We start from the raw sequence: 54,117 nt of genomic DNA, 5'->3' as shown, positions 1-54,117 counted from the left end.
GTCCCCCCCTTATTAAGGGGGGCTAGGGGGGATCTGGCCTTAACTATTACGAGATCGATCGTACTCTTGTCCCCCCCTTATTAAGGGGGGCTAGGGGGGATCTGGCCTTAACTATTACGAGATCGATCGTACTCTTGTCCCCCCCCTTATTAAGGAAGCTTAGGGGAGGTCTAGCCCTAAGAATGACGATCGCACGCACCCAACAACTCCTGACAAACTCCCTCGAAACACTGCAACACATCAACATTCGTAAACCTGACAACTTGCAGTCCATACCCCTCGAAAATCCCTGTTCTTTCCGCATCATATTGTTTCCCCTGTTCAGTAAAATGACTCTCGCCATCAACCTCAATTACCAATCTTAAAGCAGCACAATAAAAATCTACAATAAAATTGTCGATCGGTCGCTGTCTCAAAACTCTAAAAGGGAAATTTCTCAGAAAATCTTCCCAAAGTTTCTTTTCGGCTGGAGTTGGATTTTTCCGAAGTTCCTTGGCGATAGGGATGAGTTTTGGGTTGTAAGGTAGGTGGAAATTCGAGTCGTTTAATTTGGTCATCATCCTCCTAATCTTGGATTGATACCCCCTAACCCCCCTTAAGAAGGGGGGGACATGAAGCACTCAAAGTCCCCCTTCTTAAGGGGGATTTAGGGGGATCTCCGGGGGACAAGAGTTTAACTGCCTAATCTAATCTCAAACATCATAAATCAACACTCCAAAATATTTAAAATCGTCCTACTAAATTAGCCACCATTAATCCTAGTACAACCGGCTGAATCGGCTTAACCATATGCCTTTGAAAACCAGCTTCGATCGCCCTTTCGCGTTCTTTATCGCCCGCATAGGCAGTCAGCGCCGCTGCGGGGATTTCTCCTCCGGCTTCCGCAGCAAGAGCTCGCACTTCTCGAATTAAGAAATACCCATCTTCCTCTGGCATTCCAATATCGGAGATTAGCACGTCGTATCTGCCCGGATTTTCAGTCAAAGCAGCGATCGCACTTCTGGCAGATGCAACTGCCAAAACCTCCGCCCCGTAGCCTTCAAGCACAAATTGTAAAAAGTCGCGGGTATCGATCTGATCGTCTACGGCTAAGATGTGCAAGCCTTCTAGAGAGGGGACGCGATCGCTAGAGGCGTTTAAAGGCCCTACCAAAGCAGTTGACTTTAAATCGATCACCGATGTCAACTCTGGAGGTAGCGATCGCAACGGCAATCTCACAGTCATTGTAGTTCCTTGTTCTTCACCCGGACTTTCGGCTTGCACCGTTCCCCCGTGCAATTCAACCAGGTGACGCACGATCGACAAACCCAATCCCAGCCCTTGATTCCCTTTAACGCTGCTGGAATCGCCTTGATGGAAACGATCGAAAATATACCGCAAAAATTGTGCCCCAATGCCTTTTCCCGTATCGCTGACTCGAAGTTGAGCATGATTCTCGATCGTCGATAGCAGGATTTCCACTCGTCCCCCCGCCGGAGTAAACTTAATCGAGTTAGACAGAAGATTCCACACAACTTGCTGCAAGCGATTGATATCCCCTAAAACAGTCGTAGGAATCAACTGCGAAACAATTTGAATGTTTTTGGCTTCGGCGGATAATTGCACCCCCTCCAGCGCAGCTTGCACCACTAACCGCAGATCGATCGGACAAATGCACAGTTGAAGCTTGCCACTCGTAATCCGGGAAATATCCAGGATATCTTCGATTAACTGAGATTGCGCCCTCGCGCTGCGCTCGATCACCTCTAAAGCCTTAGTAACGGCTGGTTCCTTTAATTTCCCGGAACGCAGAATTTGTGACCAGCCCAGGATCGGAGTCAAAGGATTGCGTAATTCGTGGGAGAGATTCGCCAGAAATTCATCTTTACTACGGTTGGCGGTTTCTGCCTGGTGGCGGGCCAACTGTTCCTGCTGTAATAACTGCGATCGTACTGTCTCCAACTGCTTGCGCTGCGTGATATCCTCGATCGACAACAGAATCATTAAAGCTTGATCTTCTCTTTCAAGTTTACAAGCATTCAGCAGCATGGTTTTGGGCCCGATCTTATCAAACAGGTGATCCAACTCAAAGTTTTCAAGCTGAACATCACTAACCAGAATATCTTCCAGAATCCATCGCACTTGGGGGATATTCCACTGCCCGTTGCCTAGCTCAAATAGCGAAGATTTTGCTGTTTCTGACGGTGAAACCTGAAACATTTCATAAAACGATCGATTTGCTTTATTCACTCGGAAATCAGCATCTAGGACGACTAAAGGCGTTTGCACAGTTTCCACAATGGTTTCAGCATAATTTCGGGCCTCCTCCAAGGTTCTGGCACTGCGTTTAAGAGCATCAATATCGAGCAAAACCATCACCACACCGTCAATCTGATTTTCCGTTGTCCGGTAAGGACGAATGCGGAGGTTGTACCAATATCCCGATAAAGTTTGAATTTCTTGTTCTTTCGTCTGGAGAGTATCAATCACCTCCAAAATCATCTGTTCCAAGTTAGGAACGTTCAGAGTTGAGCGAATGTCGCTAAAGGGTCGTCCAACATCTGTAGGAATCACACTAAAAATTTGCTGTGCCGTTGGCGTAAAGCGTCGAATCTGTAAATCGTTTGTCAGCATTAAGATAGGGATATTGATACTGGAAAGCAAATTTATCAGATCGTTATTGACCAGGCTTTGTTCAATATTGCGGCTGCGAAGTTCATCATTAGTGGTAGTGAGTTCCTCATTAGTGGCTTGAATCTCTTCTTTGGCAGTTTCTAACTCCTCATTGGTGCTTTGCAACTCCTCGTTGCTGGATAGGATTTCTTCGTTCGCAACTTTGAGGTCTTGGTTGAGACTTTCCTGATCCTGGATCACCGCTTGCAGTTGGGCTTGAGCCGCAGTTTTTTCTTGGTTAGCGGCTGCAAGTTGCTGCCTCAGCAGCTCAATTTCGCGCACTAAATCAGGTTGCTCGAAGTTTTCAGAAGGGAGAGTGCTGAAGTTAAGCACCGAAGGTGAAGCCTCTTCAAATACCACCAAAAAGTAGCGTCCTTCGGCCGCCTGTGGCTGGAACGGAATCACCTCAAAATTGACGATACTCGATCGTCCGCCCGATTCAAGCAATACCCTTTCTTTCCTAACGGTTACGTTCTCCGTTTGTGCCTGATAAATCGCGGTGCGAAGCTCAACCAGCAAGCCTGCCCTTGCCATTGCCAGCAAGTTTAAGTCGGGCGTTCCAGCTACCACTCTCAAGTAAGGATCGATGTCTCCCCGCACTTGCAGGATTTTCATCTGCTCGTTGACAACCACACTGGCTGGGGCATATCGATTTAAAATCAGTTGGTCAGTTTCTTGTTGTAAATCCAAGCTATCCGTAAAATTGTTTTTCACTTCCTCCCGTTCACGTGCTTTAGCGACGGGATATGAACTCGGCGTAAACGAAAAATTGGGACGAGTAGCAGTCAACTTTTTGGCATAAATTTTAGACTTTTTATCCACTGAAGTAAACAAGTAGGAAAATTCTCCGGTACTCTCAGAAGTGCCTAACAGGAGAAAGCCCGTTGGCTTAAGACTGTAATGGAAAATCGGCATCACTTTTTTTTGCAATGACTCTCCCAAGTAGATCAGCACATTGCGACAGCTAACTAAATCGATATTGGAAAAAGGCGGGTCGCTGCCTAAGTCTTGTCGGGCAAATACACACAGTTCGCGGACTGCCTTGCTGATTCTATAGCTACCTCTTGCTTCGGCAATAAAGAAACGAGTACGTCGTTCTGGTGAAACATCTACCATCTGGTTTTCTGAGTAGACGCCAGACCTCGCTTTGTTGATAGCGTGTTCGCCAATGTCCGTGGCAAAAATCTGGATCGGTGGCTGGATGACTTGATCGCTCAAAAACTCTAACAAGCAAATCGCGATCGAATAAACTTCTTCACCTGTCGAACATCCCGCCACCCAAATCCGAATCGGAGTTTCGGCCGATTTATTTTGGGTAATCGTGGGGAAAACCAGTTCTTTTAACTTTTCAAAGGCTTCGGCGTCACGGAAGAAACTGGTAACGTGGATCAGGATTTCTTCATACAGGGCTGTGACTTCAGCCGAATTGTATCGAAGATGTTGGGCGTAATCATTCAAGCTTTCCAGCTTGTACAACACCATCCGTCGCTGGATGCGTCGAGCGATCGTCCTGGGTTTGTACTGGCTAAAATCAACGCCTGTGGTGGATTTCAGCAGCGCAAAAATAGTGGCCAGGGCATCTCCGTGTTCGGGCGATTCCTCAACTTTTGTCATGGCAAGCGGGCCAGTGAGAAGGGGATTGTGACTATAGTTTGCCAGTTCCTCGGCAATTTTTTCCGGTGGCAGAACGAAATCGACATTTCCTGTGGCAACAGCGGTATTCGGCATACTATCGAATTTTGCTGTGTCTTGACATTGAGCAAAAGTCATGCCTCCGGCTGCTTTGATTGCCTTGAGCCCGAGTGAACCGTCTCCGTCTCCCCCGGATAAAACTACGGCGATCGCTTTGTGCCCCCGATCGATCGCCAATGAGGTAAAAAACGCATCTCCCGGCATATATTTGCCATAAATCTTCTCGCGCGGTGATAGTTGCAGCACGCCTTTATATACCACCATCTTGGTGTTCGGCGGAATAACATAGACTTGATTGGGTTCTACAGCTACGCCGTCTTCTACCTCATTAACAGGCATTTGCGTCGTTCTCGCGAGAATCTCGCTCAGCAGACTTTTGTGATTGGGGTCTAAATGCTGAATCAGCACAAACGCCATACCCGTATCGCTCGGTAAATGGCTCAGTAACTGCGTGAATGCTTCCAACCCTCCTGCTGAGGCGGCAATCCCAACAATGGGAAAGGGGGCATCGGTTTCGGTTAATTGTTCGCAATCGAGGGCGACTGGTGCGATGGCTTCGAGTGTATTTTCTGGAGATAATTGAGGAGAAGTCATGCTATGAAGTCGAGGACTTCAGCTATTCAGCAACCTACAGTTCTCGCAAGGTGCCGCTGAAGAACCCGTACTATACTTAAGTATACCTTAAGTTATAGGTATTATGCGACTCATTTAATGAGTAAGTATACTGTTGGAGTCATTATCTTCTGAGCGCGATCGAACAACTCTATCTGCTGTTGGGGCGATCGTAACGAGAGGCTAGCAATAACTACTTATATTTGTTTACCTACTTAGCTTTTTTTAGCGACAAGTGTAGCAGACAGCGGGATTACTGATTCCGTATTAATTCTAGCAGTATAAGCGACTTGTGCGCCTTGTATGCCCTTTAAATCTTCAACTCGTTTGTGAATTTCGGACACTCCAGCAGCTTTTAATGCTGTCAAAAATGCTTGGTCGCTGTAAACATCTTCGGAAAACGAAACTTCGTCACTTTTAGAAAGATTTTGAATCCTGGCAGCTTTGTTGACTGTGGAGCCAAAATAGTCGATCGAATTATTGAGATTTACGAGCAAAGCCGTACCTCGGTGAATACCAATTCTGACTTGAATCCACTCTGCTTGTTGGCGAGTTGAATTGTATTTCCTGAAACTAGCCACAGCATCGGTGGCTGTCATAATTGCTTGTTCGTTGCTGATAAAAGAAGCCATGACGGCATCGCCGATGGTTTTAATTACTTTTCCGCCAAATTTCTCGATCGACTCAAAGAAAATTTCAAAATGATCGCGGACAATATTGTAAGCTTTGGTATCTCCCAGTGTTTCGTACATTCTGGTAGAACCGGTAATATCAGTAAACATAATAGTAATCGCCCGAATCTTGACTCGCTCTCTTTCCGATATTACTTGATCGCCAAACAAACGCTTATAATCCGGGTGATGAAGCAGTTGCATTCCTGACAGCCGCAGGGGCAGTTGTTCTAATGTCAGTTCATCGGGCAATTGATCTGAATGCAAAATCAGCCCGGACAAATTGTGTTCGGTATTAGTTAATTCAAGCTTAACTTTTCCCGGACGCACGGCGAGCTCTTTTTTGTCAAAATCTGGGCCGGCTAACTGCTGGAGTTTAATTTCTTGTATGGCTTCTGTTTCTTCGCCTTCAACCTTTAAAATCCCTTTAGCTAAAGTTAGGGGACAGCAGTAGCGGTATCTACCTTCTTCTAAGGTGACAATCTCTGATTCGGTGCAGTATAAAGGCGTTACCAGTTGCAGTTTGCTCTGGAGTACGGGAGGGGGAGCGCAGACGGGCCGCAGTTGCGGGTCTTCGATTTCTTTGTTCAGGGAAAAAGTAACTTCGACACGATCGAGCAAATCAATTTTAAACTCGCGATCGCACATCGGGCAAAAAGACATTTCTGATGTGTCTGCCAAATCTTTAAATTCTTCTGTAATCATGTTGCAGTGGGGGCAGTGAATATCCCAGTGCAAGTCGAAGACGCCGGCTTTCACTCCGTGCAGAAATTCGGAAGTAATTTTTTTAACATTCTTGACTGTATCGCCTGCTACGTAGTAAGGATTAATTCTCAATCTCTGCAAAATGTGGGAACCGGTTAACCAGTTTTCGATTTGGTCGATCGTTCCTTTGCTCGAATTGGGACGTTTTTTTAGCTGTTCTAATTTTTCTTTTAATAGTTCGATGTTCATGATCCACTTGCCTTTGAGCGTCAGGGCAAGAAATTTCTAAGTATTATTTTGTGTAATTTGCTTGTGTAGTTTGTTTTTGCCTGACAATGCTGATGAGTTTGCACTTGTGCGGAGGTCCCTGATGTTTGTAAATCTTAACAAATTAGCAGCGTAAAGGCTAGGTTTATTTAGGCAGATTGATCGCGCTGCCACTTTTTTTGATTCAAAGTGCGATCGCTGCATCGGTCTACAGAAATAGGTTAAATCTCGGTAATTAAGAATGGGGAATTGGCAACTGGGAATTGTCAACCACCGAGCAGCGACTAATGACTAATGACTAATGACTAATGACTACTGACTAATGACTAACTCAAAAAAAAAGAGGGAAAATTCCCTCTTTTAATCACACTAACTGTGATGTTATTCTTCTGTCGCAGGAGGGATTTCTTCCTCTACATCTAATACTGCTTCGGGTGCTGCTTCGGGTGCTGCTTCGGGTGCTGCTTCGGGTGCTGCTTCGGGTGCTGCTTCGGGTGCTGCTTCGGGTGCTACTTCCGGCAGATCCTCTTCCATTGCTGAGGGTACATCTTCGAGTTCGTCGGAGAAGTCATCAGCATCAGTTGAGTCTACAGGAATGTCTATGCCTGCTTTAGCTTGCTTTTGAGCCAGCATTTTCTCGCGGAACTTAGCTGCCATTTCCTCAGCTTTTTCGTATACCAATTCGCGATTTTTGACCATCGCGCCCGGTTCCGGTTCCAACTGCTTGGTGGAGAGAGAAATCCGGCCCCTCTCGGCATCCAAGTCAATGATCATCACTTTCACTTCGTCGTTGACATTGAAAACGCTATGAGGCGTATCGATGTGATCGTGCGAAATTTCCGAGATGTGCAGCAAGCCACTGACGCCGCCGATATCGATAAAGGCACCGTAAGGCTTGATACCGCGTACTGTACCGATGACGACTTCCCCAACTTCGAGGCGGTTCATCTTGCGCTCAACTAAGGCGCGACGATGACTCAACACGAGGCGGTTGCGGTCTTCGTCTACCTCTAAGAATTTTAATGGTAATTCTTCGGCGACTAATTCTTCCTTCGGTTTGCGGGTACTGATGTGAGAACCGGGAATAAAGCCTCGCAAGCCTTCTATTCTCACGAGTGCGCCGCCGCGGTTGGTGGCAAATACTTGCGATCGTACTGTGGCATCTTCTGCTTGCAGTTGTCGCACTCTTTCCCACGCCCGCATATATTCGATGCGCCGGATGGACAGGGTTAATTGTCCGTCTTCATTTTCATCGGTTAGAATGAAAAATTCTCTGGTTTCGTTTGATTGCAATACCTCTTCAGGGCTTTCCACTCGATTGATGGACATTTCCTGAATGGGAATGTAAGCTGCTGTTTTAGCACCGATATCAATCAGAGCGCCCCTCGGTTCTATACTAAAAACTGTACCCGCTACTACATCGCCCGGGCTAAAGTGATAGTCATATTTATCAAGTAGGGCTGCAAAATCTTCGTGAGTAAAGCCGATGTCTTTGACTGTGGTTTTGAGATTGACCATGCGAATAGTTTCCTAGGATTTCTCTCCTTCATGTTTTTCGTTTGTGCCGGCAGATATTCGAGATTTTGGTGAAAAAGCGATTAACTTTTTTCAAAATCTTTTACTAAAGTCAGTTTTCGCTAACTTTTGCCAGGTGCAACTGCACACCAGCGCTTGCCATTACTGTTACTCCATACTCTGTGTTAAAACGTTGAATCTTAACATTCCGAGTCAAGTAGACTATTTTGACACTCTCAGGTATAAATAAACTGAGATTCTTCGTTCAACGAGCCGACTTGCTGGCGACAGGATTACTCCAGTCTAAGTAGAGGTCGGTTTCTCCAGAAGCGTAAATTTCGGTATGTCCTACCGTATTTAATTAGTCACCGAGCTTTAGTTAGGTTTTGTTCAAATGCGAGCTTTCCTAAACTGCAACACCGTTAGGTGTGACTACGCACTCAACTAATCCAGTTAAGTTTTTACGTTGTCTAGTTATACTCTATTTTAGACCGATGACGATCATATCACACCCAGCACTGTTACTGAGAAAAAAGAACACTCGCTCGAATGAGAGTCCCTTGAGTCGCTATTCCTCCGGGCCTTCATCGGGACACGGTTTTCAATCTCAAGCGAATATTTCTCTAAATTAATTTAAGCGAGCTTAGCTGGGAGTTGCACAGGATGCTGGGCTTTCTCGATCGACTGCTTCGGAATCCGGCAAATCTGCGTCAAAATTTGTCCCTGTTTCTGTATCTTCAGCTTCGTTGAGGGGATTCTGAAGGTGATTTAGGGTATCTACAAAATCTCGGATGCCTCGAAATTGCCGATATACCGAGGCAAAACGGACATAAGCGACTTCGCTGAGCGGCCGCAGGTGCAACAGCACCAGTTCCCCTATTTCTGAACTGGCGATCTCTCGGAGCGATCGACCTTGGAGTTGGGCCTCAATTTCTTCTGCCAGAGTTTCGAGATGCCCCGAAGACAAACCGGTTTTTTCGCAGGCCCGAATCAATCCCCTAACTAATTTTGACCTGTCAAAAGATTCGCGCTTGCCGTCCCGCTTGATCACCGTAATCGGCACAAATTCTATGCGTTCGTAAGTTGTGAAGCGGTGCTGGCAGTTCAAACACTCACGCCGCCGACGGATGCTTTGACCTGATTCGGCTGAACGCGATTCTAAAACGCGACTATTTGTGTGTTGGCAGGAGGAACAGCGCATGATTGCTGATTTTAAAAGGCATGGCCAGCAAATGGCCATTCATCTAACCGCCTGGGGTCTGATGAATGGCTGGACTAGAAAAAATCACTTAGCACACAGCGGTGAAATAGTCCCGCACCAAATTAGATCACTATGATGCGGGCTAACCGCAGTCCGGTTCAAGATATTTTGGACTTGCTGGAGGCGTATAGCTAATTATTTGCCAATCCGGGGAGGTTCCCGAAAGGCGATCGCAAAAAATAGTACGCCTATGGCTAAAGCCAGAATCAAAATGTAAGCAACGCTTTCCATGTTAAATTTTCCCTATCTTCCCTTGCCGTATTATCTTATCTTAATTGTTGGTTTTATTATTAACTAAAAAAACCCGGTTTCTTGAAGAAACCGGGTTTTTTTACACCGGGGATGTTTCCCGGCTAGCCAGAGGCTGGCAAAATTTAGAGAGGTTCTTCTCTTCTGGTGGTCACGTCGCCCAGTTTTTGGAACAGGCCCCACTCGACTTGTTCTTCCAAGTCAGCCTCAACTCCAGCAAACACGTCGCGGAAAATAGTCCGAGAACCGTGCCAGATATGGCCGAAGAAGAACAGCAAAGCAAAGCAAACGTGTCCGAAAGTGAACCAACCGCGAGTCGAAGTGCGGAACACCCCGTCAGAGTTCAAGGTTTCGCGATCGAACTCAAATACTTCACCCTTTTGAGCAGCGCGAGCAAACTTCTTAACATCTAGAGGATTATTAAAGGTTTGACCGTTAAGTTCGCCGCCGTAGAAGCTGACGGTAACTCCGCTTTGTTCAAAGCTGTATTTTGATTCAGCACGGCGGAAGGGGATGTCAGCGCGAACGACCCCATCTTTGTCCGTCAAAATTACTGGGAAAGTTTCAAAGAAGTTGGGGAGGCGGCGAACCGACAATACCCGACCTTCGCTGTCAGTAAATACTGGATGGCCCAGCCAGCTTTTCGCAATACCGTCGCCATTGACCATCGCGCCGGCCCGGAACAAACCGCCTTTAGCAGGAGAGTTGCCCACGTAGTCGTAGAAAGCCAATTTTTCAGGAATTTGTTCGTAAGCTTCTTGGAAGCCTTGACCACCGGCCAAGCTAGCTTGAGCTCTGCGATCGATTTCTTGTTGGAAATAGCCGCTGTCCCACTGATAGCGAGTCGGGCCAAAAAGTTCGATCGGAGTAGCAGCAGAACCGTACCACATCGTACCCGCAACCACAAAGGCTGCGAAGAAAACGGCAGCGATACTGCTAGAAAGTACAGTTTCGATATTTCCCATCCGCAGGGCTTTGTAAAGACGTTCCGGCGGCCGCACTGTCAAGTGGAACAAACCGGCAATTACGCCGACTACGCCCGCTGCAATGTGGTGAGCCACGATGCCACCCGGATTATACGGGTCAAAGCCTTCAGGGCCCCAAGCAGGTGCCACTGGCTGGACGTGACCGGTCAGGCCGTAGGGGTCGGAAACCCACATTCCCGGGCCAAAAAGTCCCGAAAGGTGAAATGCGCCGAAGCCAAAGCAGAGCAAGCCGGAGAGGAACAGGTGAATGCCAAACATTTTTGGCAAGTCGAGGGCTGGTTCACCGGTGCGAGGGTCTCTGAAAAGTTCTAAGTCCCAAAATACCCAGTGCCAAACCGCTGCTAAGAACAGCAGGCCCGAAAGGATGATGTGAGCGACAGCGACGCCTTCAAAGGACCAGAAGCCCGGATCGACGTTACCTTCGCCAGTGATGCTCCAACCACCCCAAGAACCCGTAACTCCCAAGCGAGTCATGAAGGGCAACACGAACATCCCTTGACGCCACATTGGGTTCAGAACTGGGTCTGTGGGATCAAAAACTGCTAGTTCATAAAGGGCCATTGAGCCGGCCCAACCTGCCACGAGGGCAGTGTGCATTAAGTGTACAGAAATCAATCGGCCTGGGTCATTTAAGACGACTGTGTGTACGCGATACCAGGGTAGTCCCATTGACTGCGGTTCTCCAAGGTGTAAGTGATGATGTCTATTTTTACGGAAAAATCAGATTCTTAATCCCCAGCAGTTACCTGCAGGGTTTAAACTCTGCCTTTTGCCGACTGCCATCTACCTTCAAAGGTGGAGGCATAAAAATGAAAGTTATTTAAAGAAGTGTATCGAGTGTTAGAACCGATTGCAATATGTTGAGCATTACATTAGTTGCGGGTTGCCCATTTCGCAGCGGGCGGCGATCGTCCCGAGGCGTTCGAGGACTTGCTCGGCATCGATCAGTCTGGTGAGGGTGACGTTGCCGATATTTTTGGCGGGATCGGCAGGATCGGGACGGACTGCTGGTTGGACTTCTACCATGAGTACGGCGTCTTCTACGCGGTAGAGCCACATTTTTTCGTTGCGATCGGAAAGACAGAGGTTGAGCTGTTGGATGTCCGGCGCCCGCCTCCAGGCGGCGTGACTCCACTCGCCGCCCACGCCCCAAACGCGCCCAACTTTCCAGCCGTCGGATAAGAAGAAGTATTTCACTTGTGTACGCTTGTTGAGATTTTTTTGTCTAACATAGCGCAAAACTGCAATAGTACGGAATGATTGAACCGCGAAGGCGCGAAGGGTGCGAAGGAAGAGTAGAGAAGATGTAGGTAATCTGCAAGCTGTTGGGTAAATCTACAGCATTGTCAGATAAGTTTCGGTCTGGTCGATCGGTAAAACTTCCAATCTTAGATTTTTCAAGTCGAGTGGAATTCCTAGTATTTCGAGAAGGAATACTCCTCACAGCGCCTCGCTTGGGTCAGAAAGTTCTAAACATTCAAATGTATATTGTGGTACTAACTAAGGTTGTGGTAATTTTCCTGTTTTGGTCGCTGGCTGTCGATCGCATAATCTTAATCTCAATTAATATGCCCCAATTATGAGCGTTCGATATTTGACCAAACCTTTTACTATACTATATAATGGTATTAAATGACAGGTGCCCCGAACTGCACGGGGAGGTATGGTACGGTTGAGATACCGTGCGCCTGTCAGAGACAAGGTGCCCCGAACTGCACGGGGAGGTATGGTACGGTTGAGATACCGTGCGCCTGTCAACCTGAAACATGATTTTAATGATCATACCATCACTGCCAAAATAACGCCCCGCCAAGGCGTAGAGAGTTATTTTAAGCCCCTCTTAAAAGAGGGTTAAGCTCTCAATAAGGGCGAAATCCACGACTATTTATAGTCGTGGATTCGCATTTAAACTTACCCTTCATTTTAGCGGTCTTCAAAGTGGATTTTATGCTGGAGAATAGGAATTTTCAACAACTGCATTTTCGGCTCAAGTAGATGGAAGGCTTCCTCCAATTCAGTATGACCACTGGCTGTCCCTGCTTCCTTTGAATAACGATCTATCAAGTACACCACATAATCTGCTAGCTGCAAACCAGTGTAAAATTCTGAGAAGCCAAACAAAGGTAGTTCCACAAAGTTAGAATATTTTTTTTGTGACTTCCAATCTCGATACACTCTGATCAATCTCCCATCCTGAATACTGGTATGCTGAGTTGAGCGCGAATCCATAAGTAATATTCCAGTTTCGCTAGATTGCTTTAGATAAGCATCTAGCTGCTCTAATAATTGATTGAAAGTTAAGCGATACAAACCAGTTTCATCTTTAATATATTCGCTGGTTTCGCGCAATCTTTTTTTGTTGGCTTGAACAGCGAATATATTGCTAGGTAACTGACTGATAGTTTCTGAAACTTTCTTGAACGCTTGAAGACGGAATTCCCTTGGAAAATTCTTAAATGAACCCACACCTTGCCAAATATCCCGCCCCTTAAGTTCCCAGTCTTCAGGTTCCTTCCCACTAAATAGCTCCTTTTTAAGTGCTGAAAATTCTCTATCCATTTGTGACCAGTGCTGGACATGGATAGCAAAGCTAGCTAAAAAAAAGAAATTTGTCTCCATATCTTTCCAGCCAGTGCCACCCTCATCAACGTAAAATAAAATGGTCATCTCGCCTTATGGTAACTTTTTGACATAAACGCTACATTATAAGTGTTTTTTAGCTTTTAACTTATACTAGAATAAAGACAAGACTAGAACCCCATCTCTCACCGGCGCTTATATTGATTGCCAACATCCAGGATACAAGCCCCCAGATTAATCCGTAGAGTCACCTCTTCAATTTAAAATCTAAAATCTAAAATCTAAAATCGAATGACCGCACAAACTCCAGTACAATTCCAAGACAGTTTCGACATCATCGTAGTTGGTGGCGGACACTCCGGCTGTGAAGCCGCCCTCGCCACTTCTCGCCTCGGCTGTCGCACCCTTCTCCTCACCCTCAACCTCGACAAAATTGCGTGGCAACCTTGCAATCCTGCTGTCGGTGGCCCGGCTAAAACCCAACTCACTAACGAAGTTGATGCGTTAGGCGGGGAAATTGGCAAAATGGCCGATCGCACTTACTTACAAAAACGCATCCTCAACTCTTCCAGAGGCCCCGCAGTGTGGGCCCTGCGAGCACAAACTGACAAGCGGGAATACGCCGCTGTAATGAATAATATTGTCGAAAACCAAGACAATTTGACCATCCGGGAAGCGATGGTGACAGACTTAGTTCTGGGCAAAAACGAAGAAGTAATCGGAGTAGAAACATACTTCGGCGTCGCTTTTGAATGCAAAGCAGTAATTCTGACCACAGGCACTTTTTTAGGTGGCACGATTTGGGTAGGGAACAAGTCAATGCCCGCCGGACGTGCCGGAGAATTTGCCGCCGTTGGTTTGACGGAAACTCTCAATCGTTTGGGCTTTGAAACTGGAAGGTTAAAAACAGGAACTCCGGCAAGAGTTGACAAACGTACTCTCGATTACACCAACCTGGAACCGCAGCCGGGAGATGCAGAGGTTCGCTGGTTTAGTTTCGATCCAGAAGTTTGGATCGAACGGGAACAAATGCCTTGTTATTTGACTCGAACTACACCAGCTACTCATCAGTTAATTAGAGACAATTTGCACCTTTCTCCAGTCTACGGTGGCTGGGTTGATGCGAAGGGGCCGCGCTATTGTCCGAGTATTGAAGATAAGATTGTGCGGTTTGCGGATAAGGAAAGTCACCAGATTTTTATTGAACCGGAAGGTAGAGATATTCCTGAACTTTATATCCAAGGTTTTTCGACTGGTTTACCGGAAAATTTGCAATTGCAAATGCTGCGGACTCTTCCGGGTTTGGAAAAGTGCGAGATGATGCGCCCTGCTTATGCTGTGGAGTATGATTATTTGCCGGCAACTCAGTGCTTTCCCACGCTGATGACTAAGAAGATTGAAGGGCTGTTTTGCGCGGGTCAGGTGAACGGTACAACTGGATATGAGGAGGCGGCTGCACAGGGGATTGTGGCGGGGATTAATGCGGCCAGGTTTGCGAAAAATCAGGAGATGATTGTGTTTCCTCGCGAGCAAAGTTATCTCGGGACTCTGATAGATGATTTGTGTACGAAGGATTTGCGGGAACCTTACCGGATGTTGACTTCGCGATCGGAATATCGGCTATTATTGCGATCGGACAATGCTGACCAACGCTTGACGCCGCTGGGACGGGAAATTGGTTTGATTGACGATCGCCGCTGGGAGTTATTTGAGCGGAAAAAAGCTAATATTGTGGCAGAGAAGGAACGCTTGTACTCGACGCGGGTGAAAGAGCACGAGGAAGTTGGTAAGGCAATTTTTGCGGGCACTCAACAAGCGATTAAAGGTTCAATTACTCTTGCTGATTTGTTGCGTCGTCCTGGTTTTCATTATGTGGATTTGGAACGCTACAATTTAGGCAATTCTAGTCTGAAGTTGGCTGAGAAAGAGGGTGCGGAAATTGACATTAAATATTCTGGCTATCTGCAAAAACAGCAAAATCAAATTGATGAAATTGTCAGACATGAACGCCGACAATTGCCTGCGGATTTGGATTACATGGCAATTACAACTCTCTCGAAAGAGTCGAGGGAAAAGTTGGCTAAGGTGAAACCGCTGACGATTGGCCAAGCGGCGAGAATTGGCGGGGTGAATCCGGCTGATGTTAATGCTTTGTTGATTTTTCTGGAAGTGCGAAACCGTCAGCAGCCAGCGGGTGTAGGTAAATAATTTAAACTAGAGGTATCTCCAGGCTTCCTTCAATTTTATGCAATATAGCAATCCTTGCAGGAGTCGTAAACTTTTTACCCCACCCCAACCCTCCCCTTATCAAGGGGAGGGAGTAAGAAATTCACAAATGATGCGATGATTCCTATAGCAGTATGTAAAAGTGTGGCTATTGTGGCACCACTTTTTTGTTTGGCGGCTTTCATATTGATGGATATAGATTCTGGGCTTTGCTGAGTCACGGTATGAATCAACTTTTCGCTTGATGTTACAAAACTCACCCGACTGGGCTTATAAAAATTCCGAAATCTTGAATTTATACCTGTCTTCAGCAACGCCATAAAAAAGGAAAACTGGCAGAATGTCAACTCTAATTGATGAAGTTCTGCCAGTATATTGTAGATATTGATCAATCCTCGAACCAAGTCTGAATTTCGCAAACATCCTGCATAAGAATTAGCGTTCATCGGTGGTTCAAACATCCCCGAAATTCCCACCAGTGTTGCCCCCATCAAAGGCTTAAAAGAACAGCCAGATGCCTTGCTGTACGCTTATATACGCGGTCACTGGTGGTACTGGGAATCCAGCGGAATTTGGTATTGGGCGATCGCACAATCGGCTACATAGTCATTCCCCAAGTTCGATAAGGAGAGTGGGAGTGGGAGAGTGGGAGAGTGGGAGAGTGGGAGAGGGGGAGAATTGGGAAACACAGTTAAATTCATCCGTGTATCCGTGTCCGAATCCGTGTCGTGCCTTCCTTCTTCCCTCTTCCTTCTTCCTTCTTCCTTCCTTTAATGTGCCCAGAGAATCACACCAGCTTCATAAGGACTGCTGAGATTATTGTGCTTCGGCAAAACGCGCAACGACAAACCTTGCAAACCGCTAGAAGTATAAGTAATGTCAGCCGTATAAAGGCTAGCATTGTGAGAATCTTCTCCCAAATACTCCATCACCACCGGCACGCCACCAATGATATCGCCGTTAGCATCAACCGAGCCTTGATAAAGTTCAACTTGTACGTCTGCAGGCGTCAATCCCATCAGATTAATCCGAGATTTAACAGATATCGACTGATTGACCTTAACTTCTTTATCCTGCGAAATATCAACAGCCTCAATCTTAATATCGTGCCATTTCGCGAGAACGTGCTTCTTCCAGTGAGACAACTCCTTGGCCGGAGCGCAATTATCCGAAGTCATGGTGTGGTAGCGATCGCTCACCGGGAAATAGGCCCGCCGCGCGTAATCTTTCACCATCCGAGCAGTATTGAACAAAGGACAATTCAAGCGAATAGAATCCTTCATTTTCTCCGTCCAACCGCGGGGAATGCCATCAGCATCCCGGTTGTAAAACAGCGGTACAACTTCTTTTTCCATTAAGTCGTACAAAGCATTAGCCTCGACCTCATCCTGATACTTAGTATCTTCGTAAAATTCCCCATGTCCGATCGGCCAACCGGTACGAACATAATCAGCCTCATCCCACCATCCGTCAAGAATGCTCAGATTCGGCAAACCATTCATCGAAGCTTTCATCCCGGAAGTACCCGAAGCCTCACGCGGGCGGCGTGGCGTATTCAGCCACACATCGCAGCCAGACACCATCATCCGAGCAACGTTAATGTCGTAGTTCGGTAAAAACACCATCGAGCTCATCGTCTCGTGCTCGCGGATGAAGTGAACGATATCCCGAATCAATTCCTTACCCGGAATATCCATCGGGTGAGCCTTCCCAGCAATCACAAACTGCACCGGGCGATTTTGATCCCGCATGATCCGCATGATTCGATCGACATCGCGCAAAAACAGCGTCGCCCGCTTGTAAGTAGCAAAGCGGCGGGCAAACCCGATCGTCAGCACCTTGGGATTGAGAGCTTCCCGCGCGTGTTCGATTTCCGTTTGGGCCGCACCGCGCTCGCGCAAAGTCTTTTGCAGCCACTCCCGCGCGAACACCACCAACTCCGATCGACAGCGTTCGTGATTGCGCCATAGTTCCTCATCAGGAATCGACGAAAGCCTGTCCCAGAGACGATCGTCCTTACCGGTCATTTCCCAGTCCGGGCCAAGGTATCGATCGTACAACTCCTGAGTAGACTTCGCCACACAACTGCGAGCGTGAACCCCGTTGGTAATCGAAGTAATCGGTACTTCTTCCTGCGGCAAACCCGGCCACAAACCCTGAAACATCGGGCGCGACACCACACCGTGCAAAGCCGCCACCCCGTTGACAAAACTCGACATTTTAATAGCCAAAATTGCCATATTCAGAGGTGCGGACAAATCGCCAGTATTCTCCCGGCCCAATCCCAAAAACTCATCTTGCGACAAGCCAAATATCTTGGGATAGTGACTCAGATAGTGCATCACCATATCCGGCTCGAACAAGTCAAACCCAGCAGGCACAGGCGTGTGAGTCGTAAACATACTGCTCGAAACCACCACCTGTTCCGCTTCTACGAAACTCAGGTGATATTCCTCCATCAGCATCCGAATGCGTTCCAAAGCCATGAAAGCCGCGTGGCCTTCATTCATGTGATAAGCCGTAACTGTCAGCCCCAATGCCTTGAGCATTTTCACGCCGCCGATGCCCAGCATGATTTCTTGGTGCATCCGCAGAGTTTTATCACCGCCATACAGTTGGTCGGTAATATCTTGGTCGTAGCGACTATTAGGTTCAATATTTGTATCCATTAGGTACAAAGGAACCGTTCCCACTTGTACCCGCCAAATCCGGGCATACACCTTGCGGCCGGGATAGTCTACCTCAATCCGCAATTCCGAACCGTCGGGATTGCGTTCTGGGTGCAGCGGCATATTGTAGAAATCGTTGAGCGGATAGCGTTCTTGTTGCCAGCCGTCGGCGTTGAGATACTGCGAAAAATAACCTTCTTGGTAGAGTAGGCCGACACCGACTAAGGGCAAGCCCAAATCACTAGCTGATTTGAGGTGGTCGCCTGCGAGCACGCCCAAACCGCCTGAATAGATGGGTAGGGCTTTAACTAAGCCGAATTCCATCGAAAAGTAAGCGTAGCATTCCTGCTGCTCGGTGCCGCGCTGTTTGCGGTACCAGGCGCGATTTTTGAGATAATCGTCTAACTGCTGGGCTGCTCGGTTCATTTGGGCAATGAAGCCTTCGTCTTCTGCCATTTCTTGCAGCCGCTCTTGAGATATGGTTCCGAGCATCAGCACCGGGTTTTGGTTGCTGGAGTCCCACAGGTCTCGATCGAGGCGGCGGAATAGGTCTTTGGTATCGACGTTCCAGTCCCAGTGCAAGTTGTAGGCAAGCTTGCGTAGGGGTTCGAGAATTGTCGGTAGCGACGGGGAAACGTTAAATGTACGAATTGGCTGCATAGACAAAGCCTTTATGTTGGGGTAGCGATATTTTCCTCTGTCTTTAGGTACAAGTCCGTTATTCTGCACACTATTTTAAGTTTTAACCAGTTCATGCACGATGCCATCAAGCAGACGAAACGGAAGCGCAGGTCGTTCGATGTGAGCGAACTAGCCGTTTTCGGCTGCGATAACTGTCGCAAGAAGGCCTCGCCACCAGACCATCACGACTGGACGGCGATCTGTCTTGAGTGCGGCAACGAGTTTTCCTACAGTGGCTGCTCGTGCGACGGCTGTTGCGGCGGGACCTATGCGGGTTTCGGCGGTGGTCGCACGACTTTTTACGTGTAACGTTCGCAGGACTTGCACGCAGCGTTACAACCTCACGCAGTCGTAAGTCGCGACCCAATTAAGCAATTTGCACTTGTCGCAAATGAGAATTTACCAAAAGTTTGCTAGCCTCACCAGCCGAGAGGGCAGGGCTGAAATAGTGGCCCTGAATTTCTTGACAGTGGAGTTCGCGCAAACACTCCAACTGCTCTTTAGTTTCTACTCCTTCGGCTACCACGCTCAAGTTCAAATCTCGCCCCAGGGTCGCTACAGCCTTGGCGATCGCCCGTTCGCAGGGATCAGTAGTCAATCCGCTGACAAAGGATTTATCTATTTTTAGGATATTCAAGGGAAACTTTTTGAGATAATTTAGAGAACAATAACCCGTGCCGAAATCGTCCAGCGCAATTTGCACTCCCATATTCTGCAACTCCCTGAGAACTTTTGTGGTATAATCCACATCTTGCATAGCTGTCGTCTCGGTAATTTCTAACTCTAAATACTTGGGTGCTAAACCGCTTTTTTCCAAGCATTTCGCTACCATTTCTAATAAATTAAATTGCTGGAACTGCCGAGCCGAAACGTTGACTGCTACCCGCAAATCTGGCTGCAAAGCATCCTGCCAAGCTTTATTTTGAGTGCAGGCTGTTTGCAGCACCCATTCCCCAATAGGTACAATGAGTCCGTTCTCTTCGGCGATCGGAATAAATGTAGCGGGAGTAACTAAACCTAATTGTGGATGTTGCCAGCGTAGCAGAGCTTCCATGCCCTGAATTTGCCAAGTAGTGATGTTGACTTTGGGCTGGTAAAAAACCTCAAATTCTCCCTGTTCTAAAGCTTCGTGCAGTCTGTGTTCTATAGTTAGTAAATGGCTGCCATGGGGATTAAGTGTTGAAGTATATAACTGATAGTTATTTCTTCCCATTTCTTTAGCGTAGTACAAGGCAGCATCGGCATTTTTGACTAATGTTTCGGCATCTTCACCATCATCGGGATAAAGGGCAATGCCGATGCTGCTGCTGACATGAAACGGTTGTCCTTCTAGTTTAAATGCTGGCTTTAAATTGTTGAGTATTCTTTGAGCTGTTTTAACTGCATCTTCTAAGCAATTGATGTCGGGAAGCAGTATGGTAAATTCGTCGCCTCCCCAGCGGGCAACCGTGTCACTCGATCGCAAAGTGTCACTAATGCGTCCGGCAAAACCTTCTAACAGGCGATCGCCCGCAGCGTGACCTAATGTATCATTAATCTTTTTGAACCTGTCCAAGTCTAAAAACATCACAGCAAGCATTTTTTTTGTTTGTTTAGCTTGTTTTAAGGACGCCACCAGCCGCTCGTTAAAAAGTATCCGGTTCGGTAAACCGGTGAGTTGGTCATAAACAGCTTGATAGCGAATAATTTCTTCAGCTTGCTTGCGCTGAGTGATATCCATCATCGTGCCGATCGCCCTGACTGCTTGGCCACTTTCATTGCGGATGATATAGCCGCGATCTAGCACAAAAACATATCCCCCGTCTGCACGGTGAAAGCTGTATTCTTCCGACCAACATTGAGCGTCTGAGTTCATTGTTTGGTTGAAGCTTAACATCACTCTTTCCCGTTCTTCGGGATGAATATTTAGCCACCATGATTCTAACTCTATAGTCTGAGTTTCGTTGAGTTTGTATCCAAAAACTTTTTCAAATTCTGCGCTCAACCAATACTCATTTTTTAACAAATCAAAATCCCATACGGCGTCATTTGTCGCCCGCGTCAGCAGGTGAAAACGTTCTTCACTTTTGCGGAGTTTTTCTTCGGATTGCACCCGTTCCGTTACATCCCGAAAGCTAAATACTCGACCAGTAATTTTGCCTCCCGTGCGCTGGGGCAACGAGTAGCGCTCGAAGATTCTGCCATCTGTCAACTCGATGAGATCGTAACTTTCTGCTGCAGGACGATCGGACAATTCTTTAGCACGGTTGAGAAATATTTCCGGGTATTTTAACTGGTTGATTTCAAAACCCAAAATTTGGTTATTATCTCTCGAATCCACCAGCAAATCTGGCAAATGCCACATTTCGGCAAATTTACGGTTAAAGCTAACAACTTTTCCTTCACTGTCAACCGCCAGAATACCGTCAGCCGTAGATTCAATGGTTGCTTGAAGCAACGAAAGAGATGTTTCTAGTTCTAACTCTGCTAATTTGCGATCGCTGATGTCAAATGCTGTGATTAATATTGAGGCTTTTTTTTCAAATTTTATAATATCTACAGTTGCTTCAATCCAGCGCATTTCTCCAGTTTTCGTGACTATTACTAATTCATATTTAGAGCCTGCAGTTGAGCGCGCATGGCTGGATTTACCCCATTTTTTAACTATTTCTATAAAATCTAGATGAATTAAGTCGTATAAATCCAATGCTAGTAATTCTTCGCGAGTATATCCTGTCAGAGCTTCTGTCTGAGCATTGACATAGCGGAACTGTCTGCGGTGATAGATAAATGCAACAGCATTCACAGTTTCTATCAGTTGGCGAAACTTTTTTTCACTGCGCCGCAAATTTCTTTCAGCCCGCTTGCTATCAGTAATATCTTGTGCTATGTATAACTTGCCGCTGACCTTGCCTTGACTGTCGCGAATAATTGAAATAGAAAGCAGTATAATTATTTTTTTTTGCTGTTTAGAAAGGTAGACTTTTTCCACGTTGTGGACAGAACCTTCGGCTGTTAAACTTCCTAAATCTAACTCCGGGGCTGGTGATTCACTTTTCTTAAAAAGTCCGGCTATTGGTTTGCCTAACAACTCTTTTTTAGAGTATCCCAAAAGTTGACAGGTAGCTTGGTTTAACGACAGGATATGACCGCCGGGGGTAGTCGCAATTATCGAGACGTTCATTTCCTCGCAAATATCCAGGGCATATTCGGCAGTTTGCTGCAAATCTTGGGTCATTTGGGCAATAGTATGCCAGATATCCTGTTCTTTTTTTGGATACAACACTTTTTCTCCTTTTGGTAGCTTGTCATTCTCTGTTTCAGACTTCGGCTTGATTAACCTGATCGTCTTGGATAAGCTATTTACTGTTTTACACCTGATTAATAATGATGAGATTACTACACAAATAAAAATCAGGTAATAAGCGATTGTTTTTAATCTAAAAGTAGCTTCTTTTCTAGGAGTTTCCTGAGATTCTATATAATTGTAATTCGGTAATTTTACTGACTCAATTTGGGATAACTTATCCAAAAATAATGGGGCGCTTGCAGAAGTAAGGGGGCGAGCTGCCGATCGCAAATAGCTATGTTTCTGAGACCGAACCAAAATCCCTGCTACAGGGCGACTGCCAGGTTCATCTCCTAGACTTGTCGGTAATATTTTTGGATTTATGTCACATTCCACACCAAAAACAGCAACCGCGAAATATCCCAACATTAATTGAAAAATTCTTCTCATTGGCTCTATTTCCTAATTTTAAATATCTTTTTAGCAATCATAAATCTCAAAAAGTTTAGCAGAACTTTCTGTACAATAGGAAAACGCAGCCACCCTGAATTTATGTGGATTTGTAAATTAAATTTTACCAAGCTAATAACTTAGCTTTATAACTAATTACAATTTTAATCTTAATTTAAAATGTGTCATCAGCCATTGTGCCACAAATTATCCGCCATTCTGCCTAGACACCGGGTGGAAGCGCGCTAAGATTAGATAATTCCCGCAAGGAGGCGACCGGGATTTGTTATAAAAATAAACAATTAGCTTAAAATCGATGCAGAGGTCCACTAATTGAACCCATGAGTCAGACCATCCCAGAACTCCAAAAAGAAGTCCGCACGCTGCAAGCAGAAGTTACCGCCCTGCAAGAGTGGCGGGAAAAACTTGGCGTACAGCGCTCTGAGTGCCGAGTGGCAGTCAGTTTTCCCAAAAATAATACTCCTGAAGCCATTGCCGAGTTCCACCAGCAAACTGCTGCTTTTGGGGAGCAGTGGTTGCAGCAAATCCAGGAAATTGACCGAGAGACTAAAAATATTGAAAAGCAACTGCAACAAAAACAGGCTTTACTCAATTACAAGCAAGGTGAACTAGAAAAATTGCTGGCAGGAGAACACTGGCAAGAAGTAGAAAACACTGTTCAAACCGGGGAAAAGCGCTTGCAAGCACAAGCTCGCAGAATCAATCAAGTCGCAGCGCAGCTAGAGGTAGAAATTCAAGCTTTGAAAGCACTGTACGATCAACTAAATCCGAGTTATTCCGAGTGGTTTCAACAACCAACTCAAATAGTCAAATTTTCGGCAACAACTATTCCTTATGCTGTTCCAAGCAGCAGCGGTTTGATATTAGAAAATAAGGAGATTGAATGGGAAAAAAATAGTTTTAATTTGTAAATTTTAAAGGTAAATTAGTGATTGGAATGTCGCCGCCGAACCATCTAATAAGCAAGACGGATTCGACGGCAACATTGCAAGGCTTTTTCCTGCTTTTCTAGATAAAAAATACAAAACTGCCTCTGGCGCAGCTAAGTTTAAGATTTTTTAGTTTCTTTTTTTGAAACAGGTTTATTTTCAACTCTGGTGTCAATCTAAAATCTAAAATATAACTGTTCTGGACGCATCAACCGGGTTTTACGAAAAGACTTTGTTGCAGCCCTCGCTTCCGCTAAAACACCCGGTTGATGAAAGCGAGGAGTGCGTAAGCTCGGTCTAAAATCTCAAATAGACTTACTAATGAAACAATTGATTTGGATAGCGCTATTTATTCTGGTTGCGGTGACGGCTGTGGGTTGGCGTTCTGACTCGTTGCAGCGGTTTTCGGGTGTACCCGAATTAGGGATCGATCGCAATATCCACACTTCCCAAAACCCGTCTCCTTTACCGCTTCCTGCTGAAAAAAATACTTTTTTTCAGCCCCAAATTGACCCGTCTCGTTTGTGGAAACACGTCGATAGTTTAGCAGGAGAACGCGAGGAAGAACGAGATCGCTCTTTTACGAGAGATTACATTTCTAAACAACTGCAAACATTAGGATTTTCCCCAGATTTGCAGCCGTTCGATCGCGGAATTAACGTCTTCGCTGAGAGAAAAGGCACTGACTCAAACGCGGGTGCAATTTTAGTGGCAGCACACTACGATACTGTACCAAATTCCCCAGGCGCTGACGACAATGCGACGGGAGTTGCAGTAGTTTTAGAAGTAGCAAGATTACTGGGTTCTCGCCCCACGCCTCGGACATTGCAAGTAGCATTTTTCGACAGGGAAGAACTCGGACTTTTAGGCAGTTTAGCATTCACCGGTAGCGAGGCGCGGTTAAAAAATTTGCAAGGAGCGATCGTCCTAGATATGGTAGGTTATGCCTGCCGCACGCCCGGATGCCAGCAATATCCCGAAGGATTGACAGCGCAACCTTTTCTAGAAGCATCGGGGGTAACATCTCCCGACAAAGGCGAGTTTATCGCTGTGATTGGGGATACGGAACATCCGCTGCTATTGAAAAGTTTGGCGGAGTCTGGAAAAGCCGGTTTGCCGCCGGTGGTGGCGTTGCCTGTTCCCCTGAAAGGGTTGCTGACTCCCGATGTTTTACGCAGCGACCACGCGCCTTTCTGGTATAAAGGAATTGGTGCTGTGTTGGTGACGGATACTGCAAATTTGCGATCGCCCCACTATCACCAATCTAGCGATACATTAGCAACTATCGATCGACCTTTTTTCGCCGGTTCTGCTCAAATTGTTGTCAATGCCGTGGCTAAATTATTGGAATTAGGTAATTAGTAATTGGGAATTGAGCATGGGGAATTGGGAATTGGGGATGGGACATCGGGCATAGGGCATTGGGCATGATGACTGTTATTGATACTGCCAACTGCCAACTGCCAACTAATAACTAATGACTAATGACTAACAAAGAAAGCCTGCAACGGCATTTACTGCAACTAGACAATCGAGGCTACAAAGCCTACAAAGACATTCAAGGTAAGTACGAGTTTTCTGAATTCACATTAATTATTGATTACGTGCAGGGAGATCCGTTTGCTTCTCCCAGTAAATTTAGAGTCATAGTTCCGCCAAACATTGCTCAAATTCCCCGCGAACTTTTCAATTCTCGCAGTCGAGAAATAGCTTTGCGAGATTACCTAACTCGCCAGTTTGACCGAGCAGCGCACAGCATCAGCAGCAAACGTGGTACTGGCAAAAGTGGTATGATTGCAGTGACTCGGTTCGGACAAGAAGTTTTAGAGCGAACTTCGGCATTTATCATTTCCTCAAATACATACGATCTCGAAGATTTAGGAGGAGTTGAACTGCGATTTGCCGTCGGACTTCCAGCGGGCGGACGCAGTATATTAGGGCGACAAGCTGCTGAAATGCTGTGCGAAGATATTCCGCAAATTGTCAGCAATTCTCTAAAGTATGCTAACTTAAATGCTGCGGAATGTCGCCGTCACGTTGAAACTGTAGAAGATGCTGACTGGCTGCGGCAGCAGTTAGCTGAAAAAGGATTAGTTGCGTTTGTTGCTAATGGTTCTATTTTGCCCCGTCGCACTGGTGTTGACAATCGGCGTTTGTTAAATAATGCTCTGGCTTTTCAGTCGCCGCCGTCATTAAGAGTTAAGTTTAATTGTCCGAATCGCGGTTTGATTTCCGGTATGGGTATTCCCGCTGGTATTACTTTGATTGTTGGGGGTGGCTATCACGGCAAATCTACTTTACTCAGGGCAATAGAGTTGGGAGTTTACAACCGAATTCCGGGAGATGGTCGGGAATTTGTGGTGACGAGTCCGGCGGCGGTGAAAATTAGGGCGGAAGATGGCAGAAGTGTGGCGGGAGTTGATATTTCACCTTTTATTAACCACTTGCCACAAGGTAGAGATACTGCACAATTTTATACGGAAAATGCGAGCGGTAGCACGTCGCAAGCTGCTAATATTATTGAGGCTTTGGAAGTGGGGAGAAGGAAGTTCGGCAACGGATTATGTAACGGATTTAACGGATGTCAGTCCGATGGAAGTCGGAAGAAGGAAGAAGGAAGAGGGAATGAGGAACAGGAGAGAAGGAAAAAAAAACAGGATTTAGTGCCTGTTTTATTAGTTGATGAGGATACGGCGGCGACGAATTTTATGATTCGCGATCGCAGAATGCAGGAACTCATCGCTAAGGATAAGGAACCGATTACGCCGTTTATTGATAAAGTTAAACTGTTGTACGCAGATTGCGGCGTATCGACTATTTTAGTCATGGGGGGAAGCGGTGATTATTTTGATGTGGCGGATACTGTGATTGCCATGGAAAATTTTAAAGCAGATGATGTGACGGAAAAAGCTAAAGAAATTGCTATAAATTACTCGATTAGCCGTGCTGCTGAAGGAGGAAAAAATTTTGGTGAGATTACTCAAAGAGTGCCGATTCCTGCTAGTTTAGATCCGAGTATGGGACGGCGAGATGTGCGGGTGAAGGTGCGGGATGTTGATGAATTGGCTTTCGGAACTGAGGAGATGGATTTGGGTGCTATTGAGCAAATTGTGGACAGCGGACAGTTAAGGGCGATCGCTGCGGCAATGGTTTATGCTAAGCAGCAATACATGGACGGAAAACGCACTTTGTCGGAAATCATAGATTTGGTGATCGCAGATATTGACGCGCAGGGGATGGATATTTTATCGCCTTTTCCTGAAGGGGATTTTGCGATGTTTCGACGCTTTGAATTAGCTGCGGCCATTAATCGGCTTCGCAGTTTGTCGGTTGTTGCGAAAATGACTGTTGACTGTTGACTGTTGACTGTTGACTGTTGACTAATGACTAATGACTAATGACTAATGACTAATGACTAATGACTTTTTGATATGCTGACAAAAGTGAGTGCAAAAACCGCGATTGAAGTATGACAGGCAATATAGGACAACTGACTGCTTTAAGCGATCGACCTTATATAGTATTAAGCAATCAAGGGGAGATTTTACAGTTAGAGTTAAAACAGCAGCAGCACGTATTGGGGCGCGATCGCACTCGTGCTGATTTAGTCATTCCCGAACCCTGGCGCGCAGTTTCCGGCGTTCACGCTGTTTTGCGCCAAATTGGGGATAATTACTGGATTTACGACGGTGACGGGCAGCGGCCGAGCACTAATGGCTTATTTGTCGATCGCACTCGCATCACTCCCAATGACGGTTATTGTCTGAAAAACGGCACAGAAATTAAAATCGGTCTCGATCCTCAAAATCAAGTTTTGCTGACTTATTTTAATCCGCTGGCGAATCAGGTTGCTGTCCCTAGCAAGCAGTCAATTCTTCTTAAGAATCGGTCGGTTTTGTTGGGTCGCGATCCAAACGCTTCGCTGCAATTAGATGCGCCGCTTGTTTCTAGACGCCACGCCACAATTGACCAAGACAATCGCGGTAATTATATTTTGCGAGATTACAGCGTTAACGGGGTTTTTGTTAACGGTCAGCGAGTGATAAATTCTGTACAGTTGTCCGAGGGAGATGCAATTCGGATCGGCCCGTTTACTCTAACTTACCGCAGCGGTGAGTTGCAGATGCAAGACTCCGGCCATCAAATTCGTTTGGATGCTGACAGTCTGGTGATTCCGAAGCGTTTGGATAACATCACTTTGGCGATCGAACCGGGTCAGTTTGTGGCTTTAGTCGGCGGTAGCGGTGCGGGTAAATCTACTTTAATGCGGACGCTTTTAGGGATCGAAAAAACTACTAACGGCGCTGTGTTTCTCAACGGCGACAACCTGCGCCAAAACTTCAATATTTACCGCAATCAAATCGGTTACGTGCCTCAAGATGATATTGTGCACGCAGATTTGACAGTAGAAGAAGTCTTGAGTTATGCAGCTAAATTGCGCTTACCTCCTGATACAGATGTCAAGCAGGTAGTGGCAAAAACTTTAGAAGATATTGAAATGACTCACCGTCACAAGGCTTTGGTAAAACAGCTTAGCGGCGGACAGCGGAAGCGGGTCAGCATTGGAGTTGAACTGTTAGCAGACCCCAAACTTTTCTTTTTAGACGAACCGACTTCAGGACTCGATCCGGGTTTGGATAAGAAGATGATGCAACTGCTGCGAAAGTTGGCAAATCAAGGCCGGACGGTGATTCTGGTGACTCACGCGACGGCAAATATCACGATGTGCGATCGTATTGTGTTTATGGGTCGCGGCGGACGCCTTTGTTACTTCGGCCCGCCTAGGGAAGCGCTCGATTTTTTCGATGTCAAAACAAGCGATTTCGCCGACATTTACAACGAATTAGAAACAGGAGAAATCAACGTTAAAAGCTGGGCAGAAAAGTTTAGTAAATCTCAATACTATCAGCGCTATATTGTCAACCACTTCAGCACAGGCAACGCTAATGCAAAAATACCTTCTGCACCTTCTGCACCCAAATCTCAATCTTTTGTAAAACAACTCGTTTTGCTTGCCCAGCGCTATTTTCAACTCGTTTCCCGCGACTTAGTTAACTTGAGTTTAGCTCTTTTAACGGCTCCGATCGGCATTAGTTTGCTGCGGCTAGCCGTCAGAGATAAAGACCCGTTAATTGGAGTGCCGGAGGCAACTTTAGCACCTTTGGCGTTGCGAGTTTTGTTTGTATTTACCTGTGCGGCGATTTGGGTAGGGCTGGCAACTTCTCTGCAAGAAATTGTTAAAGAATCTGCTATTTATCTGCGCGAACGTTTGGTCAATTTAGGATTGTTTGCTTATTTAGGTTCAAAAATTTTTATACTTTCTGGTTTGGCCGTATTGCAAACACTGTTAATGGTAGGAGTTATTCTGATTGCTTTTAAATCCCCCGAACCGAGTTTTATTTCCTGGCCTGTGGGAGCAAGTATTACCACCTTCCTAACTTTAATGAGCTGCATAAGCCTTGGATTAGTCGTTTCCGCGATTGTTAAGAATAGCTCTCAAGCTAACAGCGCTTTGCCTCTATTATTGCTGCCTCAGATTATTTTTTCGGGAGTTTTGTTTAAGATGGAAGGTGCGGCGAGCAAGTTTTCTTGGCTGATGTTAAGCCGCTGGTCTGTGGGTGCTTACGGCTCTTTAGTTAATGTGAATGGGATGGTTCCCGCGCCTACTACATTACCGGATGGGAGTACGCTTCCTCAGCCGTTTGAGCCTACTCCTGTTTACGATCCAACGTGGGAAAATTTGGGTTTAAATTGGGGTATTTTGTGCGTGCATATTTTCGTTTATTTGATGTTGACTCTGTGGTTGCAGAAGCGCAAGGATATTTTATAATTAAAATTACGCCTTTTTAACTCACAGTTCCTTATCAAATCAGATCATTGGAGAGATAAATGTTAGTTAAAACCAACGCAGTAGTAGAAATTGCTGCATCGCCTGAAGTAGTCTTTGATTTTGTTACGTCCCTATCAAATCTGCCCAAAGTCTTTCGCGGATATGGCCCAATTCCAGCAATTATTAAAGCTGAGATGGCAGATGGTGGAGAAATGCGTGAAGGCGGCGTGCGGCGGATAGAAAATGCTGACACTTCGGTGATTGATGAAGAAATCATTACTTTCAAAAAGCCAGAAAGACAAGCCTACCGACTGGTTAGAGGGTTTAAGTTTCCGATTTCTCTACTCATTGAGTCTGGTGGCGGAGATTGGAATTTCACTGCCACAGCAAAGGGAACTCGGATTGATTGGGAGTTTTATTTTATGCTGACTTCTCCGGTATTCTATCCCGTTGGGTTGTTGCTCGTTCAGATTTTTATGCAAAAAGCTATGCAGCAGTGTTTAGAGAAAATTAAAGAATATTTGGCTAATCCAAGCGAATAGATTGTATGAATTATTGGCTGATGAAGTCGGAACCGGATGTTTATAGTATTGCGGATTTGAAGGGCGATCGCACTTCCATTTGGGATGGCGTTCGCAACTATCAAGCGCGCAATTTTATGCGAGAAATGAGTCGGGGAGATTTAGTATTTTTTTACCATTCTAATACTCAAATACCGGGAATTGCCGGGTTAATGCGCGTCATTGAATCTGGGATTGCTGATCCGAGTCAGTTTGATATGAATAGCGGATATTATGACCCTAAATCGCAGTTTGATGCTCCTCGCTGGCAAACTGTGAAAGTGGAGTTTGTTGAAGAGTTTGCTAAGTTAATATCTTTGGATGAACTGAAACAAAAGTTTAGTGCTGATGAGATTTTGCTGGTGAGGAAAGGCAATCGGTTATCGGTGATGCCGGTATCTGAAAGTGCGGCTGAGAAGATTTTGAAGATGACATAACTCTACCTAAATATGGTGCGCCAGCAGAGCGTTATTTCTTCAACAATCTAGAAGCTTAAAGCTGACGCACCATACAATTATTATTAACTAAAGACCGGCCGCACAAACTGCGGCTCCAATTAACCCTACATTATCATTTAAAACCAATCTCACCGGCATCATTTCTAACAGCGAATCCATCCGGCCTTTGTGGGTAAAAGCTCGCATAAAACCCCCTTCTTGAATCAGTGGCAAAATTTTAGGAGCGATGCCGCCAGCTATGTACAAACCACCGTAAGGTAAAAGTGACACAGCCATATTTCCTGCGACAGCGCCGTAAGCTTCTACAAACATTTGCATTGTTTGTTCGGAAAGCCGATCGCACTTTTTGAGTGCCGCCTGTGCAATTGTCGCCCCCGGATCGACCGTCTTCTCAGTTTTCCCGACTTCTGACTCCCATTGTTTGATAATTTCTCCTACCTCCGCTGATTCCGGGGCAAATTTTCTGTCCCGCAAGAACTGGTAAATGGCTACAATTCCCTGTCCCGAAACCACACGCTCGATCGATATTCTGGGAATGTCGTGTTTTGCCAACAAATAATTCAGCAATTCAAACTCTAACTCCGATCGCGGCGCAAAGTCACCGTGTCCCCCTTCCGAAGAAAAAACCCTCACCCCATTTACGTCGGGAATAGCAAAACAATTTCCCAAACCAGTACCCGCACCAATCACAGCAATTGGAGCGTCTTGTCGGGGTTTTCCAACTTGCAAAGTCTGCAAATCTGTAGCATCCAAACCGCACACGCCGTAGCCAACAGCGACAAAATCATTAATTAAACTAACGTGTGATATTCCTAATTCCTGTTCCAGACGTTTCGCATCCAAGCGCCAAGGCAAATTAGTCAGTTTTGCGCTGTTGTTAACCACCGGGCCTGCGATCGCAAAACAAGCTTTTTCAGGCAATGGCGCAAAATCCAATTTCATAGCAGCTTCCGTCAAAAACTGCTGCACCATCGGTACTAAATCGGGAAACTCCCCGCTCGGATAGCGGAACTCGTAAAGAGCGTTCATTTCACCGTTAACAGTCCTTTCCACCAAGCGCAAAATTGTCTTAGTTCCGCCAATATCGCCCGCTAATAATAATGCCATAAATCTCTTTTTCCACCAAAGATAACATTCCCCATTTAAACACCATTTAAACACCCACAGTATTAATTGCCAACCAAGCCCGCAGCACCTCAGCCACTGTCCAAGCTTGAGCCGTGCAGCCCCGCGGCAAGTGGGGGGCGTCGCCTTCAAAAATTTCGCCCAGACTGCCAACTCCGCCGGCTCTTATATGATGTGCCATAGGTTCTAGGAATTCGCGAGCTTGTGCTGGGTTTTTGTATACGTGCAAGTGCGCCAAGACAAACGGGCCAATCAGCCAGCCCCAAACTGTGCCCTGGTGGTAGGCGCTGTCGCGCTGGAATTGGTCGCCTCCGTATGCGCCGCGATATTGCGGGTGCTGCGGCGAGAGGCTGCGGAGGCCGACAGAAGTCAGAAGCTGTTGAGCGCAGCAGTCCACCACGCCGCGCTGCTGGATGGGCGTCAGTAACGGTGTATAGCGGGTTTCCTGGCGCAGCCCCGCTGACAAGGAGTTGGCGGAGTGAGGAGGAATCGAGTCTAGGGGCAGGGAAACGGCGAATATTTGGTTGGGCCGCAGGGAGCTATCGTGTCCGTCTGGGCCGTCCAGAACGTCGTAACAGTAACCGGTTGAGGCGTTCCAGAAGCGAGGAAATCCGGCGGCCGTTCGATCGCCCAATTGCTGGTATTCATTGTGAGGCTTGCCCAGTTTTCGAGCAAAACTTGCCATAGCTTGTATAGCATTGTACCAAAGCGCGCTGAGTTCGATCGGCTTACCAATCCGAGGCGTCACCACCCAATCGCCGATTTTCGCGTCCATCCAAGTCAGTTGCACGCCGGTTTCGCCCGCGTAGACTAAACCGTCATCGGGATCGAGGCGAATGTTATACCGAGTTCCCTGTATGTGCCAATCTACAATCTCACATAAAGTAGGCCAGAGTTCGCTCAAAAGTTCCTCGTCCCCCGTGGCATCGATATAAGCGCGAATTGCCTCAAAGTACCACAGAGTGGCGTCTGCGGTGTTGTATTCCGGTTCGCCACCCGCATCCGGGAAGCGGTTCGGCAGCATCCCCCGATCGACATACCGCGCAAATGTCTGCAAAATCGATCGCGCAATTTCCCATCGCCCCGTACAGATTGTGAGACCGGGTAGGGCGATCGTCGTGTCGCGCCCCCAGTCGCTGAACCAGGGATATCCAGCGATAATCGTTTTGCCTGCGGGTTCCTCCGGTAGCGGGCGGCTGACGATAAATTGGTCGGCTGCGAGCACTAAGTGATTGATCCAGTCGGGAGATTCGCTCACTTTTGACCAGTTTTGCAGCAGTTGTTGGTCATAAGTGCGGCGCTCTTCTAAAGCTGTACCGCCGTTGAGTTCGGTATTTTTCTCGGTGCTGGCTATCAATGTGAGAGAACTTCCCGGTGCGATCGTCATGTGAAAAGTCGCCGCGTGCAAGTGATCCTCGCAGCAGTCCAATCCGCGCCGCTTTTCGGCTGCTAGGTCAAATCCGTAATGCCAATTGTATAAAGGCGTAGAAACTCGAAAGTTGGCCTCTGGTTCGACATCCGTCAGCAGGTACAGGGGTACAGACTTGGGAAATGCAGTCACGCAAACCCCGCTTTCTAAGGTCTGTAGGCTCATCGGCCAGTCGCCGACGCTCGTCGTGTGGTGGTAGTCGCGGTAGTTGACTAGGGCTTTGACAGCGAGGGCGATCGGTTGTGAGGCACGGTGCAGGCGGTATTGAATATATGTTGTGTTAGCACCTTGCTGCATCCAAATTCGCTTTTCCAGGATAGCGTCCGCGAGAGCAAACCTCCAAACAGGCGTCGTGCCTTCGAGGTGAAAGCTTTCGATGTATTTGTAGCCGTGGGGTTCCATCGTCGCGTCGGCCCAGCGGTTTGTATAAAGCGGATATGCGCGATCGTGATACACCGCCGTCTCGTCCAGCTTGGCGAGCATCAAAGTGCGTCCCAGCGGGGGTTTGAGGGCGGCTACCAGCAAGCCGTGATAGCGGCGGGTGAGGAGATTTGCGATCGTCCCGCTAGCGTAACCGCCGATCCCGTTTGTGACCAACCACTCGCGAGACTCCGCCGAGTCGAGATTGCAGCAGATTTCCCGTCCAAAAGCCATAACCATAAAGTCCACACTCGCGCTGATTTTTGACCTACCTTTAGGTAGATTTTCGACATGATATCAACTAGAAATATTAACGCTTGCAGGCCGTTAATTTGGCGATCGGCCCCGTGCCGATTCCTGCTCTAATTTAAGCCTAACCAACCGCTAATTTTGCCCCGTACCCAATTTTCCCCTTTGATGCCTCTGTCTAAAGTTAGTTGTTTGTTATATTAAGTAATATTACCGTCTAAACAGGCGCTGAACGTTAAGGGCAAGCATTTGATAGCGCGTCGGGCGATCGAACTACAAACCTATTTTATAAGGAGAACAGCTCAAAGTGAAGATAGGAGCAAATTACCTCGGCAATAACCAATGTGAATTTACCGTTTGGGCGCCCACCCTCAAACAAATGGCAGTCCAAATTGTTTCCCCAAAAAAACGCCTGATACCTCTGGAACAATCGGCAGAAGGTTATTGGCGAACCACAGCTACAGACATCGAACCAGGAACCCTTTACACTTACCAAATCGAAGGAAAAACCGACCGACCAGACCCAGCCTCAAAATATCAACCCCAAGGCGTACACGCTCCGTCGCAAGTAATAGATGAAAATATTTTTACTTGGACTGACACAAATTGGCAAGGCGTGCCACTAGCCGAAATGATTATTTACGAACTGCACGTCGGCACCTTCACCCAAGCCGGAACATTTGAAACAATAATTCCCCAGCTAAAACAACTTAAAGAATTGGGAATCAACGCCATCGAAATAATGCCAGTAGCCCAATTTCCTGGCGATAGAAACTGGGGATATGACGGCGTATATCCCTACGCGGTTCAAAACTCCTACGGCGGCCCCGAAGGCTTCAAAACACTCGTCAACGCCTGCCACGAACACGGTATTTCAGTAATTCTCGATGTAGTTTACAACCACCTCGGCCCCGAAGGAAATTATCTCAGGGACTTCGGCCCCTACTTTACATCAAAATACGGCTCGATTTGGGGAGACCCATTAAACTTCGACGATGCCTACAGCGACGGCGTACGCAACTACTTTATTGAAAACGCCCTCTACTGGTTTCGAGATTATCACATCGATGCCCTGAGATTAGATGCAATTCAAGCAATATTTGAAGTCGGTGCAAGACCTTTTTTACAAGAACTATCCGATGCCACAGCCGATATTTCCCAAGAACTAGGACGGCAACTTTACTTAATAGCCGAAAGTGACTTAAATGATGTCCGCACAATACGTCCTAAAGAACTCGGTGGCTTCGGATTAGACGCCCAATGGTGCGATGATTTCCACCACGCACTGCACGCCTTGCTCACCGGAGAAAACGACCGATACTACCAAGATTTCGGCAAGTGCGAACACTTAGAAAAAGCATTCAAAGAAAGCTTTGTTTACTCCGGCCAGTACGCCCCCCACAGAAAGCGGAGACACGGCAATTCTGTTAAGGATGAACCGGGTCATAAATTTCTGGTGTTTGCCCAAACCCACGACCAAATCGGCAACCGTATTTTGGGAGACAGACTATCCAAAATAGTTGACTTTGAAGGATTGAAACTCGCAGCCGGCACCGTCTTAATTTCTCCCTACATTCCCTTCTTTTTTATGGGAGAAGAATACGGAGAAGAAGCACCGTTTTTTTACTTCGTTTCCCACTCGGACGAAAACTTAATTGAAGCTATCCGCAAGGACAAACAACAAGAATTTAAAATCTTTGAAGGCCGAGGCAAGTTTCACGACCCCCAGAGTCCTGAGACTTTCGATAAGTGTAAGTTAAACTGGGAAAAACAAACCGAAGGCAAACACAAAATCCTTTGGGAATGGCACCAACATTTGATTCAACTGCGGCGGACAATACCAGCGCTTAAAAAACTCGACAAAAACAGTCTAGAAGTGTCCAACATTGAAGCAGAAAAAATCTTATTTCTACGTCGCTGGACAGATGACAGCCAGATATTCTGCATTCTAAACTTCAACACGCAAGATGTTGCTTTTACGGCTGCACTGCCCCAAGGCAACGGTCACAAAATTTTAGACTCTGCTGATGAAAAATGGATGGGTTCAGGTTCTAGCTTGCCTGAAAAGATAACTTCAGAGCAAAAATTGACCATTAAACCGCATAGTTTTGCACTCTATGAATTAGAGTAATTAAAACGGGAGGCAGAGCCTCAAATACAGGCGCTCCCAGGCAGAGCCTAGGAACAAGCAACAGGAGGCAGAACCTCTCTCGTTCGTTCTCAGGCTACGCCGCGGAATGTAGTCTAACAAGAAACGGGAGGCAGAGCCTCTCTCGTTCCCAGCCTCTGCCCATTGGTGACAACTTAACGTTAAACGTAGTATCGGTCTGCTGTCTGACGATTAGGGCTCGATCCCCCCTAGCCCCCCTTAATAAGGGGGGGACAGGAATCTTATCAAAGTCCCCCTTATTAAGGGGGATTTAGGGGGATCGAGACTGGGTTAAAAGCGAGATTTATCAGGGGTTTCAGTCTTAAGTTGACACCAATGGCCTCTGCCGGGGAATGCAGTAGAGGAGGCTCTGCCTCATATATTAAAAGAGAAAACCCTAAAAAACCAGGAGTAAAATTAACATGATGAGAATTCCCACAACAACTTATCGGATTCAATTTCATGGAGGTTTTAACTTTGAAGCCGCCAAACAAATCCTTAGTTATCTAGAAGATTTAGGAATTACCGACCTTTACGCTTCACCGATATTTAAAGCCAGAAAAGGCAGCTCTCACGGATACGATGTCGTTGACTCAAATCAGCTCAATCCCGAATTGGGAACTTCAGAAAATTTTGAAGCCCTCACATACGAAATCAAGAAACGGAACATGGGATGGCTGCAAGATATTGTCCCGAACCACATGGCTTACGACACTCAAAATTTGCTGCTGTTAGACGTATTGGAACACGGGCCAGATTCCGACTATTTCGATTACTTTGATATTGAATGGAATCATGCTTACGAACATCTCAGAGGTCGAGTGCTGGCTCCGCTGCTGGGCAATTTTTATGGAGAGTGTTTGGAAAATGGCGAGATTCAACTCAAATACAGCGAAAATGGGCTGAGCATCAATTATTATAGCTTACAATTGCCCGTAAGAATTGAATCTTATGCTAAATTTATTAGTCATAATTTGGGGCATTTAGCCAGAGAATTAGGCAGACGCCATCCAGATTTTATCAAGTTTTTAGGAATTCTTTATTTGATTAAAAATACACCTTCAGAAACTAAAGGTAAAACCCGATACGATCAGATAGCTTTTGTCAAAGGGCTGCTGTGGGAACTCTACAACCAAAATCCCCTTGTACAGGAATTCATTGATGAAAATATCAAAGTTTTTAACGGAGAAAAGGGGAATGCCGAAAGCTTTAATCTGCTAGACGATTTGCTTTCCGAGCAGTTTTACCGTCTGTCTTTCTGGAAAGTGGGGGCAGAAGAAATTAACTACCGAAGGTTTTTTACGGTCAACGAGCTTATTTCGGTAAAAGTTGAAGAGATTAAAGTTTTTCACAAAAACCATGCTCTGATATTCGACATGGTTGATGAGGGAAAGTTTACCGGATTGAGAATCGACCACATCGACGGGCTTTACGACCCCACAGAATATTTGAAACGGCTCCGGGAGAAGGTCGGAGATACTTACATTACTGTTGAAAAAATTCTGGAACACGAAGAAGATTTGCCGTCATATTGGCCAATTGAGGGAACGAGCGGCTACGACTTTTTGAATTACGTAAACGGCGTTTTTTGTCGGTGCGATCGCGAACAGCAATTTAGCGAAATATATCAGAGATTTACTCGCTTGAATGTTCCCTATGAACAGTTATTTTTAGATAAAAAAGGACTGATTGTTGAGAAAAACTTGGCGGGAGATGTAGACAATCTAGCTCAACTTTTGAAGAATATCTCCGGTCAGTCGAGACAGGGAAATGACTTTACTCGTCCCGGTTTGGAAAAAGCATTGGCGGCTGTTTTGACAATTTTTCCAGTCTACCGAACTTACATCAATCAAGACGGTTTGAGAGAGTCCGATCGCACTTACGTACAATATGCGATCGCCCATGCCAAACAACAAGCACCCCGACTCCTCAAGGAACTTAAATTTATCGAAACGGTGCTGTTACTGGAAGAAGAAGAAACTCTAACACCAGAACAAAAAGAGCAGCGTCGGCACTTTGTAATGAAACTCCAGCAGTTGACGGGCCCATTAATGGCAAAAGGCGTTGAAGACACGCTTTTATACGTCTACTATCGGCTTTTATCCCTCAACGAAGTGGGAGGAAATCCCAGTCAGTTCGGCGTGTCGCTGGGAGATTTTCACGAGTTCAACAAACAACAGCAAGTCGCTTGGCCGCACAAAATGAATGCTACAGCTACCCACGATACCAAACGCGGCGAAGATGTGCGAGCCAGAATAAACGTTTTGTCAGAAATTCCCGATGAATGGGAACAGCAAGTCAGGTCTTGGAGAGAGGTAAACTCTTCTAAGAAAGTCAACTTTGCGAATCGAATGGTTCCAGATACTAATGACGAATACTTCCTGTACCAAACTCTGCTCGGCAGTTTTCCCTTTGAGGGAATTGAAAACACTGATTATGTCGATCGCCTGAAAGATTATGTGATTAAAGCTGTCCGCGAAGCAAAAGTTTATACGGCTTGGCTGAGACCGGATAACGATTACGAAGCTGGTTTTATGACCTTTGTCGATACCGTTCTCGAACCTTCGGAACAAAATCAGTTTCTCAACAAATTTACACCTTTCTGTAAAAAAGTAGCTAATTACGGAATTTTCAATTCTTTATCTCAAACGCTGCTGAAAATCACGGCTCCGGGCGTTCCCGACATTTATCAAGGGACGGAATTCTGGGATTTAAGCCACGTCGATCCCGATAACCGCCGTCCCGTGGATTTTGAGCGCAGAATCGAGGTTTTGCGGGAAATTAAAGAACAAGCTCAGACGGATATTTTGCAACTGGTTGAAGATTTGATTGCGACGCGAGAAGACGCGAGAATTAAGTTGTTTTTGACGGCAAGAGCGCTAGAAGCGAGAAAAAAATACTTGCAAGTTTTTCAATCTGGCGATTATCTGCCCCTGGAAGCGGTTGGCACTTTTAAAGATAATGTTGTTGCCTTTGCCAGAAGCTTTGGAGAGACTACAGTTATTGTCATTGCTCCCCGGTTTTTGACGGGAATTGTCAAACCGGAAGAAATGCCGATCGGCAAACAAGTTTGGAAAGATACTAATTTGAAATTATCCGAGCAAATGCCGTCGGTTTGGAAAGATGCAATTACAAATCAGGCGGTAGAAAGTAACAGTACTTTGGCAATTGGTGACGCTCTCAGTTACTTTCCTGCAGCTCTGCTGATCGGTAAAAAATAGCAATGAAAAGCTGGAAAATTCACTAATTTTCCGAGATTCCCACGAGGCGGACTTGAGGCTCTTCCTCAATAAAATATTCTTTCTCAGGCACAGCCTGGAAGTAAACGGGTAGGGACAGGGCATTGCCCTGTCCCTTTTTAGAATTGATGTTATATCAAATCCGTTAGCATCGGAATAGTAAATTCGAGTTCGCTGTTCGCTGTTCGCTGTTCGCTGTTCACTGTCAACCGTCAACCGTCAACATCATTCCGGTGTAACCGGAAATGATATTAAACCTGATTTGAAGCCAAAAAACCGATCGCCCCTACCAACCAAACAAAATTTATACACATAAGACGGCAAACACAACACAACGTATACGGTTTGCCACAATACCCGAATCGATCGCACACCGTACATTAGGAAGAGTAAAGAAAAGCAGTCAACAACTGTAGCGGTGTAAACCTCATGAATGCAACCGTCCCCCAAAAGGTTCGGTAAACACGCCTTCATCGCCTGGTCTAACCACCCGCAGTATAGAGATAAGCACCTATCTAAGACTGTATTAAAGCAGGACTCACTATCCGTACACCCCCCACAGGTGAAATCGCAGTCCTGAATAACCAGACTATCACACAGATAGAAAACCAAAATTTTGTAGAGATTGGAGCCGGAACACCCCTATGGGAAAAGTAGTTGGAATTGACTTAGGTACGACAAACTCCTGCGTCGCAGTTATGGAAGGCGGCAAACCCACCGTCATAGCCAACGCCGAAGGGGGTCGCACCACACCTTCTGTAGTAGCATACGCTAAAAATGGGGATCAACTTGTCGGACAAATCGCCAAGCGTCAAGCCGTGATGAACGCCGAAAACACCTTTTACTCAGTAAAACGGTTTATCGGGCGTCGGGTTGATGAAGTAACCCACGAAACCACTGAAGTTTCCTACAAAGTTCTCAAAGTCGGCAACAGCCTCAAACTAGACTGTCCCGCCCGTGGCAAGCAATTTGCCCCAGAAGAAATTTCTGCACAAGTTCTCCGCAAACTCGTAGAAGACGCCAGCAAATACCTCGGCGAAACTGTTACCCAAGCGGTAATTACTGTTCCCGCTTACTTTAACGACTCCCAGCGCCAAGCTACGAAAGACGCGGGAAAAATTGCCGGTATAGAAGTGCTGCGGATTATTAACGAACCTACAGCAGCAGCTTTAGCTTACGGGTTAGATAAAAAGAGCAACGAAACCATCCTCGTATTTGACTTAGGTGGCGGTACTTTCGACGTATCTATTCTCGAAGTAGGCGACGGCGTGTTTGAAGTGTTAGCAACTTCTGGAGACACTCACCTCGGCGGTGACGATTTCGATAAAAAAATTGTTGATTTCATCGCTAATGAATTCCAAAGAGCCGAAGGCATTGATCTTCGCAAAGACAAACAAGCACTGCAACGCCTGACGGAAGCTGCAGAAAAAGCCAAGATTGAGCTTTCAAGCGTTACCCAAGCAGAAATCAACCTGCCGTTTATTACCGCGACTCAAGACGGGCCAAAACACTTGGACACGACTTTGACGCGGGGCAAGTTTGAAGAACTGTGCTCGGATTTGATCGATCGCTCTCGCATCCCCGTAGAAAATGCGATCCGCGACGCCAAGTTAGACAAATCTGCAATTAATGAAGTCGTCTTAGTTGGTGGTTCTACACGCATTCCTGCGGTGCAAGAACTGGTCAAAAAAATCCTCGGCAAAGACCCCAACCAAACGGTAAACCCGGATGAAGTGGTCGCAGTCGGTGCAGCAATTCAAGCCGGCGTACTCTCCGGCGAAGTCAAAGACATCTTGTTGCTCGACGTTACTCCGCTGTCTCTCGGCGTCGAAACCTTGGGTGGCGTGATGACCAAAATCATTCCCCGCAACACCACTATTCCTACCAAGAAGTCGGAAACTTTCTCGACTGCTGTAGACGGCCAAACAAACGTGGAAATTCACGTTTTGCAAGGCGAACGGGAAATGGCGAATGATAACAAGGATTTGGGAACCTTCCGCTTAGATGGAGTTCCACCAGCCCCCCGTGGCGTACCTCAAATTGAAGTTACTTTCGATATCGATGCTAACGGTATTTTGAATGTAGCTGCTAAGGATAAAGGTACTGGCAAGGAGCAATCGATTAGCATTACTGGTGCTTCTACTTTGCCCAGCAATGAAGTCGAGCGCATGGTGAAGGAAGCCGAATCCAATGCTTCTGCTGACAAGGAACGTCGCGAAAGGATCGATCGCAAAAACCAAGCTGATTCTCAAGCCTATCAAATCGAGAAGCAGTTAGCAGAATTGGGCGATAAAGTTCCCGCTGATGACAAAACTAAGATTGAAGGGTTGCTCAAAGACTTGCGCGAGGCCATTGGTAGTGAAGATGACGATCGCATCAAAACCCTAACAACAGAGTTGCAGCAAGCATTCTACGCTGTCAGCAGCAACCTGTACCAGCAAGCAGGCGGCCCAACTGACGGCCCTGGTGGCCCCGGCGGCTACGGAGACGGTGGCCCGACAGGCGGCGGCGACGACGTGATTGACGCCGACTTCACTGAAGGCAACAAATAACAGGCTAAATTAAAAGCCCCCAGCTAGAAGCAAGAAACCCGGTTTTGAACAGAAACCGGGTTTCTGTGCATTCAAAAACAAACAAAAGGCGATCGCCCAAAATCAGTAAAAATCTGCTTGAGGCATAGTGAAAAAAATTGAATATGCTTCAATAAATATCATAAACTAGCAGTAATATCGCAATCGAGAGCCATTAAATGTCACGTTCTCCTATACAAAGTTCCTCCCCAAATAACCCCAGCCCATCTCATGTAGCATCCTTGCGCCGACTGCGCCGGATCAGCCATTTACTAGACAATGCAATTCCGATTCCCGGCACAAAGTACCGCATCGGACTCGATCCTATACTGGGACTGATACCGGGCGGCGGCGATGTAATCAGTTCAATTTTTGCAGGATATGTTGTCTTCAAATCCGCTCAAATGGGAGTGCCTCAAGAGACCTTAGTAAAAATGGCAGCTAATATCGTGTTTGATACAGTGGCTGGTACTGTACCGGTAGCCGGAGATTTGTTGGATGTTGCTTGGAAAGCTAATGTCAAAAATATAGAATTGCTGGATGCTCATTTAGGTTCCCCTGAACAAGGCAAAAAAGCCGATTGGCTATTTGTGGCGGCGTTGCTGTTGGGTTTGATATTAATTGTCGGAGGCGTGATTTTCTTGAGCGTGATGCTTTTGGGCTGGCTATTTCAAGTAATTACAGGGCGTTAAATTGGGTTTGATGAGCAAGATAAATCCCTCTCTTTATGTCATTCATAGTGATAGCATATAATCGGAAAAGTTTTCCTAAAAAATCCTCTTTGAGGATGATTGCGAACTGACAAAAAACATCTAGGTTTAAGTATCCATAGGTGCGTTGCTTTTTTTACGAGTCAAAAAAAAGAGCGAATATATCACATATCCGTAGATTAAAAACAGGGAGATTGGAAAGAAAACACACCCTTTTTTCGCAGCAATACTTAAGAGAAACAAGAGGATTATTGGCTACGAAAAAACAGTGGCTGCCATCAATGTTGAAAAATTCAACCAACCCCTACCAATAAAGGTTCTGATCCTCTTGCCAAGAAGAGATATGTGGCATAAATCTGAGATATTGCACCACTCTCAAGAACAGGCAAGATGCCTGTTCCACAAAAAAATTCACTCTAGATATTGAAAAGTATATCTTAAGGGGATTGACAAAATTTATTAACTATGTACTCAAGTGTCAATTTTCTTTGAAACTAGGTAGTGACCAGGAATTTCTTGATGGTACCCGCCACGTGATCTATCCGTGGAATCAATCCCAAATCGAAAATCGAAAATCCTCAAGCCCCCGCATTTATCTCGCGCAAGTCAATCGAAAATCTAAAATCTAAAATCTAAAATCGATTGACCCGATCGCCCTTGAATCCGATATAGTGATATAATCCAGACTATAATATCAAATTGATATAAATGCTTGAATTATCAGCCCTTGGACTGCTACAGTTGCAACCCATGCACGGCTATCGGCTAAAGCAAAAACTGGAGCTGTTTATGAGCAGTTGCATCAGCGTCAACTATGGAGCGATTTACCCACTCCTGAAGCGCTTGGAAGAGCGAGGCCAGATTGCGACAATTGCCGAAGAAGCCGGAGATGCGGGATGTCCGCGCAAAATCTACGGAATTACCGCCCAAGGGCGCGAACTCTGGCGGCAAAAAATGCTCGAACACCCTCAAGAAAGCTGGGTTAACAGTGGTTCCCGGTTCCAAATCAAGTTTTTCTTTTTTGGCGACTTAGAGCCTGCTGAACGGCTGAAGCTATTGGAACACCGCTTGCGAGCCTGCTACACCCGGCAAGACTACATCGAAAGTCTCAAGAGCGAATATCCACTAACAGATGACTATCAATTTGCCTCTCGCGATCGCTGCAAGTCAGTGCTGGCGTCAGAGATAGAGTGGTTAACCGAGCAACTAGCCAAGGAAAAAAGTGCGCTCGCCGGAGTGCGTGACTCCCCAACCTTCGCTAAATCCGCCGACTCCAAGGAAAAATCTTTCCAACTCACCCACTCAGGTGAGTCATAAGAAGGATGTGCAATCTTGCCTGCCATCGTAACTTTTGAGAAATAACAAGAAGCTTTCCTAAAAATAATCACCATCAGGCTGGGCTAACTGTGATGAGACTAAAGCCCTGCACATACTCCAACCTCATTAAAAAGAGACTTTCCCGATTCCATCATCTTTAAAATCCCTTGTCCTTATTCCCCCATGTTTGAGAGGAACGCCGGAAAATCAAAGATTTCGCCCAAGTCTCAGTCAGAAGTTAAAAAAAATCTAAGTGGTGCTGCCAATGAGTTATTCTAAATCCCCAGAATCCGTCGTTGAAGCTGAAAAGCAAAAATCTCCCACACCGGAACTGCACCCAATTGATGCAGACAACGATCGACCGCAGGATTCTGCCACCGTTGCCGATCGCCCCCAACCTGTTGCTAAACCCGAACTGCACCCAACCGATGCAGACAGCGATCAACCAGAAGATTTTGCAGCCGTTGCCGATCGCCCCGAACGTGCTGCTAAACCCCGATCGCGCTGGCCCCTAATTGCCGCGATCGCGATCGCCACAGGCGCAGCAGGTTTCGGCTGGTACTCGTGGCAATCGGGTCATAATCGCGCACAGCAACCGGCAGCAGCAGCCCAACCCCCAGGCATACCAGTCAAGCTCGCAGCCGTACAAACCAGCTCAGTCCAAGAAGCCTCCGAATTTGTCAGCAGCTTAGAGGCCAAGCGTTCGGTAGAAATCAAACCCGAAGCAGAAGGGCTAGTCACCGAGATTTTTGTCAAATCCGGGGACTTCATAAACAAAGGACAAGCCATCGCCCGCATGAAAAGCGACAGCGCCCAAGCTGACTTGAGGCAATCTCAAGCCAACCTGATCCGCGCTCAATCCCACTTAGCCGAGTTGCAAGCAGGAACCAGGCCCGAAGAAATCGCCCAAGCTCAAGCCCAAGTCGCGCAAGCCCAAGCCAACCTCGCCCAACTGCGATCGGGCTCTCGGCCAGAAGAAATTGGTCAAGCCCAAGCCCGCGTTAGCCAAGCTGAAGCTGACCTCGCCGATGCCCAAACAGGTAGCCTCTTAGAAGACATCGCCCAAGCAAGAGCGCAAATAGAAGCAAGCACAGCCGAAGCAAAATTAGCCACCCAGCAGCTTGCCAGATATCAGGCATTGGCAAGAGAAGGTGCAGAATCTGCCAACACTCTTGAGCAATACACCCAAAAAGAAGGCAGCGCCAAAGCCAACCTCCGAGAAGCTCAAAGGCGGTTTGAGCAGCGACAAAAGAACAGACAAGCCGAGATCGAGCGCCGGACAGCAGCCTTGCAACAGCAGCGGCAAGCTTTGCGGCAATTGCAAAACGGTTCGCGCCCAGAGGAAATAGCCAAAGCCGAAGCAGAAGTTGCACAAGCCAAGAGCAGATTAGCGCAGTTAGCCAACGGCACTCGCCAAGAACAGCTCGATCAAGCTGAAGCGCAAGTTGCCGAGGCCGCCGCTCAAGTGCGCGGCTTTGAAGTACAACTACAAGAAACTGCCGTCATCGCGCCCTTCGCAGGAGTCATCGGCGACATACCAGTGAAAGTAGGTGATTACTTGCAAAAAGGTGATGCCCTTGCCACCCTGACTGAGAACCAATTGCTAGATTTGCGGTTATCAATTCCTTTGGAACGGCAGCCTCAATTACGCTTAGGGCTGCCAGTACAAATGCTCGACGCTCAAGGTAAGGCGATCGCCCAAGGTCAAATCAGTTTTATCTCCCCCAACGTCAGCGCCAATTCCCAAACAATTTTAGCTAAAGCCACCTTTCCCAACCCCACCGGCGAACTGCTTAATCTCCAGTTTGTAAAAGCTAAAGTCATCTGGAAACAGAACCCCGGAATTTTAGTTCCAGTAACAGCAGTCACTCGCTTAGGTGGGGAAACTTTTGTCTTCACAGCTCAAAAGCCGGAACAGCCAAAACCTGGGATGCCACCTTTAGTAGCGCGACAAAAATCCGTGAAATTGGGAGCCATTGAGGGGAATAATTATCAAGTTATTCAAGGTTTGAAAGCCGGGGAAAAAATTGTTACCGCAGGCATCCTTAACCTGACAGACGGTGTTCCGATTATGGCTCAAGAGGAAGGGGAAAAAGCTGGGGAAAAATTACCAGTAGGAAGCAAAAAATAAGGTATGTTGTTGCGCTTTAGCACTCTTAATTCACTTCTTAAGAGCGCACAAGCGCAACTACGTACTGTATGTGAAACTACTTGATTGCTCAGCTATTAAAAAAGGGGAAATTTTAATTTTTGACGTAAGTCTAATTAGAAATTAGAAATTACGAATTATCAACTAACAACTACCCATTACCCAAATAATGTTTGCAGATTTCTTTATTAAACGACCAGTCTTTGCTAGCGTCTGCGCCTTAATTATTATCTTGGTAGGGGCAATCAGCATCCCCAGCATACCTATCGAGCGCTTCCCCGACATTAGCCCTACCCAAATCAACGTCACAGCTAACTATAGCGGGGCGAGTGCTGAAATTGTCGAAAATGCCGTTACCAACATCCTAGAAAGGCAAATCAACGGGGTTGAAGGACTAAAATATCTAACTTCCAGTAGTAGTAACGATGGCACCAGCACCATTACAGCTACCTTTGATTCATCGCGCAACAAAGACATTGCCGGCGTCGATGTTCAAAATCGAGTTGCAGTTGCTCAACCCCAATTACCAGATGCCGTACAACGCACAGGAGTTAGAGTTACCAAACAATCTACAAGTCTCCTATTAGCGATCGGTTTATTTACCGAAAATAAAGAATACGACACCATCTTTTTAAGCAACTACGCTGACCTATATTTAGCAGATGCCTTAAAACGGGTAAAAGGTGTGGGCGACGTGCGAATTTTTGGAGAAAGACGCTATGCAATGCGTTTGTGGATAGACCCTAATAAATTAGCAGCTCGCCGTCTCACAATGCAAGATGTAACGAGAGCTCTCAACGAACAAAACTTGCAAGTTGGTGCTGGGAGAGTTGGTCAAGAACCTGCTCCACAGGGACAAATGTATCAAATTGACTTGCGTGCTGAAAGTCGCCTCAAAGAACCAGCAGAATTTGAAGAAATTGTCCTCAAAACAGAGACCAATGGAACGTTAGTTAAATTAAAAGATGTGGGGAGAGCAGAACTAGGGGCAGAGAATTACAGCTCATTTCTGCGATTTCGAGGCAATGATGCAGTAGGTTTAGGGATTTACCAACTGCCTGGAAGTAATGCTTTGAATGTTGCCCATGCCGTCAAGACAGAAATGGAAAAACTAGCGGTTGCTTTCCCTCCGGGCTTGATACATAGAGTAGCGCTGGACACGACTTTGTTTGTAGAAGAGTCGATGGCAGAAGTAGTCAAGACATTATTTGAAGCTGTCTTGCTAGTTGTTATAGTTATTTTTGTTTTCTTGCAAGACTGGCGCACAACTATTATTCCTATCATCACAATTCCAATTTCTTTGATTGGGACGTTTGCCTTTATCAAAGTTTTCGGATTTACGATTAACAGTTTATCTCTGTTTGGTCTGACATTAGCGACGGGATTAGTGGTTGATGACGCTATCATTGTAGTAGAAAATATTGACCGCCTGATCCGCCAAGGGATGAATGCCCGCCAAGCGGCTTTTGAGTCAATGCGGGAGCTTTTTAGCGCTGTAATTGCGACTTCTTTAGTGTTGATGGCAGTGTTCGTACCCGTGGCATTTTTCCCCGGAACTACAGGAGCGCTTTATAAACAATTTGCGCTAACAATTGCTTTTTCCGTCCTGCTTTCTACCTTTATTGCTATTACTCTCACGCCCTCACTTTCAGCAATATTACTGCGTCGAGGACCGAAGTTTGGGGGCCCGCTGGGTTGGGTTTTTGACAGGTTTAATGGAGTTCTAGATTGGGTACAGCGGCAATATCGCAAATCGTTAATATTTCTCACAGGAATTAAGACTATTGTCACCCTCGTGTTCATCGCTTCTCTGGGAGTAACAGCTTGGCTTTATTTATCAGTCCCCACAGCATTTATCCCGGAAGAAGACCAGGGCTATTTTATGACAATTATTCAAGGGCCCCAAGGTGTTTCGCTGCAATACACTCAGAAAGTAATGGATCAAGTAGAAGCAGAAATCCTCAAACTTCCTGAAGTTGTCGGGACTTTTTCAGTGGGTGGATTTGGTTTTAGCGGTAGCACTTCTAATCAAGGCATTATATTTACTACGCTGAAAGCCTGGGAAGAACGTCACGGAGAAGATCAAACTGTACAAGCGATTATTGGTAAGTTGCGGGGTAAGTTTTTCTCGATTCCCGAAGCGAGAATTTTCCCAGTGAATCCGCCGGCTATTCAAGGTTTAGGTCAATTTGGGGGTTTCCAATTTCAATTGCAAGACCGCAAAGGTAACGGCGGTTTAGATGGCTTAGTCCAGACTATGGGCGGGATTTTGAAGCAGGCAAATCAGACACCGGGATTGCAAGCGGTATTTAGTACATTTGCTGCGAATACGCCTCAGTTAATTGTGGAGGTTGACCGCAATCGAGCTAAGGCTCTAGATATTCCGATTAATGATGTTTTCAGTACGTTACAAACGGCTCTGGGTGCTCAGTATGTGAACGATTTTAACCTGCAGCAGCGCAATTATCGGGTGTATGTTCAGGCGGATAAACAGTTTCGTGATAACCCTGAAGATATTGGGAAATTGTATGTGCGTTCTGGAAAGAATGAAATGGTTTCTTTGAGCAATTTGGTGAAGATAACTCCGGTGGTGGGGGCACAAACTGTTAACCACTACAATTTATATAGGTCAATTGAAATTACTGGCTCTCCGGCTCCGGGAGCGAGTTCTGGACAGGCGCTAAAATCGATGGAAAAGGTGTCGGCTCAAGTGTTACCCTCGGGTTTTGGCTATGAATGGTCGGGGAGTTCTTTAGAAGAAATTGAATCGGGCGGTCAAGCACCGATTATTTTCGGTTTGGGGCTGATTTTTGTGTTCTTGGTGTTGGCGGCGCAGTACGAAAATTATGTCGATCCTTTCATTATTTTGCTATCGGTGCCTCTGGCGATTTTGGGTGCGCTTTTAGCTCAGTCGTTGCGGGGTTTGGCGAATGATGTTTATTGCCAGATTGGTTTGGTGATGTTGATTGGATTGGCTAGTAAAAATGCGATTTTAATCGTGGAGTTTGCGAACCAGTTACGGGAGCGGGGATATTCAATTGCTAAGGCGGCAGTTGAGGCTTCTCAAGAGCGTTTACGACCGATTTTGATGACTTCTTTATCATTCATTTTGGGTATTGCTCCTCTGGTTAATCCAGAAGGTGCGGGTGCCGCCAGTCGCCGATCGCTAGGGAATGCGATCGCGGGGGGGATGGTTGTTTCTACTGTCTTGAGTTTGTTTATAGTGCCGGTTCTGTATGTGGTGGTTGTCTCGGCTCGCGATCGCTTTCGGAAGCGCGATCGCCCGCAAAATCCGCCCGATGATGGCACAATTTTGAACGGGAAAACAACTCACCACGAGGAGATTGAACGCGATAAAGTATCGCCGTTGTAGTTGGTAAGTTGAAAAGGCGATCGTTTTGTGAGTCTCATTGGTGCGATCGCCCAAAACCCGCCAATCCCGCATCAAAACCCCCAAAGTCCCCAGATTAGTCCGGGGTTCAATTCTTCAATCCCAAATCCCAAATCCCAAATCTAAAATCTAAAATCTAAAATCTAAAATCGATTGACGGCGGCCCCCATCTGCGGCTACGCTTTGAAGTGAGAGGTTGCTTGCTTGTAGATGAGGCAGCCCGCGTCGCCCAAAAATCTAGTTGCACTGCCCAAAGCTGCTACGAACAGCAATGGACAGCTAACCGCCAAACTGGTACAAGCAGTCTGGAGGCTAACTGAGTATCTTAACATCCTCTGTAGCCGCCCTGCTATGTGTTGAACTGCGGGGCGGCTGGGTTTTTGGGTTTTCCTAGAAAACCCAAAACCAGGAGAACACAATATGTCACAGGAATTAGTGCCTGACGACAACTTGTCCGATCGCCCAAATGACGACTCAGCAGCAGTATGCGAACAGGAAGTGGTGCTGTTAACGGTTGTCGGTTCGCCGAAGGGAGTCAGGGAAACCATACTCACTTTGTATCGGCTGGGATTTGCCGAAGTCGGCGATTGGAGTCCCCTACAACGTGCGGCTAATCCGAAGCAGGTGATGAGCGTGCTGATCCGTCGTTCGCGGGCTAACGGTACACCGCCGAGAAAATCTGAACGGTAAGCTGCGCTGTCATTTTGATTGAAGCGAAGAATATTCGTGGGGTGGGCGTCTCGCCCGCCCTAAAAATACCATTACTTACTGGGCGTTGATATTGGATTTTAGGGTAAAAGTAAGAGACTTGCGATCGCGGGCAACAATTTACTGCAAGCTTCTACCAACGTCGCCGCGCTAGGTAAACCAGCAATAGTCCCTTTCAGAATCTTCATTGCCGTTTTCCCCGTCTTTTGCATGGTGCTTTCCTGGGGATTTTTCCCTACTTCTGCCAAAGCTTTTACCTGTTCCAAGGCTTCAGCTTTATCCTCATCAGATAAATCAGTTTCAGCCTCGATCGCTGTTTGTAACTCAGTCAATAATTCTTTGATTCCCGGTTGATCACTTTGAGGAGAAGCTGGTAGCTGATTAATCGAGTTGGTAACTGTACCGCTGATATTGCTATTTAAAGTTGATTGATTAATATCTCTAGCATTGATGTTGTTGCTGTTGGTTGGGTTCATAGCTGTACTCTCTAATTTAGATTGAGGTGTATTAGTATTAGTAATACTAACATCAACAGATGGCCGAGTCAACTTTAAAAGTTCATCTTGCTCAAAATTTTTACTAAACACTCCTCTCACAAAGTCTTGAAAAAGACGGTAGTTATGTCTTTCTATTTCAATAATTTCATCTTTAGATTTTAATTGCTCGGTTCGCATTTGAGCTTCTAGCCTTGCTTGATAAACTTCGTCCCAAATTTGCTCAACTTTACCCTTATCAGTTCCTTCTGGAACTTTGAGAGTCAGTAAAACATCGTTTTCTTTCTTCTCAACTCCTTGAATTGACTCGGGTGTAATGTCTGGAAATTCTCGCATTAACTTCTTAAAAGCGGCGACAAAAGCTTCGGGGTTAATCCCATCTTTGAGGAGGATTTGCACAGTTTCCATAATCTTTTTATAGAGTTTCTCGAAATCCCCCGGTTCAAAACATTTACTGGGGTCGTGAGGGCGGCGTTCGCGATCGCCAGTTTCCGGTTGGGGATATTCTAGAAGAAAAACAAACCGACAGTTAACGCGATCGAGCTTTGTATTAGCGTCAATGTTCCAAGCTTCCAAACAAGCACCTGTAAAATAAGCTTTTGTAAAATCTGTTGCTAAGGCTTGAGTTTCAGTCAGGTTTGCGAATTCCAAATTAGCTTGATGCAAAGTTGCTTCGCTGAGGTTAGCCTGCTTGAGATTAGCATAGCTGAGATCAACCCCTGTCAGGTTTGCTCCTTGGAGATTCGCACCGAAATATGATTTTTTGTAGCCCTTGCCAGTGATGAGTAATTCTCGGACGCGGGTATCAGCTAATATCGAATTACCGACTCGCGCGCGATCGAGTTTTTCTGTATTGCGGAAGCAAGTGCGAGTAAGATTGGCTGTTCTCAAATCTGTACTTTTGAGGGTTGCCTCAGTGAAATTGGCATCAGTTAGATCTGCATTGCGAAAGCTAGTGCCACCTGTAGCGGCAAAGACAATCGCAATGGTGCGAATCAAGGCGTGTTTCTCATCCCCAGCCAGAGCACGCCAAGCAACGTAAATACCTAGTGCTACCCCTGCCCCTGCCACTGCCACTGCCACTGCCACTGCCACTGCCACTCCCGCTGCCACTACCACTACCCCTACCCCTACCCCTACCCCTACCCCTGCCACTGCCACTGCCACTGCCCCTGCCCCTACCCCTCCCACCGCCACTGCCACTGCCACTCCCGCTGCCCCTGCCACTGCCCCTGCCACTGCCGCTGCCATTGCCACTCCCGCAGCCGCTGCCACGGCCACGGCCACTGCCCCTACCCTTGCCACTGGCGCTACCATTGCCGCTGCCACTACTATTGCCACTTCCCCTGCCACTAAACCTTGGTGCACGGTAACAATAAAGAAGATTGCCAAAACTATCAGCAGGAAGACACCTGGAATCAGGGTGTACTGTTTGATGTTATCTGGAGTGAAAAGCAATGTTACCCAAAAAGAAGTTATGCCTGACATCAATCCCGATATTAACGATAGAAATAGCGAGATAGTTAGTAGAAAAATTGTCCATCGACGTTGCAGTCCAGCTTTGGCACGGGTGAAGTCAGCTTCTTTGAGGATGGCATTGGTGAAGTTTGCGCCTCGGATGTCGGCACCGATGAATTTTGCACCTGTGAGGTCTTGACCTTTGAAATTGCGGCCTCGGAGATTTTTACCGGAGAAGTCTTTGGGCATGATTTCACTCAGGGAGATAATATTATGTCCGGTCAATTAATTACGACTACAGTGCGAGCTTCTAGCTCGCGAGCCTTACGCTCTTACTATACAATCATTATTAGCAGTGATAACTGAAACATAATATGATAACTATTTTAAAAAACTTAAACAAGCCAAAATATCCTGTTGCGTCAGATAGGGAAAATCATCTAATATTTATTCATAACTCATCCCAAAAGCGAGATATTCCAACACATCATACACCGTAATTCTCATACCTCGAATACAGGGTTTCCCGCCTCGCTTCCCCGGTTCGATCGTAATGATATTAGCGATGTCTTGTTCTGACCTGGCACTTTTCCTTTAGCTTATTTTCTCAATTCTAGGCTAAAAAAGGGATAGAGCACTCCTAACGTTTGGTAGTTTCCAGCATTTTATTAGTTCCTTTAATTTCCTAATTCACTTTAACTCAATCGCCCCACAGCCAGCACTCCCCTCAACTCCCATCAGGGGCGTGCCCGGAGTCTTTTTGGGGATCTTTTCGCCGATCGCACCCCATCGTGCAATAATGATATGACTTGCACAAAAGCTCTATTAGTAGGTAAATCTTGCCTACCTTACCGCTACATATAGCGTCTCAACTGTCAACCCGTGCAAGTTACCAATTAAACCGGCTGTTGCACTACACAAATTTTTCCTAATGGCTGAAGTCCCCCTAAATCCCGCAGAACTTGCAGAAGCCCTCAACGGCTTTACCGATATCAATTTCCAATTACCAGACCCCGAAGACGAACAAATACCAGAATTTGATTTTGAAAATCAGGTTGACAATGCCTGGAAAGTGTGCGATCGCTTCGACTTGCAAACCGACATTTGGCGGGGACGCATTCTCCGAACAGTCCGAGACAGAGAAAAAAAAGGTGGCGAAGGACGCGGCACAGGGTTTTTGAACTGGCTTAAAGAAAGAGAAATTGGCAAAAGTCAAGCCTATTCTTTGATAGAATTAGCTAATAGTGCCGATACTCTGATCCAGCAAGGAGATTTAGACCCAAATTCCATTAGAAACTTCAGCAAAAGAGCCTTTGTAGAAACCGCCAAAGCATCTCCCGAAGTGCAGCAAATGGTAACAGATGCCGCAGCAAGTGGCGATCGCATCACCCGCCGCGAAGTCAAACAACTCTCCGACGAATGGATGGCAATGAACTCAGATTTATTGCCAGAAGAAGTCAAAGAAAAAGCATCTAGCGGTTCTTTACCTTCCCGCTACCTCGCTCCTTTAGTCAAAGAAATGGAGAAACTCTCCCCATCTCACCAAAGCGAAATTCAAAAAGAAGTAGCAGAAAATCCCGACGTAGATACTGTCAAACAGCTAACTTCAGACGCCAAGAACTTATCAAAATATCTCGACGCCGCCGCCCAAGTGCAAGCTCTAAATCAGTCTCATTTAGACATGGAAATGGCCTTAGAAGAATCTTTGAGAGTCGGCTGTTTGGGAACCACCGCCGACGTTGTAAAACAAGCAGCACAGCTAGAACAAACAGTAGTCAAACTCTACACAATTTGGAAGCGTTTAGGCAGTTTGGCAGATAGATTGTACGTGGATACAGGAGCAAGTACACCCAATTTGCGGTTGCTTTTGGGATGCTTAGACAGTCTTTCGGGAGAAAAGATTGAAGTAGATTTTGGAGACGGAGAACGCTCTATCCGCTTGCAAATTTTCAGCGAATAGCTTAAGTTTGACCGCAGATAAAAGCCAACATCCGGCTAATTATCTGCGTCGAACCCTGTTCATCTACGGTTAAAATTTATAAGTTTTTTTCCAAAGATATCGGGGATGCAAATAACGCCGATATTTGGTAACTACTTCTTTACCCAACAGCACTACGCTAATCCAAAAACAAACTTCTGCCCCAACAGCCAGAACGAAAGATAAAGTAGTTTTTTGGGTAATGTCCAGCGGCAGGAATGGCACAACAAAAAAAACTGCCAACCACGGTAGAAAAGATAGAATAAATAAAAACAAACCGAGCTTTTGCATAGATTCACATAATACAGATTTGATATCCCCTTTATCTCTTAGTCCGCTTGGAGTGAACTTCGTTTGTATAGTAGCGATTTCAAGAGACTGTTGGCGAATTAAAAAAGGGTGAAACCAAACATCCCATAATCATGGAAAAAAAACTACAATGAGGCAGA

32 protein-coding genes and 1 pseudogene are annotated in these 54,117 nt (G+C 46.2%); 16 read left to right on the top strand and 17 right to left on the bottom strand.

The annotated features are described in order from the left end of the window. Positions 1-176: 176 nt before the first annotated feature. The 9 genes from QUA03_RS07095 to QUA03_RS07055 form a co-directional block, all read right to left on the bottom strand. Positions 177-560 carry an endonuclease domain-containing protein gene (locus QUA03_RS07095; RefSeq protein ID WP_333159538.1) on the bottom strand — a complete coding sequence of 128 codons (384 nt, stop codon included), beginning with the start codon at positions 558-560 and terminating at the stop codon, positions 177-179. Between the two features lie 163 nt (positions 561-723). Continuing rightward, the gene (locus tag QUA03_RS07090; protein ID WP_333210819.1) at positions 724-4,938 is read right to left on the bottom strand and encodes a chemotaxis protein CheB; all 4,215 of its coding nucleotides are present in this window, start codon (positions 4,936-4,938) and stop codon (positions 724-726) included. 233 nt (positions 4,939-5,171) lie between these two features. Continuing rightward, entirely contained in the window at positions 5,172-6,581 is a 1,410-nt protein-coding gene (locus QUA03_RS07085; protein ID WP_333210818.1) for an adenylate/guanylate cyclase domain-containing protein, read from the bottom strand. Between the two features lie 399 nt (positions 6,582-6,980). After that, positions 6,981-8,117 (bottom strand): 30S ribosomal protein S1, encoded by a 1,137-nt coding sequence (locus QUA03_RS07080; protein WP_333210816.1) that lies wholly within the window; start codon positions 8,115-8,117, stop codon positions 6,981-6,983. A 640-nt stretch (positions 8,118-8,757) separates the two neighbouring features. Further along, positions 8,758-9,315 (bottom strand): transcriptional regulator NrdR, encoded by a 558-nt coding sequence (gene nrdR, locus QUA03_RS07075; protein WP_333051824.1) that lies wholly within the window; start codon positions 9,313-9,315, stop codon positions 8,758-8,760. 195 nt (positions 9,316-9,510) lie between these two features. Next, positions 9,511-9,606: a photosystem II reaction center protein T gene (locus QUA03_RS07070; protein ID WP_006635641.1), complete on the bottom strand. Its 96-nt coding sequence runs from the start codon at positions 9,604-9,606 to the stop codon at positions 9,511-9,513. 143 nt (positions 9,607-9,749) lie between these two features. Continuing rightward, positions 9,750-11,279, bottom strand: a complete 1,530-nt coding sequence (gene psbB, locus QUA03_RS07065) for a photosystem II chlorophyll-binding protein CP47 (protein ID WP_333210814.1) — start codon at positions 11,277-11,279, stop codon at positions 9,750-9,752. Positions 11,280-11,477: 198 nt separating this feature from the next. Next, on the bottom strand, positions 11,478-11,807 hold the full coding sequence (locus QUA03_RS07060; protein WP_039887994.1) for a hypothetical protein: 330 nt from the start codon (positions 11,805-11,807) through the stop codon (positions 11,478-11,480). Between the two features lie 726 nt (positions 11,808-12,533). After that, the gene (locus QUA03_RS07055) at positions 12,534-13,277 is read right to left on the bottom strand and encodes a DUF3800 domain-containing protein (protein WP_333210812.1); all 744 of its coding nucleotides are present in this window, start codon (positions 13,275-13,277) and stop codon (positions 12,534-12,536) included. 204 nt (positions 13,278-13,481) lie between these two features. Between QUA03_RS07055 and mnmG the strand changes: the two genes are divergently transcribed. Next, the gene (mnmG, locus tag QUA03_RS07050; RefSeq protein ID WP_333210811.1) at positions 13,482-15,398 is read left to right on the top strand and encodes a tRNA uridine-5-carboxymethylaminomethyl(34) synthesis enzyme MnmG; all 1,917 of its coding nucleotides are present in this window, start codon (positions 13,482-13,484) and stop codon (positions 15,396-15,398) included. Between the two features lie 74 nt (positions 15,399-15,472). On the opposite strand, the gene QUA03_RS07045 is transcribed toward mnmG, so the two are convergent. From QUA03_RS07045 to QUA03_RS07035, 3 genes are all read right to left on the bottom strand, one after another. After that, positions 15,473-15,877 (bottom strand): hypothetical protein, encoded by a 405-nt coding sequence (locus QUA03_RS07045; protein WP_333210809.1) that lies wholly within the window; start codon positions 15,875-15,877, stop codon positions 15,473-15,475. 309 nt (positions 15,878-16,186) lie between these two features. Then, the gene (gene glgP, locus QUA03_RS07040; RefSeq protein WP_333210807.1) at positions 16,187-18,745 is read right to left on the bottom strand and encodes an alpha-glucan family phosphorylase; all 2,559 of its coding nucleotides are present in this window, start codon (positions 18,743-18,745) and stop codon (positions 16,187-16,189) included. Between the two features lie 388 nt (positions 18,746-19,133). Next, positions 19,134-22,031 (bottom strand): EAL domain-containing protein, encoded by a 2,898-nt coding sequence (locus QUA03_RS07035; RefSeq protein WP_333210805.1) that lies wholly within the window; start codon positions 22,029-22,031, stop codon positions 19,134-19,136. A 794-nt stretch (positions 22,032-22,825) separates the two neighbouring features. Between QUA03_RS07035 and QUA03_RS07030 the strand changes: the two genes are divergently transcribed. From QUA03_RS07030 to QUA03_RS07005, 6 genes are all read left to right on the top strand, one after another. Beyond that, positions 22,826-23,416, top strand: a complete 591-nt coding sequence (locus tag QUA03_RS07030; protein WP_333210803.1) for a hypothetical protein — start codon at positions 22,826-22,828, stop codon at positions 23,414-23,416. A gap of 339 nt (positions 23,417-23,755) precedes the next feature. Next, the gene (locus tag QUA03_RS07025) at positions 23,756-24,796 is read left to right on the top strand and encodes a M28 family peptidase (RefSeq protein WP_333210801.1); all 1,041 of its coding nucleotides are present in this window, start codon (positions 23,756-23,758) and stop codon (positions 24,794-24,796) included. A gap of 122 nt (positions 24,797-24,918) precedes the next feature. Next, on the top strand, positions 24,919-26,793 hold the full coding sequence (locus QUA03_RS07020) for an ABC-ATPase domain-containing protein (RefSeq protein WP_333210800.1): 1,875 nt from the start codon (positions 24,919-24,921) through the stop codon (positions 26,791-26,793). 110 nt (positions 26,794-26,903) lie between these two features. Continuing rightward, positions 26,904-29,264, top strand: coding sequence for an FHA domain-containing protein (locus QUA03_RS07015; protein WP_333210798.1), 2,361 nt, complete (start codon positions 26,904-26,906; stop codon positions 29,262-29,264). Between the two features lie 59 nt (positions 29,265-29,323). Next, positions 29,324-29,806 (top strand): SRPBCC family protein, encoded by a 483-nt coding sequence (locus QUA03_RS07010; RefSeq protein ID WP_333210796.1) that lies wholly within the window; start codon positions 29,324-29,326, stop codon positions 29,804-29,806. Positions 29,807-29,811: 5 nt separating this feature from the next. Beyond that, a complete protein-coding gene (locus QUA03_RS07005) occupies positions 29,812-30,261 on the top strand; it encodes an EVE domain-containing protein (RefSeq protein ID WP_333210795.1) in 450 nt (149 codons plus the stop codon). 87 nt (positions 30,262-30,348) lie between these two features. Here the strand turns inward: QUA03_RS07005 and QUA03_RS07000 are convergent, their stop codons facing one another. Next, a complete protein-coding gene (locus tag QUA03_RS07000; protein WP_333210794.1) occupies positions 30,349-31,389 on the bottom strand; it encodes a glucokinase in 1,041 nt (346 codons plus the stop codon). 46 nt (positions 31,390-31,435) lie between these two features. Next, on the bottom strand, positions 31,436-33,496 hold the full coding sequence (locus tag QUA03_RS06995; RefSeq protein ID WP_333210793.1) for an amylo-alpha-1,6-glucosidase: 2,061 nt from the start codon (positions 33,494-33,496) through the stop codon (positions 31,436-31,438). A 316-nt stretch (positions 33,497-33,812) separates the two neighbouring features. Here QUA03_RS06995 and treZ point away from each other — a divergent pair, with 316 nt between their 5' ends. The 8 genes from treZ (at position 33,813) to QUA03_RS06955 (ending at position 49,720) form a co-directional block, all read left to right on the top strand. After that, entirely contained in the window at positions 33,813-35,636 is a 1,824-nt protein-coding gene (treZ, locus tag QUA03_RS06990; RefSeq protein ID WP_333210791.1) for a malto-oligosyltrehalose trehalohydrolase, read from the top strand. A 443-nt stretch (positions 35,637-36,079) separates the two neighbouring features. Further along, entirely contained in the window at positions 36,080-38,875 is a 2,796-nt protein-coding gene (gene treY, locus QUA03_RS06985; RefSeq protein ID WP_333210856.1) for a malto-oligosyltrehalose synthase, read from the top strand. A 662-nt stretch (positions 38,876-39,537) separates the two neighbouring features. Continuing rightward, positions 39,538-41,445, top strand: coding sequence for a molecular chaperone DnaK (gene dnaK, locus QUA03_RS06980; RefSeq protein WP_333210790.1), 1,908 nt, complete (start codon positions 39,538-39,540; stop codon positions 41,443-41,445). A 197-nt stretch (positions 41,446-41,642) separates the two neighbouring features. Further along, positions 41,643-42,155: a DUF4112 domain-containing protein gene (locus QUA03_RS06975; RefSeq protein WP_333210788.1), complete on the top strand. Its 513-nt coding sequence runs from the start codon at positions 41,643-41,645 to the stop codon at positions 42,153-42,155. 726 nt (positions 42,156-42,881) lie between these two features. After that, the gene (locus QUA03_RS06970; RefSeq protein ID WP_333210786.1) at positions 42,882-43,490 is read left to right on the top strand and encodes a PadR family transcriptional regulator; all 609 of its coding nucleotides are present in this window, start codon (positions 42,882-42,884) and stop codon (positions 43,488-43,490) included. Positions 43,491-43,755: 265 nt separating this feature from the next. After that, positions 43,756-45,621, top strand: a complete 1,866-nt coding sequence (locus tag QUA03_RS06965) for an efflux RND transporter periplasmic adaptor subunit (RefSeq protein ID WP_333210785.1) — start codon at positions 43,756-43,758, stop codon at positions 45,619-45,621. Between the two features lie 187 nt (positions 45,622-45,808). Beyond that, a complete protein-coding gene (locus QUA03_RS06960) occupies positions 45,809-49,012 on the top strand; it encodes an efflux RND transporter permease subunit (RefSeq protein WP_333210784.1) in 3,204 nt (1,067 codons plus the stop codon). Positions 49,013-49,450: 438 nt separating this feature from the next. Beyond that, the gene (locus tag QUA03_RS06955; protein ID WP_333210782.1) at positions 49,451-49,720 is read left to right on the top strand and encodes a hypothetical protein; all 270 of its coding nucleotides are present in this window, start codon (positions 49,451-49,453) and stop codon (positions 49,718-49,720) included. Positions 49,721-49,818: 98 nt separating this feature from the next. Here the strand turns inward: QUA03_RS06955 and QUA03_RS06950 are convergent, their stop codons facing one another. Together QUA03_RS06950 and QUA03_RS06945 are read right to left on the bottom strand one after the other, a co-directional pair. Next, positions 49,819-51,939 (bottom strand): pentapeptide repeat-containing protein, encoded by a 2,121-nt coding sequence (locus QUA03_RS06950; protein WP_333210779.1) that lies wholly within the window; start codon positions 51,937-51,939, stop codon positions 49,819-49,821. A gap of 132 nt (positions 51,940-52,071) precedes the next feature. Further along, positions 52,072-52,239, bottom strand: a pseudogene (locus tag QUA03_RS06945) (DUF433 domain-containing protein). 382 nt (positions 52,240-52,621) lie between these two features. On the opposite strand from QUA03_RS06945, the gene QUA03_RS06940 reads away from it, so the two are divergent. Further along, positions 52,622-53,650, top strand: a complete 1,029-nt coding sequence (locus QUA03_RS06940) for a hypothetical protein (RefSeq protein WP_333080450.1) — start codon at positions 52,622-52,624, stop codon at positions 53,648-53,650. 69 nt (positions 53,651-53,719) lie between these two features. Here the strand turns inward: QUA03_RS06940 and QUA03_RS06935 are convergent, their stop codons facing one another. After that, entirely contained in the window at positions 53,720-53,959 is a 240-nt protein-coding gene (locus tag QUA03_RS06935) for a transporter suffix domain-containing protein (RefSeq protein ID WP_333210777.1), read from the bottom strand. Between the last annotated feature and the right edge of the window lie 158 nt (positions 53,960-54,117).

The sequence above is a fragment of the Microcoleus sp. S36b_A4 genome, from assembly GCF_036700645.1.
Classification (GTDB): domain Bacteria; phylum Cyanobacteriota; class Cyanobacteriia; order Cyanobacteriales; family Microcoleaceae; genus Microcoleus.
Note: the sequence above shows the minus strand (reverse complement) of the source record. Positions and strands in the feature narration are given on the sequence as shown.

Coding starts and splice junctions, on each gene's coding strand:
- QUA03_RS07095 (WP_333159538.1), bottom strand. CDS start 560: ATGATGACCAAATTAAACGACTCGAATTTCCACCTACCTTACAACCCA.
- QUA03_RS07090 (WP_333210819.1), bottom strand. CDS start 4,938: ATGACTTCTCCTCAATTATCTCCAGAAAATACACTCGAAGCCATCGCA.
- QUA03_RS07085 (WP_333210818.1), bottom strand. CDS start 6,581: ATGAACATCGAACTATTAAAAGAAAAATTAGAACAGCTAAAAAAACGT.
- QUA03_RS07080 (WP_333210816.1), bottom strand. CDS start 8,117: ATGGTCAATCTCAAAACCACAGTCAAAGACATCGGCTTTACTCACGAA.
- nrdR (WP_333051824.1), bottom strand. CDS start 9,315: ATGCGCTGTTCCTCCTGCCAACACACAAATAGTCGCGTTTTAGAATCG.
- QUA03_RS07070 (WP_006635641.1), bottom strand. CDS start 9,606: ATGGAAAGCGTTGCTTACATTTTGATTCTGGCTTTAGCCATAGGCGTA.
- psbB (WP_333210814.1), bottom strand. CDS start 11,279: ATGGGACTACCCTGGTATCGCGTACACACAGTCGTCTTAAATGACCCA.
- QUA03_RS07055 (WP_333210812.1), bottom strand. CDS start 13,277: ATGACCATTTTATTTTACGTTGATGAGGGTGGCACTGGCTGGAAAGAT.
- mnmG (WP_333210811.1), top strand. CDS start 13,482: ATGACCGCACAAACTCCAGTACAATTCCAAGACAGTTTCGACATCATC.
- QUA03_RS07045 (WP_333210809.1), bottom strand. CDS start 15,877: ATGTTTGAACCACCGATGAACGCTAATTCTTATGCAGGATGTTTGCGA.
- glgP (WP_333210807.1), bottom strand. CDS start 18,745: ATGCAGCCAATTCGTACATTTAACGTTTCCCCGTCGCTACCGACAATT.
- QUA03_RS07030 (WP_333210803.1), top strand. CDS start 22,826: ATGAGTCAGACCATCCCAGAACTCCAAAAAGAAGTCCGCACGCTGCAA.
- QUA03_RS07025 (WP_333210801.1), top strand. CDS start 23,756: ATGAAACAATTGATTTGGATAGCGCTATTTATTCTGGTTGCGGTGACG.
- QUA03_RS07020 (WP_333210800.1), top strand. CDS start 24,919: ATGACTAACAAAGAAAGCCTGCAACGGCATTTACTGCAACTAGACAAT.
- QUA03_RS07015 (WP_333210798.1), top strand. CDS start 26,904: ATGACAGGCAATATAGGACAACTGACTGCTTTAAGCGATCGACCTTAT.
- QUA03_RS07010 (WP_333210796.1), top strand. CDS start 29,324: ATGTTAGTTAAAACCAACGCAGTAGTAGAAATTGCTGCATCGCCTGAA.
- QUA03_RS07005 (WP_333210795.1), top strand. CDS start 29,812: ATGAATTATTGGCTGATGAAGTCGGAACCGGATGTTTATAGTATTGCG.
- QUA03_RS07000 (WP_333210794.1), bottom strand. CDS start 31,389: ATGGCATTATTATTAGCGGGCGATATTGGCGGAACTAAGACAATTTTG.
- QUA03_RS06995 (WP_333210793.1), bottom strand. CDS start 33,496: ATGGTTATGGCTTTTGGACGGGAAATCTGCTGCAATCTCGACTCGGCG.
- treY (WP_333210856.1), top strand. CDS start 36,080: ATGAGAATTCCCACAACAACTTATCGGATTCAATTTCATGGAGGTTTT.
- dnaK (WP_333210790.1), top strand. CDS start 39,538: ATGGGAAAAGTAGTTGGAATTGACTTAGGTACGACAAACTCCTGCGTC.
- QUA03_RS06975 (WP_333210788.1), top strand. CDS start 41,643: ATGTCACGTTCTCCTATACAAAGTTCCTCCCCAAATAACCCCAGCCCA.
- QUA03_RS06970 (WP_333210786.1), top strand. CDS start 42,882: ATGCTTGAATTATCAGCCCTTGGACTGCTACAGTTGCAACCCATGCAC.
- QUA03_RS06965 (WP_333210785.1), top strand. CDS start 43,756: ATGAGTTATTCTAAATCCCCAGAATCCGTCGTTGAAGCTGAAAAGCAA.
- QUA03_RS06960 (WP_333210784.1), top strand. CDS start 45,809: ATGTTTGCAGATTTCTTTATTAAACGACCAGTCTTTGCTAGCGTCTGC.
- QUA03_RS06955 (WP_333210782.1), top strand. CDS start 49,451: ATGTCACAGGAATTAGTGCCTGACGACAACTTGTCCGATCGCCCAAAT.
- QUA03_RS06950 (WP_333210779.1), bottom strand. CDS start 51,939: ATGCCCAAAGACTTCTCCGGTAAAAATCTCCGAGGCCGCAATTTCAAA.
- QUA03_RS06940 (WP_333080450.1), top strand. CDS start 52,622: ATGGCTGAAGTCCCCCTAAATCCCGCAGAACTTGCAGAAGCCCTCAAC.
- QUA03_RS06935 (WP_333210777.1), bottom strand. CDS start 53,959: ATGCAAAAGCTCGGTTTGTTTTTATTTATTCTATCTTTTCTACCGTGG.